Raw genomic sequence first — 57,671 nt, 5'->3', positions numbered from 1 at the left:
AAAATAATCATAAATGCATATTTTATAATGAAAAATTTCCTCATCCAGAATTAAAAAATACGACACCAACACCATAAATAGCCTTGCAAAAAATATAACATCACTGTTTTCAATCTGCCGTTTATGGGATTGACCGTTTTCTTTTGACACGGAGTTCAACAATGTTCGGCATAATTATATCTGTCATCGTATTAATGACGATGGGCTATTTGATCCTGAAAAACTACAAACCTCAAGTGGTGCTGGCTGCCGCAGGTATCTTCCTGATGATGTGCGGTGTCTGGTTAGGGTTCGGTGGAGTACTCGATCCCGCCAAAAGCAGCGGCTACTTGATCGTCGATATTTATAATGAAATCCTGCGCATGCTGTCCAACCGCATTGCCGGGTTAGGGTTGTCGATTATGGCGGTGGGCGGGTATGCCCGCTACATGGAGCGCATAGGAGCCAGTCGGGCGATGGTGAGCTTGTTAAGCCGCCCGTTAAAACTCATTCGCTCGCCGTATCTTATTCTGTCGGCAACTTACGTCATCGGCCAAATCATGGCGCAGTTTATTACCAGCGCCTCCGGTCTGGGTATGTTGCTGATGGTCACCTTATTTCCGACACTGGTGAGTCTGGGAGTAAGTCGTCTCTCTGCGGTGGCGGTTATCGCAACCACGATGTCCATTGAGTGGGGGATTCTGGAAACGAACTCCATTTTTGCTGCCCAGGTAGCAGGAATGAAAATTGCCACTTACTTCTTCCACTACCAGCTTCCGGTCGCCTCTTGCGTCATTATCTCGGTGGCGATCTCCCACTTTTTCGTGCAACGCGCTTTCGACAAAAAAGATAAAAATATCAATCACGAACAGGCAGAGCAAAAAGCTCTCGATAATGTCCCGCCACTCTATTACGCCATTTTACCGGTGATGCCGTTAATCCTGATGCTCGGCTCGCTGTTCCTCGCCCACGTCGGGCTGATGCAGTCAGAACTGCATCTGGTGGTGGTGATGTTACTGAGTTTGACGGTGACGATGTTTGTTGAGTTCTTCCGCAAGCATAACTTGCGCGAAACAATGGACGATGTGCAGGCGTTTTTTGACGGCATGGGTACGCAGTTTGCCAACGTGGTAACGCTGGTGGTCGCGGGTGAAATATTTGCGAAAGGCTTAACGACGATTGGCACTGTCGATGCGGTTATCAGGGGTGCGGAGCATTCTGGTCTGGGCGGTATTGGCGTGATGATTATTATGGCGCTGGTCATTGCCATTTGTGCCATTGTGATGGGCTCAGGCAATGCGCCGTTTATGTCATTTGCCAGTCTTATTCCGAATATCGCAGCCGGACTACATGTACCAGCGGTTGTAATGATTATGCCGATGCATTTTGCCACGACGCTAGCGCGCGCTGTTTCACCGATTACTGCGGTGGTGGTCGTTACATCAGGAATTGCAGGTGTTTCGCCTTTTGCAGTGGTGAAGCGGACAGCGATCCCCATGGCAGTCGGTTTCGTGGTGAATATGATTGCCACAATCACGCTATTTTATTAAGCGATAAAGAAGACAAAACAGGCCGCCAGGGCCTGTTTTCATTTTACTTCACAACGCGTAATGCCGGTCGACCACCGCGTGGTGGCTGCGGTGGTTCATCGTCAGGATGAGTGTCATCATCGTGATCTGGCTTGTCGCCATCAATAACCGACATAACGGTTTCGTTGTCTGCCGATGCCTCTTCATCATTCATGATGCTGGCATCTTCATCGTAGGCAGCTTCAGGTTCAAACATCGTGCCTGCGCCATTTTCACGGGCGTAGATAGCCAGCACGGCAGCCAGCGGCACAGAAACCTGACGCGGAATGCCACCAAAGCGCGCGTTAAAGCGCACCTCATCATTCGCCAGTTCCAGATTGCCGACAGCACGCGGCGCAATGTTGAGTACGATTTGCCCGTCACGCGCATATTCCATAGGAACCTGCACGCCAGGGAGCGTCACATCCACCACCAGGTGCGGCGTGAGCTGGTTATCCAGCAACCACTCATAGAATGCACGCAGCAGATAGGGACGACGTGGTGTTAGCTGTGACAAATCCATACAGATTAACTCCGGCCCAGACGCATTTCACGTTCTGCTTCAGTTAAAGAAGCAAGGAAAGAGTCACGTTCAAAGACGCGGGTCATATAGCCTTTCAGCTCTTTCGCACCCGGACCGCTGAACTCGATGCCCAGTTGCGGCAGACGCCACAGCAGCGGAGCAAGGTAGCAATCGACCAGGCTGAACTCATCGCTCAGGAAGTACGGCTTCTGACCGAAGACCGGCGCAATCGCCAGCAGTTCTTCGCGCAGTTGCTTACGTGCGGCATCTGCTTCAGAAGCTGAACCGTTGATGATGGTGTTCATCAGCGTGTACCAGTCTTTTTCGATGCGATGCATGTACAGACGGCTTTCACCGCGAGCTACCGGGTAAACAGGCATCAGTGGCGGATGCGGGAAACGCTCATCCAGATATTCCATAATGATGCGAGATTCCCACAGGGTCAGCTCACGATCCACCAGGGTCGGAACGCTCTGATTCGGGTTGAGGTCAATCAGATCCTGAGGCGGATTGTCCTTTTCCACGTGTTCGATCTCGAAACTTACACCTTTCTCAGCCAGCACAATGCGGACCTGATGGCTATAGATGTCAGTAGGACCGGAAAACAGCGTCATTACCGAACGTTTGTTGGCAGCGACAGCCATGAAAACCTCCAGGTATAGTCAGAATTTTTACTGCTACCAGCCACCAGGTGGCCAGTCAGAAGTTGTGTTACCCAGTAAGGAACGACTCTCTTTGTTCGAAAATCAAACAAAAAATGAGCAATACCCGACATTTGGGCAGAAAATTGGATGATAGTTTACCAGATTTTGCGACCTTTGTGGTGAGTCGATGCCGGAAATGGGGAAAAAGAGATGCGCTTTAGTCTGAAATGGTTGACTTAGTCCCTTATCGGCGATGTGGTTTTTGTTTTCTGTCTGTCAGGCGACAGCAAAAATCAACATTCCTTTTTTTACGCTGATTCAGATTTTAGCCATAAAAAAACCCGCCGAAGCGGGTTTTTTTCGCAAATTGTTTTCTGCCGGAGCAGAAGCCAATTAACGTTTGGAGAACTGCGGACGACGACGTGCTTTACGCAGACCGACTTTCTTACGTTCAACCTGACGAGCGTCACGAGTAACGAAGCCAGCTTTACGCAGTTCAGAACGCAGGGACTCGTCGTATTCCATCAGAGCGCGGGTGATACCGTGACGGATCGCACCAGCCTGACCAGAGATACCACCACCTTTAACGGTGATGTACAGGTCCAGTTTCTCAACCATGTCGACCAGTTCCAGCGGCTGACGAACTACCATGCGGGCAGTTTCACGACCGAAGTACTGTTCCAGAGAACGTTGGTTGATTACGATTTTACCGTTGCCCGGTTTGATGAAAACGCGAGCTGCGGAACTTTTGCGGCGACCAGTGCCGTAGTATTGATTTTCAGCCATTGCCTATAATCCCGATTAGATGTCAAGAACTTGCGGTTGCTGTGCCGCGTGGTTGTGCTCGTTACCCGCGTAAACTTTCAGTTTACGGAACATAGCACGACCCAGCGGGCCTTTTGGCAACATGCCTTTAACCGCGATTTCAATCACACGCTCAGGACGGCGAGCAATCATCTCTTCAAAGGTCGCTTGTTTGATACCACCGATGTGGCCGGTGTGGTGATAGTACACTTTGTCAGTACGCTTGTTGCCGGTTACAGCAACTTTGTCAGCGTTCAGAACGATGATGTAATCACCGGTATCTACGTGCGGAGTGTATTCCGCTTTGTGCTTACCGCGCAGGCGACGAGCCAGTTCAGTAGCCAGACGGCCCAGAGTTTTACCGGTCGCGTCAACAACATACCAGTCGCGTTTTACGGTTTCTGGTTTAGCTGTAAAAGTTTTCATTAAAAGCTTACCCAATAAATAGTTACACGTTGGTGAACACCCAAACGTCTTCAATTGTTGAGGTTCACACGACAAAGTCCGGCAAACCTACCCCTTCGAATAGCCTATGCCAGCACACAAAAAGTTTTGGGAAAAAAACTTTCTTGTAACGTGGGGTCGCAGGATTATAGAGAAGTCGGGGTCAAAGATCGACCCCTTTTTGTGATTTGTGGCAGGTTTTAACCCGCTAAATGCTCGCGCTTCAGATACTCTTCGCTTTGCATCTCTTGCAGACGTGACAGGCAACGCTGGAACTCAAACTTCAGCCGATCGCCCTGATAAATTTCATACAGCGGCACTTCTGCACTCACCACTAATTTGACATGGCGCTCGTAAAACTCATCCACCAGCGCAATAAAGCGCCGCGCTTCGCTCTCCATCAACCGCGTCATAACTGGTACATCAAACAACATGACCGTGTGAAAGAGGCGTGAGAGCGCAATATAGTCATGCTGACTACGGGCGTCGACGCACAGCGTAGTAAAAGAGACCGCCAGCGTCTGGTTCTCGACGCCCATTGTCGCCAATGGCCGATGGTTGATTTCTAACGTCGGTGAATTTTCTCGTTTCGCCCCCGCCAGCGCCAACCATAGTTTGTCCATTTGCGTCCGGGTTTCATCGTTGAGTGGCGAAAGCCACAGGTGCGCCTGAGTGAGCGTACGCAGTCGATAATCAACACCGGCGTCCACGTTCATTACATCACAATGCTGTTTAATGGCATCGATTGCAGGCAAAAAACGCGCACGTTGCAGGCCATTTCGATAAAGTTCGTCCGGCGGAATATTTGACGTCGCTACCAGGGTAATACCGCGGGCGAACAGGGCTTTCATCAGGCCGCCAAGTAGCATGGCATCGGTAATATCAGAAACAAAAAATTCGTCAAAACAGAGCACGTCAGTTTCTGCTTTAAAGCGATCGGCAATAATTTCCAGCGGATCGGTCTGCCCCTGCAAAGCAGTTAGCTCTTCATGTACCCGCAGCATAAAACGGTGAAAGTGCAGACGCTGTTTCCGCTCTCCCGGCAGGCTTTGATAGAAAAGGTCCATCAGCCAGGTTTTCCCGCGTCCTACCCCGCCCCACATATATAAGCCACGCACTGGCGTATGCTGTGTGTCTTCGCGTTTACCCCACAGCTTACCGACCCGCGCCATTAGCCCACTCGTCCTGGGGGCTGGAGGCGTGCTATTGATGAGTTCCTGATAAATAATTTCCAGGCGGCTGACGGCCTCTTTTTGAACGTCGTCGGGTTGATGGCTGCCTTCATTGAGCGCCTTCAGGTATTGCGATGTTGGGGTAACGCTTTGCATGATCTTATTGTTATTCCTTGAATAATCGGTGCGCCGTTGTTCACGGTTGACGAAAAAAAGGCCGTTCTACACTACGCGATATGCAGTCGGGATTCCACTTCTGTGGAATTAACGGTTATAGTGGCATAATCAGCCGCAGGCATGGAGCCTGAAGCCAACACCCTACGGAAACAAAAGACAACGGGAGATGTTCATGACCTGGGAATATGCGCTAATTGGGTTAGTCGTCGGCATCATTATTGGTGCTGTGGCCATGCGTTTTGGTAATCGTAAACTACGCCAGCAACAGGCGTTGCAGTACGAACTGGAAAAGAATAAAGCTGAACTGGACGAGTATCGCGAAGAGCTGGTTAGCCACTTTGCCCGCAGCGCGGAATTACTGGATACCATGGCGCACGACTATCGCCAGCTGTATCAACACATGGCGAAAAGCTCCAGCAGCCTGCTGCCGGAACTGTCTGCTGAAGCAAACCCGTTCCGTAATCGTCTGGCAGAGTCTGAAGCCAGCAACGATCAGGCACCGGTGCAAATGCCACGCGACTATTCTGAAGGCGCGTCAGGCCTGCTGCGTACTGGCGCGAAGCGCGACTAATTTATTTTTCGGGCGCAGCCATTGCGCCCTCCTCTTCTTTCCCTCCCCGACTATCATTTAATCTGGTGTCTCATTGTTAGCCGTCTGAAAATTCAATAACATCAAACTGTTTTGAATCTCTTTTCTTATCATTCAGGTACGAGAGCAGGAATAATGAAAAAACAAACCCAGCTGTTGAGTGCATTAGCGTTAAGTGTCGGGTTAACTCTCTCGGCGTCATTTCAGGCCGTTGCGTCGATTCCAGGCCAGGTTGCCGATCAGGCCCCTCTCCCCAGTCTGGCCCCAATGCTGGAAAAAGTGCTTCCGGCAGTGGTGAGCGTACGAGTGGAAGGAACGGCCAGTCAGGGACAGAAAATCCCGGAAGAATTCAAAAAGTTTTTTGGTGATGATTTACCGGATCAACCTGCACAACCTTTCGAAGGTTTAGGCTCCGGTGTCATCATCAACGCCAGTAAAGGCTATGTTCTGACCAACAACCATGTAATTAATCAGGCACAGAAAATCAGTATTCAACTCAATGATGGGCGCGAGTTTGATGCAAAACTGATTGGTAGCGATGACCAAAGCGATATCGCCCTTTTGCAAATTCAAAACCCGAGTAAATTAACGCAAATCGCCATTGCCGACTCAGACAAACTGCGCGTCGGTGATTTTGCCGTGGCAGTCGGTAACCCATTTGGCCTTGGGCAAACCGCCACCTCTGGCATTGTTTCCGCATTAGGCCGCAGCGGGTTGAATCTTGAAGGTCTTGAAAACTTTATCCAGACAGATGCTTCCATTAACCGCGGTAACTCCGGCGGTGCACTGTTAAACCTTAACGGTGAGTTAATTGGCATCAACACTGCAATCCTTGCGCCTGGCGGTGGGAGCGTCGGGATTGGATTTGCCATCCCCAGTAATATGGCGCGAACACTGGCGCAGCAGCTTATCGACTTTGGTGAAATCAAACGCGGTCTGTTAGGCATCAAAGGCACCGAGATGAGTGCCGATATCGCCAAAGCCTTCAACCTTGACGTGCAGCGTGGCGCGTTTGTCAGCGAAGTGTTGCCAGGTTCTGGCTCGGCAAAAGCGGGCATCAAAGCGGGCGATATTATTACCAGCCTCAACGGCAAACCGCTGAATAGCTTTGCTGAGTTGCGCTCTCGTATCGCAACCACCGAGCCGGGCACGAAAGTGAAGCTTGGCCTGCTGCGTAACGGCAAACCACTGGAAGTAGAAGTGACGCTCGATACCAGCACCTCTTCGTCGGCCAGCGCTGAAATGATCACGCCAGCGCTGGAAGGTGCAACCTTGAGCGATGGTCAGCTAAAAGATGGCGGCAAAGGTATTAAGATCGATGAGGTTGTCAAAGGAAGCCCAGCTGCTCAGGCAGGCTTGCAAAAAGACGATGTGATCATTGGCGTCAACCGCGATCGGGTGAACTCGATTGCTGAAATGCGTAAAGTGCTGGCGGCAAAACCGGCCATCATCGCCCTGCAAATTGTACGCGGCAATGAAAGCATCTATTTGCTGATGCGTTAATGTCGTAAACCGGGCATCAGGCTGACGTGTGATGTCCGGTTAACTCGTGGTATGCTGCTGCCGTTCCCTTTTTTAATGACGCCTCCATCATGTTTGTGAAGCTCTTACGTTCCGTTGCGATTGGATTAATTGTCGGCGCTATTCTGCTGGTTGCCATGCCTTCGCTGCGCAGCCTTAACCCGCTTTCCACTCCGCAATTTGACAGTACCGATGAGACGCCTGCCAGCTATAATCTGGCGGTTCGCCGCGCCGCGCCAGCGGTGGTTAACGTTTACAACCGTGGTTTGAACACCAACTCTCACAACCAGCTTGAGATCCGCACCCTGGGATCCGGTGTAATCATGGATCAACGCGGTTATATCATCACCAATAAACACGTCATCAACGACGCCGATCAGATCATCGTCGCCTTACAAGATGGACGTGTATTTGAAGCATTGCTGGTGGGATCTGACTCTCTAACCGATCTGGCGGTACTTAAAATTAATGCCACTGGCGGTTTACCTACCATTCCAATCAATGCACGTCGCGTACCGCACATCGGCGATGTGGTACTGGCGATCGGTAACCCGTACAACCTCGGGCAGACCATTACCCAGGGGATTATTAGTGCCACGGGTCGAATCGGTCTTAATCCGACCGGGCGGCAAAACTTCCTGCAAACCGATGCTTCCATTAACCACGGTAACTCTGGCGGCGCGCTGGTGAACTCGCTGGGCGAACTGATGGGCATTAACACGCTGTCGTTTGATAAGAGTAACGATGGCGAAACGCCGGAAGGCATCGGCTTTGCGATTCCTTTCCAGTTAGCAACCAAAATTATGGATAAGCTGATCCGCGATGGTCGCGTGATCCGCGGCTACATTGGTATCGGCGGACGTGAGATCGCACCACTGCACGCGCAGGGCGGTGGTATAGATCAACTGCAAGGGATCGTGGTTAATGAAGTGTCACCTGACGGCCCGGCGGCGAATGCGGGTATTCAGGTCAATGATTTGATTATTTCGGTGGATAACAAACCGGCCATCTCTGCTCTGGAGACGATGGATCAGGTGGCGGAAATTCGCCCTGGCTCGGTGATCCCGGTTGTAGTGATGCGTGATGATAAGCAGTTAACGCTGCAGGTCACCATTCAGGAATATCCGGCAACCAATTAAGGCCAACGTGAAAGACAAAAAAACCGGAGTCTATGCTCCGGTTTTTTATTATCCGCTAATCAATCACTTATTAACGAACTCTTCGCCCAGGGCGATATCTTTCTTCAGCGTATCCAGCATACCTTCCAGCGCGTTCTGTTCAAATGCGCTCAGAGTGCCGATAGATTTACGCTCTTCCACGCCGTTTTTACCCAGCAGCAGCGGTTGAGAGAAGAAACGTGCGTACTGACCGTCGCCTTCAACGTAGGCACATTCGACAACGCCTTGTTCGCCCTGCAGTGCGCGAACCAGAGACAGACCAAAACGTGCAGCTGCCTGGCCCATAGACAGGGTTGCAGACCCGCCACCGGCTTTCGCTTCAACCACCTCAGTACCCGCGTTCTGGATACGTTTGGTCAGATCAGCCACTTCCTGCTCAGTAAAACTAACGCCAGGAACCTGTGACAGCAGCGGCAGAATGGTAACACCAGAGTGACCACCAATAACCGGCACTTCAACTTCGCCTGGCTGTTTGCCTTTCAGTTCCGCAACAAAGGTGTTGGAACGAATGATATCCAGCGTGGTAACGCCGAACAGTTTGTTTTTGTCATAAACACCGGCTTTTTTCAGCACTTCAGCAGCAATCGCAACTGTGGTGTTAACCGGGTTAGTGATAATACCAATGCACGCTTTTGGGCAGGTTTTCGCAACTTGCTGTACCAGATTTTTCACGATGCCGGCGTTAACGTTAAACAGGTCGGAACGATCCATACCCGGTTTACGCGCTACACCTGCAGAGATAAGAACGACATCTGCGCCTTCCAGCGCCGGAGTCGCATCTTCACCAGAAAAACCTTTGATTTTCACAGCAGTAGGGATATGGCTCAGATCGACAGCCACACCGGGAGTCACTGGAGCGATATCATACAGAGAGAGTTCTGAACCTGAAGGCAGTTGGGTTTTTAACAGTAGTGCAAGCGCCTGGCCAATACCGCCAGCAGCGCCGAGGACTGCGACTTTCATCCTAAACTCCTTATTATATTGATAAACTAAGATATGTTGCTCCGCTGCCGCGACCTTAATCCACAAAATTGCCGTTTACAATGACCACATCTCAAGAATGTGTAGTCACGCAAGTTTAGCGTTTATGCATTTAATTGCCGTAATCAGGAACCTAACTTACGTAATTAACAGTCGCTTATGCATTAGCGCAACATTCCAACAGGTGGTGACAATATACCCTACCGTTCAGCCAAAACAACATCAATTTGATAACAATTAATTTACTTTTAAGCAGAATTTGCATGCCGTGACGCAGGCATGTTTCTCAATAACGAAATTTGATAAAATCCCGCTCTTTCATAACATTATTTCAGCCTTCTTCAGGGCTGACTGTTTGCATAAAAATTCATCTGTATGCACAATAATGTTGTATCAACCACCATATCGGGTGACTTATGCGAAGCTCGGCTAAGCAAGAAGAACTAGTTAAAGCATTTAAAGCATTACTTAAAGAAGAGAAATTTAGCTCCCAGGGCGAAATCGTCGCCGCGTTGCAGGAGCAAGGCTTTGACAATATTAATCAGTCTAAAGTCTCGCGGATGTTGACCAAGTTTGGTGCTGTACGTACACGCAATGCCAAAATGGAAATGGTTTACTGCCTGCCAGCTGAACTGGGTGTACCAACTACCTCCAGTCCATTGAAGAATCTGGTACTGGATATAGACTACAACGATGCAGTTGTCGTGATTCATACCAGCCCTGGCGCGGCGCAGTTAATTGCTCGCCTGCTGGACTCACTGGGCAAAGCAGAAGGTATTCTGGGCACCATCGCTGGCGATGACACCATCTTTACTACCCCTGCTAACGGTTTCACCGTCAAAGACCTGTACGAAGCGATTTTAGAGCTGTTCGACCAGGAGCTTTAATCTCTGCCCCGTCGCTTCTGGCGGCGGGGAAAATGTTGCTTTTCCCTCTCATCCCCCTGCTTTCTCCTACGATTAATTTAACGAATAGTGCGTTTTAGCGCGACATATCATTCACATAATGAATACATGAGTTAAAAAAAGCACATTATGCAAAATTCATTATCTAATTGAAAATAATAGAATTAATAATAAATAACCGTGTTTTTAATTCTTTTTTGTTATTAAAACTCACACTTTTAACACTTAGTATCAACTGAAACAGTTAGCGTGGTATTAATTAGTTCAATAATTAGTGTATACTTGATTTTGTGATATGGGTCACGAAACAAAGGCCCAGCTAAAAGATTATGTCGAGGTAAAAATCATGAAAATCAAAACCACTGTTGCTGCATTAAGCGTACTTTCTGTTCTCTCTTTCGGTGCATTCGCTGCCGACTCCATTGATGCTGCACAAGCACAAAATCGTGAAGCAATCGGGACCGTATCCGTAAGTGGTGTGGCGTCTTCGCCAATGGATATGCGTGAAATGCTGAACAAAAAAGCGGAAGAGAAAGGCGCAACGGCCTACCAGATTACTGAAGCTCGTAGCGGTGACACCTGGCACGCTACGGCTGAACTGTACAAATAAACCCTCATCGTCTTGTCCGACGATATTGCCCCCGGTTCGGGGGCTTTTTTTTGCGCTAATGACGAACATTAAAACGCAAATGCCCTTCCAGCTCTTCCTCTGCCTCATCAAACAGCAATATTAACGCGCCAAAACGGCGACGCGTTTTCTCTCCCAGATGAACAAATTCAATCTCAAGTGGTAGCGGCAGGACATCGTTCATTAACACATCCCATAGAGAGTCGAGATCGCGTACTTTATCTTTTGCCAGACCAAAGGTTTGGCTAAAGTCGCGATAAAAATCCTCCTAACTCTCAATCTCATCAAAATCAAAGGTATAAATATTCATCTGTTGCCACCGTCACGTTTCGCGGCGAGTTCTGCCGTTCATTGCTAAGTATAGCCATGAAAAAACCGACGCTTTTGGCGTCGGTTTTGACTTAACTATCGGTCAACGCATGTTGATACTTATGGAGCATCCCCGTAAGCCGATGTACCGGTTCCGTCACCTGCGGAGGCGCTTGCCAGATGCGTAGCTTTTCCTGGTAGATTTCCAGTTCTTCCAGCAACTGGCCAAAGTACCGACGGCGTTTATCATCGCTACGGGCAGATATCACATGGTCTGCTGTGCGGCGCATTTGTCGGTGAAACGCCGATAAATCCTCGTTAACCGGGATCGGCGCATCACGCAGGCGCTGGTGCGCAATAATCATCGTCAGCGCCAGGCGAAATTTCGGCAAATCCCCTGGGAACTTATTCATCAACAAAAACAGCTGCTGATAAAGAGCCGGGAGATGGTTCTCTTTACGACGTGCCACATTGGTAGTCATCGCGGAAACAGCGGCAGAAACAAACTGATTAAGCAGTACACGTCCAGTCCTGTCGCGCGATTTATCCCGCACCAGCAAAATAACGGTGAACGCGAGCACACAGCCAACGATTTGCCCTAATGCGCTGTCGAGAAACTGACTGAAATGGAAAGTCATCGGGTTATCCAGCACGATAATGTTTATGGTGCTGGCCAGCGCCCCCATCGAGCCCAATCGCCGTTTCTGTACTTCAATGCCAAGGAAGAATCCCAGCACTGCCAGGCTAATACACAGCAATAACATGCTTTGTTGGGTATTAGGGATAATCACCAAAAAGTAGAGTAGCCCTAACGGCAGCGCCGCCAGCGTCCCATAAATAAAGTCGATCGCCACCATGCGTGGATTCGGCAAACGCATTGCCAGTGACGTCACTACCGCAATCATCACCATTGCACCACTGCCGGAAGTCCAGCCCGTCCACAGCCAGAAAAGCGTCCCCAGAATGCAGGAAAGTGTGGTTCGCCAGAAGTTAACCATCGCATGATGACGTTCGGCTGACTCTACTTTGACTTCCGGTTCGCCTTGCAGGATCTCTTCTTCAGTAGCGTTGATTTTTGTGTTACTGATAACGCCGCGCTTGAGAAGCTGATAACGCGTTGCCGCCGCGACCCAGCTATAAATGGTGACAGGCGTTTCCCGTTCCCCGGTCCAGGCGATAACTCTCCGCAGGCGTTTGAGCTGCTTGTGGACGTCCTGCGCGGTTTCTACCGGCGTGTCAAAAAATTCGCGGAAAGTATCAGTGATCAATTCCGGGCGCGTATTCTGAATAAGATAAGTTTCGCAGGATTGGGTAATCAGCGTCAGCGATAGCGTATTGATCGCTTTTAAACGTCGATTGGCCCGCGCCCAGCGGGAAGATTCCATATTCAGGTTGCTGCGCATACCTTGTAACGCCGTGGTGCGTCGCACCAGATCGCCCCAGGCTTTATCGACAACTTCACCATCGCCATGCTTGATACAGAGTTGCATTAATTGATATTGCGCGACCAGCAAACTTTCCAGCTCTCGATCCACTTCTTGTTTGATCGATCGCGGAGAAAAGAGCAAATCCGCCATAATTGCACACACAATACCGATAACGATCTCGCTACAACGTTCGACGGCAAACTGCGGCGTAAGCAATGGTTCCGGCTGAATGGTGATCACAATGATCAGCGCGGTATAACCGGCCAGCCCCCACGCATACGAGTTTTCTATTCGTACCAGCGAGGATATCCAGGTACAAAAACCGGCCCAGATACAGCACACCAGAATCATCAATAATGGTGCGCGGATCATCGCAATGATGATCACCAGTCCGGCAATACAGCCAATAAATGTGCCGATGATGCGCAAAAAGCCACGATAGCGAATAGCGCCAGAATACGGTTCACCTCCCGCAGCAAAGGCCGGACCAGCGGCAACAATCGCCGCTGTCAGTACCGCCCAGCGTGGCGTTTCCAGCTGGAAGTGAAAGCCAACAAACAGCGCCAGTACAATGGCGGTCGCCAGTTTTACCGCAAAGCGAATATGTTGGTTAGCAATGGAGAAAATACCCATCGTGATTAACCAAACTCACGCAGGCGATGGGCCATTTTACGGAAGAACGAATCCTGGCTTTCGTCGCGATCTTGTTTACCAGTGACCACCACTGTAGCAGTGGTGCCCGCAGGCCAGATGTTCTCTTGCTGGTTGTCGAGACGAATACGAACCGGAACACGTTGCGCCAAACGCACCCATTCAAGGTTAGAGTCGATGGTCGCCATCCCTTTGTCGTCACGCGTGCTGCTGGCGTTGGTGACCCCAGCGGCAACACTATCAACAGTCCCTTTCAGCACTTTGTTACTGCCAAGCGGCGTGATCTCTGCACGATACCCAGGGCGCACCCCTTCCAGCTTAGTTTCTTCCATATAGGCCAGTACATAGAAGGAGTTCTGTTTCACCAGCGCAACTGCCGTTGATCCACGGGTAATAAACTCACCGGTATAGACGTTGAGGTTGGTCACCCAGCCATCTGCTGGCGCGCGGATCACCGTGCGTTCAAGATCCAGTTTTGCCAGATCGCGGGTCGCCTGCGCTTTCGCTAACTGATGCAGAACCGTTTGTAGTACGTTGTTGGCCTGATCGATCTCTTCGCGAGACATCGCCTGCACACCGAGACGGTTACGACGTCCGGCCTCCTGGCGTTTCTCCTGTGCCAGTACCTGATAATAAGCAACATCGGCTTGCGCTTCCTCAAGCGCCTTTTGATAACGCGGCTGGTCGATGGTGAACAGTACCTGTCCTTTTTTCACCAGCTGGTTATCATGAACATTCACCTGGGTAATGAGTCCAGAAACGTCCGGCGCGATCGCAACGACGTCAGCGCTAAAGCGCGCGTCACGCGTCCACGGGGATTCGGTGTAATAGACCCAGGCATTAAAAATTGCGATAAAGGCCAGAATGACTAATACGACCGTGATGGCCGTACGGGAGAATTTTCTTATTAGTGTTTTCACTTCAACCTCAAACGAACAGTCGCGATATCAAATAAAACAAGCAGCAATAGAGCGCGGTGTTGAACAACGCCGGATGCCAGACAAAGTCGTAGATACCTGTTGGCACAAGTACCCGGCGCACCAGCCAGAAAATCGCCAGTGATAAAAGCAATTCGAAAAATATCGGTGGGAAGGACAGCCCAAACACCACGATAACGGGAAACAGACTCATGTTGACCTTGGTTGTATAGAGAGAGCAGGCGTTATTATTTTCAGCATCTGTCGCCGCAGAGAAGGGCATGGAAAGCCGGGCGAGAGCAACATTGCTGTAGATTGATATTTAATATATTAACGTAACTGTTATGCTGTTATCTATATTATGTGATCTAAATCACTTTTAAGTCAGAGTGAATAATGGAACGACTAAAACGCATGTCGGTGTTTGCCAAAGTAGTTGAATTTGGCTCTTTTACCGCCGCCGCCAGACAGCTACAGATGAGCGTTTCGTCCATCAGTCAGACGGTGTCAAAACTGGAAGATGAGTTGCAGGTAAAGCTGTTAAACCGAAGCACACGCAGCATTGGCCTGACCGAAGCCGGTAGAATTTACTACCAGGGCTGCCGTCGGATGCTTCATGAAGTGCAGGATGTTCATGAGCAACTGTATGCCTTCAATAACACCCCCATCGGGACGCTGCGCATTGGTTGTTCTTCAACTATGGCACAAAATGTTCTCGCCGGGCTGACAGCCAAAATGCTGAAAGAATACCCAGGTTTGAGCGTCAATCTGGTTACCGGAATTCCTGCCCCCGACCTGATTGCCGATGGTCTGGATGTGGTGATCCGCGTCGGCGCGTTGCAGGATTCCAGCCTGTTTTCCCGCCGTCTGGGCGCGATGCCAATGGTGGTGTGCGCCGCGAAAAGCTATCTCACACAATACGGCATACCGGAAAAACCCGCCGATTTAAGTAGCCATTCATGGCTTGAATACAGCGTGCGGCCCGACAATGAATTTGAACTGATCGCACCGGAAGGGATCTCGACTCGCCTGATCCCGCAAGGGAGATTTGTGACTAATGATCCGATGACGCTGGTGCGCTGGCTGACTGCAGGCGCTGGGATCGCCTACGTGCCGCTGATGTGGGTGATCAACGAGATCAATCGCGGGGAACTCGAGATCCTGCTGCCGCGTTACCAGTCAGATCCACGCCCGGTTTATGCGTTGTATACCGAAAAAGATAAGCTGCCGCTGAAGGTACAGGTCGTGATCAACTCACTGACGGATTATTTTGTTGAGGTCGGTAAATTGTTTCAGGAAATGCACGGGCGCGGGAAAGAGAAGTAATTAATATTGTACTGTTACGTAGTACAAACCTGTGCCAACGGGTTCCCCTCACCCTAACCCCAGAGGGGCGAGGGGACCGTTCGTATACGGAGAAGGATTAATTATCCTTCTGAAAATACTGAAATTATTACGCGGTACCGCCAACAGTCAGGTTATCAACTTTCAGCGTTGGCTGGCCCACGCCAACCGGTAAACTTTGCCCTTCTTTACCGCAGACACCCACGCCGTTATCCAGTTTCAGGTCGTTGCCCACCATCGAAATCTGCTGCATGGTTTCGATACCGGAACCAATCAACGTTGCGCCTTTCACCGGTTTAGTTACTTTACCGTTTTCAATCAGATACGCTTCTGAGGTGGAGAAAACGAATTTGCCGGAGGTGATATCCACCTGACCGCCACCAAAGTTCGGTGCATAGATACCGTACTCAACGGATTCAATAATTTCCTGCGGGGTCGATTTACCCGGCAGCATATAGGTATTGGTCATACGCGGCATAGGCAGATGAGCGTAGGATTCACGGCGACCGTTGCCAGTCGGCGTCATCCCCATCAAACGCGCGTTGAGTTTATCCTGCATGTAGCCTTTCAGAATGCCGTTCTCAATCAGCACGTTGTACTGGCCTGGCGTACCTTCGTCATCAATCGCCACCGAACCACGGCGATCGACCATCGTGCCGTCATCAACCACGGTACACAGTTCAGAAGCCACCAGCTCCCCTACCTGACCACTAAAGACCGAAGTACCACGGCGGTTGAAGTCGCCTTCCAGACCGTGACCCACCGCCTCATGTAACAGTACGCCCGGCCAACCTGCGCCCAGAACCACCGGCATGGTGCCCGCTGGTGCAGCAACGGCAGAAAGATTGACCAACGCCATACGCACTGCTTCTTTTGCCCACGCATCCGCACGGACTTCACCGTCGAGATCGGCAAGGAAGAACTCATAACCAAAACGACCGCCGCCGCCACTGGCACCGCGTTCGCGTTTGCCATCTTCTTCGACCAGAACGCTCACGGAAAGACGCACCAGCGGACGAACATCCGCCGCCAGCGTGCCGTCGGTGGCCGCAACCAGAATTAATTCATAAACGCCACTGAGGCTGGCAGTCACTTCCTGTACGCGCTTGTCCGCTTCGCGGGCAACTTTATCGACGCGACGCAGGATATCCAGCTTCTCTTCACGGCTCATGCTTTGCAGCGGATCTACCGAGGTATACAACGGGCTATGCTCTACCGCGCCCAGCGTCTGTACTTTGCCATCACCACTATCACGGACGATGGTGCGCGCCGCTTGCGCACTCTGTTCCAGCGCCAGCAGGCTGATTTGGTCTGCGTAAGCAAATCCGGTTTTTTCACCGCTGATTGCACGCACACCAACACCCTGATCGATGTTGTAAGAACCATCTTTAATAATGCGGTCTTCTAAAACCCAGGATTCGTGATAGCTCGACTGAAAATAGAGATCGCCATAATCAAGGCGACGTTCGGCCAGTTGACCGAGGATCGCGAACAAGTCCTGATGTTTCAGGCCGTTCGCCGCTAGCAATTGTTCACTTACCAGGTTCAGACTCATCGTTTTTGCTACTCGTTAGTTACTGCAGTAGAGGATTTTTTACGGCTGCCGGATGCGGCATGAACGCCTTATCTGGCCTACGGTTATGTTCCGGCTCGTTGGCCTTTGGCAACGATTATCATATGAGATTGGGGCAATTACGCGCCCTCGTCAAATCATTGCGCTTTTTCTTTACGCGGTTGGCGCAACACTTCGTTGATTTGCGGATCGTCCAGCGGACCCGAAATGTGATAGCGCAAAATGGAGACTTTGCTCCACAGCGGTCCCAGCACTTTACTGGCGGCAAACACTGCCGCGCCAACAATGGGGTTAACCGCAAAGGCCGCAGCCACACCCACCGTCGCAGAAATCTCTGGTGCGACAACCGCTTCCATATTCAGGTCGCGACGTACCAGATTTACCGACCCTTTCATAGCGATGTCCGCCTCCAGGCCATCCACCAGCGTGTCGTCGGTGTGCATAACGCCGTCTTTAATCCACGCGGTGCTGCGAATAGAGTCAAAATAGAACCCTTCGCCAAAGGTGTCTCTGAAATCAAAACGCAGCTTACGCATCAGGGCATCAACGCTCAGTAGGCGCAGCAATTGCCCTGCATGTCCGGTGTTGATTTCGGTAATTTCGCCTTTGCCCAGTTGAGTATGAATGATGCCATTCAACGTCGCCTCATCTGGCTGCCAGGGTGCTTTGCGCCAGTGTAAATCGTAATCCACATTAAATGACGACTGCCGTATGGGCGTCGTGACACCAAAAAATTCTGCGGCGGCATCAATTTTCTGCCCGCGCAGTTTTCCTTTCAGCGAGGTGCGTTCATTTCCCGGATTGTTAACCCATTCACCATCGGCAGTGAGCCGCGAAAAGCCAGTATCAATCAGTCCATTAGTCAGCGTTAACGTATCGCCAGAAATAGTGAGATCACTGTCAATACGACCGAATTTTTGCCCCCAGAACCAGCACTCTGCGCATCGTATTTGTGCGTCCGGCCAGCCACGGAAGTTAATGCGCTCCGTTGTCGGGAAAGGTGATGACGGCGTTGAATCACCACGAGTTTTCGCCTCGCTCGGGTTGTAATAAAGATATTTGATATTCGCCAGCCACGGCGCGTTATTACGCATCGCCAGCGTGGCGTTGATTTCACGCCCTTGCGCCTCAACCTGGGTGCCATTTGCCGTCGGTTGCGAAACAATACTCAGGTTATTCCATTGCTGATTTCCCAGCGACAACATAGGCGTACGTAACGTTATGTGTTGTGGGAAACTCGCTGCACCACCGACACTCTCCGCCGCACCTTTCTGGAACAGGGCCAGCCACTCGGCACCATTCATCGGCGGCATATTGAGTTCAACACCACTTTGTTCCGGCAACGGCGGGAGCGTTTTACTGTCTGCCGCCCAAATAGCACGGTCGAGCGTCAGCTTTTGACCGAGCAACCAGCGGCTATTGAAATGGTTATCCGCGCCAGCCTGTCCGGTTAATTCAAAGCTATTGAGGTTGCCATCGACCTTAATGTTAACCGGCAGCGATTCGCCAGCGGGTTTGGCTAACGGTGAAGGTAAGTGACTGCTCACATTCTTCAAATCGCCGTTTAGCTCTACGTTATACGTCGCGCCAGCATGATAAGGCAGCTCAATGCCCACTTTACCATCCCACGCCACGCTGCCACTTAATGCTTCGTTCACCGCTGCAGGCAGAACGCCGGTTTTCGCGGGTTGCCAGTTACCGTTGAGATTCACCGCGACCTGGTAGGCTTTTGCCCCTTCTTTGGTGGAGAAATCCACGTTCAACGGCTGATTAAACCAGCTTGCTGTCAGTGGTTCGCTTTGCAGATCGCCATTGATAAAGCTGAATTTACCGCTCAAATTTTTCAGTGTGCTATCAAGCGGTTTGATAAACAGACTGTTGTTACGCAGCGTCACTTCACCTTTCGCGGTAACCAGTTCGCCGTTTAGCGGAATATCGAGATGTAAGCGAGCATTCACATCGCCGTCGAGCTGGAGTTCTTGCAGGGTCGCACCCAGAGAATCTTTCAACGGTGTCTCATCAAAGTAAGGGCCAACGGCTTTACCCGGACCTTTAATGTCAGCGTCAATCAGCAGTTTTTCTTTTGAGTAGTCAGGGATCACTGCGGTGAGATTACTCGCGCGCACGCCGCCCAGATTAACGCCATCGGTTTTCATCCATAAACCGTCGTTAATAAAATCCAGTTCAATATCAAGGTTAGTTAATGCAGGCCAGTCCGGCTGGAAGGCAAACTTCGCGTTGCGCAGCGGCACCAGCACTTCAAACTGACCTTCGTTGTGTTTATAGGGGAAGAGTTGCGGATTGCCACCATAAACCAGCGTCGCGTTATCCGCTTCACCGCCCTGAATCGCGCCACTTAAGTAATCAACCAGGTCTTTACCCATCAAGTTTTCCGGGAAATAGCGCCAGGCTTGTGAACCATCATCGGTACTGATGCCAGCCAGAATACCCAGCCAGGGTTCATCGTTAGCAGGTTGCAGGTAACGAAAACCGCCGCGCGCATGGACGGCTTTGGCTTTAACGTCAATATTATGCCCATCCAGCTGGAAACCTTTGTCATTGTTCAGCCAGCTTATCGTAGCCTGGCCGTCTGCGATTTCCAGTGGCGCACGGAATACCGTTTCGTAAGGCATCTTTGCCTGCTTCATCGACGCGGTAAGCAAACCATTTTCTACGCTGCCGGAAAGCGTCCCGGAGAAGTGTTCCGCACCCGGTAATAATTTCCATTGCTTCCAGGCCAGATCGCTCCACGATGCCTGAAAACGGGTCTTGTCTGCCGCCTGAAGCGGGATATCCAGCGCCAGCGTGTTTATCTTGCCGCTCGGTTGTGTGGCGCGCCAAACCTCACCCAGCGCAGGTGAAAGTTTCGCTGCTAACGGGCGTATGCCTTCCAGTCCAGCCAACTCCAGATTACTGGCGCGAATCCGAAGTTCGTCACTGCGTTTATTGTTTTTGCCGCCAACGTCCTGTTCAGGTATCCAGGCCAGCGTCAATGCTCCGCTCGGCCAGGGTTTGCCGTCCATCGTGATCCGTGTGTCGGGAATAGAGAACTGCCAGCCCGGGTTTTCACGCGTAATATGCGCGGTCAGATTATCCACCGACAGCGTATGCGTTTGCTTCTCGCCCAACCAGCTGGCACCGCCCTGTTTCAGCCAGACGTCGCCGCCGGTTACATCGCCTTTATCGATCGTCATCCAGCCTTCAAGGGAGAACTGCGCCGTTTCCAGCGCAATATTGTCCTGCATCCATTTACCGAGCCACGGCTTCAGGTCGATGTCATCCGCCTGGACCCAGACGCGACCATTGCTTAACAACCCCTCATCATCGCGCAAATCCATGCGCACCTGCATCACGCCGTGCTGTCCGGTAAGGCTGGAGAGGCTTACCAGGCCTTCCGCACGGTGTCGACGTGGATCGTTCAGCCAGGTGAGTTGTGGGATCGCCAGCTCGGCGCGCTGACCGGATGGCGTCAGGAAACTGACTTCACTGTCGCGGAGATCGAAATGGTCGAATTGACGAAGAAACAGATCGCTGATGTGACTGGCTTCCAGGCTATCATTACCACCACCGCTGGTGATAGGAGTGTTGGTGCGAAAGCGCAGCTGCCAGAAAGTGAGATCACGAAACTGCCAGCGCATATGTAACAAGCTTTGCCAGACATCCAGCGCCAGAGTAACGCGTTTAACCGAAAATTCGCCGCCATCTTTTAGTTCTGCACGGATGTCGTGCGCTTCAAGCGTCGGGCCAAAATTCTGCCAGCTGGCTGAGAGCTGACTGGCTTCAACCGGCATGCCAGTCGCGGATTCTATTTTGTTGAGGATTTCCGGACGCCAGGCGTCAAGATGCGGTAAAGCAATACGCAGGCCGCTAACCAGCAGGGCAGCGATCACAACGAGCGCGGCTCCAGTAAGCAGTAAAATCCCCGGCAATCGCCTCACCCGTCACTCCTTGTCTGCTAAAAATGTGACTCAAAAACCCTTTGCCGGATGGCGGCCCAGCATCTGTTTACATCATTACGACGTCAAACTGCTCCTGGTTATAGAGCGGTTCAATTTGTACTTTAACCTGTTTGCCAACGAAAATTTCCACTTCCGCCAGCGAGTGTGACTCTTCGCCTTTCAAGGCTTCGGCTACTGCCGGAGAAGCATAGACCAGGAAACGGTCGGAATCGTAAGCATGGTGTACACGAACAATCTCGCGCATGATTTCATAGCATACCGTTTCCACGGTTTTCACCGTTCCGCGACCGTGGCAGGTTGGGCATTCGTTACATAGTACGTGCTCAATGCTTTCGCGGGTGCGTTTACGCGTCATCTCCACCAGCCCCAGCGCCGAAAAACCATTAACGCTGGTTTTCACCCGGTCTTTGCTCAACGCCTGCTCCAGCGAATGCAGTACGCGGCGACGGTGATCTTCATTATTCATGTCGATGAAATCAATAATGATAATCCCGCCCAGATTGCGCAACCGTAACTGGCGAGCGATAGCCTGCGTCGCTTCAATATTGGTATTGAAAATGGTGTCGTCCAGATTGCGATGACCGACAAACGCTCCGGTATTGATGTCCACGGTGGTCATCGCTTCGGTCTGGTCGATAATCAGATAACCACCGGATTTCAGTTCTACTTTGCGTTCCAGCGCTCGCTGGATTTCGTTTTCGACATCAAAGAGATCGAAAATCGGCTGGCGTCCGGTGTAATGCTCCAGCTTGCTGGTCATCTCGGGAATGTACTCCGAGGTAAACTCCAGCAATGCTTCGTAAGTCAGGCGCGAGTCAACGCGAATGCGGTCCAGCTCAGCGTCGGCGAAATCACGCAGAACACGCTGCGCCAGCGCCAGTTCGCCGTACAGCTGATAACGAGTCTGCGGGCGCTTTTTACGCTCCATGACTTTGGTCCAGACACGTTTCAGATAAGCGGCATCGGAGGCCAGTTCAGCCTCACCAACACCTTCCGCTGCAGTACGGATGATAAACCCGCCCTGCTCGTCGCAATACTCCGCGACCACTTTTTTCAGGCGTTCACGTTCGGATTCGCTTTCGATACGTTGGGAAACCCCAACATGAGAAGCACCTGGCATAAAAACCAGATAGCGAGATGGCAGAGTGATATCGGTGGTCAGGCGCGCACCTTTAGTACCAAGCGGATCTTTCACCACCTGCACCATCAGATCTTGCCCCTGACGGACCAGTTCCGAGATGTCGCGCACCGTGAATTGCTTTTGCTCTTCACCCGCCACACACTCAGTATGCGGCATGATGTCGGATGCATGAAGAAACGCGGCTTTATCCAGCCCAATATCTACAAAAGCCGCCTGCATACCCGGAAGTACACGACTTACACGACCCTTGTAGATATTGCCTACTATTCCGCGTCGCGCCTCACGTTCAATATGAATTTCCTGCAGAATACCGCCATCAATATACGCCACTCGCGTTTCCGAAGGCGTTACGTTTACCAACAATTCAGCCGTCATGTTTATCCCTTTTCTCACGCAGTGCGTTAAAATTACTTAATAATTCATACGTTTCAACCAGCGGTAAGCCGACTACGGCGTGATAGCTGCCATTTATCTTCCTGACAAAACAGCCACCCACCCCCTGAATACCGTATGCACCTGCTTTATCTAACGGTTCTCCGCTGGCGACATAGCCCGCGATGTCTTCGTCTGTTAACGTTCTGAACGTCACATCGGTGACCACCAGGCAATCGAGAATGTGCTGACTGTCGGCCAACGCCACTGCCGTCATCACCTGATGGGTCTGACCCGATAGTTTGCGCAACATCTGCGCCGCATGATCTGCGTCGCGCGGTTTCTCCAGCACTTCTCCATTCAGGATAACGATAGTATCCGCACCCAGCACCGGGAGATCCTGCGCCGTGTGCGTGACACCCGCCTGTGCTTTCTCGCGCGCCAGACGCACAACATATTGCTGCGCGCTCTCCTGCGGCTGACGCTGCTCCTCAATGCCCGTAACAATACGTTCAAAGGTCACGCCAAGTTGCGCAAGTAACTCCTGACGACGCGGAGAACCGGAAGCTAAATACAGAGAAGTCATAGAAACCTTTATTGCACTGCAAACTGCTGACGGACTTTACGCATCAGCAAGAAAATCCACGGCCAGAGCACTCCATTGACTACACTACTCCAGAACACTTCCGGTCTGAAAGAGACGTTAATCACTAAAAACTCTGCCCAGAAAACAATAATATCCACCACCAGCGAAAGCAACATGACGACCAGCGCCTGCTGCCATAATGCGAGGTTGCGGAAAAGCTGGTATTTCAGCGCCACCAGGTAAGCAATGATGCTCATCGCCAATACGCGTACGCCAAGCGTCGAGCCGCTGATCAGATCCAGTATGGCACCCATCACAAAACCTGTGCCCACATTTACGCGATGAGGCAAGGCCAGGATCCAATACAACAAGATGAGTAACACCCAGTTTGGCCGGAAAACAATCAGGTTATCCGGCCAGGGCATGATTTGCAGCAACAGCGCAATGAGGAAAGAGAGCCAGATTACCCAGCGTCCCTGGCTACGATAGCTCGCCACTATTGCCCTCCCGGCGCACGCGCAGGCGGTTGAGCACCACTTTGCGGCGGCGTAGCCCTTTGTGGAGAGCGATTAGCAGCAGGCTGTGTCGGCGCAGCAGGCGCAGTAGCTGCATTTCCTGTCGTCGGTTGCTGCGGAGTCGGCTGAGCGATCCCCGTTGCCGGTTCGGGTAACTTTGGCCCCATCGCGTCTGGCGAAGGCAATACCTGCGGCATCATCTGCATCAGACGTTCATTAGCAACACGATGCACCTCTTCCGGCGTCATCGGGTTAGCGCCGTTACGATCCGCGCCCCACAGCAGCAGCAGATAACGCAAACGTTGCAGTCCCGCAGTCGGACGCGCCTGAATCACAGTATAAGCGCGCTGGGTATCGAGTTTTACGGAAGAGACAACCGCCACCGGATAGCCTTCCGGGAAACGACCGCCCAGACCGGAAGTCACCAGCACATCACCAACACGAATATCCGTATTCGCTGGCAGATGCTCAAGCTGCAAATCATCCGTACAACCGTTACCGGCTGCAATTACGCGGATATCGTTGCGCAGCACCTGGATTGGCAGCGCGTGGGTCGCATCACAAATCAGCAGCACGCGACTGGTCAGTTTAGCGACGGCCACCACCTGACCAACAACACCTTTGTCGCTGATGACCGGCTGGCCTTCATAAACGCCATTAACGCTACCTTTATCGATAACAACTTGATCGCTATAAGGATCGTTAACCGTAGAGATAACCTGAGTCACCATTTTCTGCTCATCCTGACGCAGCGGGGAACCCAGCAGCTCGCGCAGACGCGCGTTCTCCTGTTTGTATTGTCCAAGCATCAGCAGTTCACTGTTTTTCAGCAACAGTTCCTGACGTAACGCCCGGTTTTCAAGTTCTAGTTGGTCACGCGAGGCCAGCGTCTGCGATACGCCATCCAGCAATTCACGAGGAGCATTGGAAACAAAGTAGAAAGGACTGACGGCGGTATCCATATAAGTACGGATTTGACTGAACGTCCCCAGGCGGCTGTCGGCAATAATAATGCCGAGCGCCACCAGCACCGCCAGAATAAGGCGAATCTGTAGCGACGGGCCACGGCTAAAAATTGGCTTCATAAGTTATGCGTATTCTCGTATCAGACCAGGCAGGGTAAACAGACGCTTCCCCTGCCTGTATCCGATTACTCTTCGCTGAACAGGTCGCCGCCGTGCATGTCGATCATTTCCAGCGCTTTGCCGCCACCGCGCGCCACACAGGTCAGCGGGTCTTCAGCAACAACGACTGGAATGCCGGTTTCTTCCATTAACAAACGGTCAAGGTTACGCAGCAGTGCGCCACCACCGGTGAGCACCATGCCGCGCTCGGAGATGTCGGAAGCCAGTTCCGGCGGACACTGTTCCAGTGCAACCATTACTGCGCTCACAATACCGGTCAGCGGTTCCTGCAGTGCTTCGAGGATTTCGTTGGAGTTCAGGGTAAAACCGCGTGGAACACCTTCTGCCAGGTTACGGCCACGAACTTCGATTTCACGGACTTCATCGCCCGGGTAAGCCGAACCGATTTCATGCTTGATACGTTCTGCGGTGGCTTCACCGATCAGAGAACCGTAATTACGACGCACATAGTTGATGATAGCTTCATCAAAACGGTCACCACCAATGCGCACGGAAGAGGAGTAAACCACGCCGTTCAAGGAGATAACAGCAACTTCAGTGGTACCACCACCGATATCAACCACCATAGAACCGGTCGCTTCAGAAACCGGGAGGCCAGCACCAATTGCGGCAGCCATCGGTTCTTCAATCAGGAAGACTTCACGGGCACCAGCGCCCTGCGCGGATTCACGAATTGCGCGGCGTTCAACCTGGGTTGCGCCAACCGGCACACAAACCAGAACGCGCGGACTTGGACGCATAAAGCTGTTGCTGTGCACTTGTTTGATGAAGTGCTGGAGCATTTTTTCAGTCACGAAGAAGTCGGCGATAACGCCGTCTTTCATTGGGCGAATAGCAGCAATATTGCCCGGCGTACGGCCCAGCATCTGCTTCGCGTCATGACCTACTGCAGCTACGCTTTTCGGTGAACCGGCACGATCCTGACGAATGGCCACCACGGAAGGCTCATTCAATACGATGCCTTGTCCTTTTACATAAATGAGGGTATTCGCAGTACCCAGGTCAATGGACAAGTCATTGGAAAACATGCCACGAAATTTTTTCAACATACTAAGGGATAATCCTGAAAGCTGGGGCGGAAAAGAAAATCCGCTTACTTTACCAACCACACGCAGCAGCGACAAGGCGCAAAAATCATCTGCTACGGTGAAAATTAGTGCAGTTCGTTTCCTTTGTTACAAATCTCTGCCTGAGTCCAGAAAGGCTTAATGCATCAGCAGCATTCCTCGCCTGTTTGCAACCGCGTAAGGTCATTCATCTGCATATGTGCTGCAACAATCTGGCGAGCAGACAAGCACACTCCCATGAGACGCAGCGCGCGTTATTCTACGTGAAAACGGATTAAACGGCAGGTTAAACCGAGTATCTTTGTGAATATTTTTTCACGTTAGTATCAAGTGGCTGTGAGGACGCGAAAAAATCCCCTTGCCCACCTGTAACACCGCGCTGAATCAGGGTCTGCCACTCGCTTCGCGAACGCACGCCGGTGGCGTAAACCTGGGTGCTGGTCCCGGAGCAGGCTTCCACCAGGCTTTGAACCAGCAGCTGATTCTCCGTTCGCTTCTCAATGTTTCTGACCAGCCCCGGATGGAGCTTGAGTAACTCAACATTAAGTTCTTTGATCCAACTGGTGCTTACCAGCGTCAAACCAGCCTGGTTGACGGCTACCCGCACCCCTAAAGCATTCACTAAACGAATAACAGGTTGTAAACGACTGATATGTTGACCTACATCGGCCTCTGCAAGTTCAATAATTATGCGTTTTCGTTGCGATCTTTCACATTGCATTAACGTATCGCGCAGCCAACGCTGAAAACGCGGGCGAATCAGCGACTCAACGGTAACCTGAATCGCCAGATTTTCCTCCGGCCAGTAACGCAATAGTGGAATAAGACGGCTGATTTGCAGGCGGTCATACTCTTCCGATAAGCCAAATTGTAAGACCATCGGCATATACTCCGCCGAGCTAACCTCTTCATTACCATCGAAGATGCGGCACATGAGTTCGCGATGATGAACCTGACCTTCGCGAGTAACCGCCGGTTTTTGATAAAGGCGCGGGCCGCCGCGACTGAGCATTTGCTCGATAAGCGTACGCCAGCGAACATTACCGCGTCCTTTTTCAGGCAACGAGTCATCGTAAATAGCCCAGCTATTGCCGCCCTGCAATCCCGCATTACGCGTGGCAGACTCTGCATGTTCCATTACCTGCTCGGTATCCTGACCACTACGCCAGGCACAGATACCAATGTGGATCATATCGTCGCGATCGAGCATTTTATTGTTCGGCAAGGTATCGACGGCTTTGATTAACTGACTGGCTATGCTCTCAGCCTCTTTTAACGTCCGGTGCGGCAACAGCGCAGCAAAATCACTGCGGTGGTAACGCGCCAGCAGTGCGCCAGGGTAGCGCATCATAAATGTCGACAGCAGATTCGTCAGAGTGAAGAACTGTTCTTCAACCTGGCTGTGCCCCCAGGTATCGCTCAACATATTGAAATCCGGTAGACGAATCATCATCACGATCCCGTGGGTACCTACTTTCTCCTGATCTTCCAGTAACGTTGCTAACTGATTATCGAAGAAGAGTCGGTTATTGAGGCCGGTTTTCATGTCCTGGGCGGCATAAGAGCGGATCAGCGTATCAAGACGGCTGTGTTGTTCGCGTGCGTTCTGAATTTCACGAAGCAGCGTATCCAGCGCACTGCTGGTTCTGGGCGGCCATTCATAGATGGTTCCCAACACATTAGAGCCACGCTCACCGTTTAAGATACGAGTAGCCCGGGTTTCCAGTAATTCTTGCCCGGCAAGTTGCCGTTGTAACCAGCGTACCGCCAGGAAGAGCATAAGAATGATAAAGCCAATCGCCCCCGTGAGCGGCGCGGTGGTCATCAACGAATGGAAATAGTTGCCCATCGGATCCTGATAAACCAGACGCAGCGACATCCCCGGATGCTTTATCAACGGAACGCTCAGTTCGCGAAACAGATCGCTGGTGCCAACCGGACGATAACTACCATTTCTGGCGAGGGTATAAACCTGTTTATCACCATGTAGCAGGTCTACACGAACGATATCTGCTGACATCATTAATTCGGTAATTTGTGGCCTTAATGCGCTGAAGTCATTCGACACAAGGTGGGTATCAATCGCCGTCGCCACCGCCTGAACGCGATGACTAAACTTATACTGAATGGCGTTGTAGAAACTTAGCGAACAGCCCAACAAAGTCACAAAAATTGTTAACCCGGTGAGCAGCGTAACAAAGGCCGAAAATTTCGTCGTTAATCTCATCCTTGTGTTAACTCCGATAGTGAGGAAGCGGGCATACTAGCAAATCAGATTTATCTCGCAATTTATTGCGCTTCATCGGCTTTGCTTTTCCATTAGCGAGTATAGTCTTCAGAAATTATTTTCCAATCCATCATGCACATGAGGACCACTTATGCAGGCGTTACTTTTAGAACAGCAGGACGGCAAAACTCTCGCATCGGTACAGACTCTGGACGAAAGTCGCCTGCCGGAGGGCGATGTCACGGTTGATGTTCACTGGTCGAGCCTGAACTACAAAGATGCGCTGGCAATTACCGGTAAGGGAAAAATCATCCGTAATTTTCCGATGATTCCTGGGATCGATTTTGCCGGAACTGTACGCACCAGCGAAGATCCGCGTTTTCATGCCGGTCAGGACGTATTACTCACTGGCTGGGGCGTTGGTGAAAACCACTGGGGTGGGCTGGCGGAGCAGGCGCGAGTGAAAGGTGACTGGCTGGTTGCCATGCCGCAAGGGCTGGACGCGCGTAAAGCAATGATTATCGGTACTGCCGGTTTTACCGCCATGCTGTGTGTGATGGCGCTGGAAGATGCCGGTGTTCGCCCGCAGGACGGCGAGATTGTCGTAACGGGTGCCAGTGGTGGCGTCGGCAGTACCGCCGTGGCGCTGCTGCATAAGTTGGGTTATCAGGTCGTTGCCGTTTCCGGTCGCGAAAGTACCCATGAATATCTGAAAAGTTTAGGTGCCAGCCGTATTCTTCCTCGCGATGAGTTTGCCGAATCCCGTCCTCTGGAAAAACAACTCTGGGCTGGGGCAATTGACACCGTTGGCGACAAAGTGCTGGCGAAAGTGCTGGCGCAAATGAATTACGGAGGCTGCGTGGCAGCTTGTGGTCTGGCGGGTGGTTTTACTCTGCCAACCACGGTCATGCCATTTATTCTGCGTAATGTCCGTTTACAGGGGGTGGATTCAGTGATGACGCCACCAGCACGCCGCGCACAAGCCTGGCAGCGACTGGTCGCCGATTTACCGGAATCATTCTATACCCAGGCGGCAAAAGAGATATCTCTGGCAGAGGCACCGAAATTTGCCGAGGCCATCATTAATAACCAGATCCAGGGTCGCACGCTGGTGAAGGTTAACTAACCATTTAGCAGGGAATAATAAGAGAGGGAACTCATTTTGAAATCATTATTCAATCGGTTAACGGGAAAAGCGGTTAGCCGGACAGCTTTCGTCGAACATCTTGGTCAGAAAGTTGTACAACATAATCCAAACTGGAAAGTCATGATTTCGACTGACCATAAATTGATGCGCATTGTTACTCCACTAAACAGCCATTATTGATACGCCTCCGTCGCCTGTTAGGTTTATGGTGCTTTGCCTGGGCGACGCTACGCTTAACCTGTTACTGATTTCTGGTACCATGGGGTGAATAATCTGATTTTATTTGCCTACAAATTAACCACTCGAACGTATTTGATGCTGAGCATTGTCAGTTTGTTGATTTTGCGCGCTTTAGCATTCACGTTTATCCAGACGATGCAGTGAAAATTGGGCAATCCCCAGCAACCGCTGCGTAATGTCGTCTATCTTGTCGCGATCCTGGCATCCCTACATTATTTGTGGTCTGTGAAGATTATCTCATTGCAGCCCCTCATCTTCGCAGGGCTGGCTTTACAACTTTTAGCCTTACGTTATAAGAAGTTCCGTCGATGATGGCGCTAATTTCGTGAATTGTGCTGCTTGTTGCAAATTACACGGTGTTGAAGGTTATTTACATGTTAGCTGTTGATTATCTTCCCTGATAAGACCAGTATTTAGCTGCCAATTGCTACGAAATCGTTATAATGTGCGACCTCGTTCTCCCTGACGCAGTTTTTGCGCTGCGGAAAAGGTGACATTGGCGCAACGAAGGTATATTTTGTTTTTTGCCGGAGGATAGCAGCAGATCGCTGCACAATGTCCGTCAAGTCTAACATTGACACTCTGGGGCAAAATAGACCGGCGTCCCGGCCTGCTGGAATTTATCGCTATGCATACAGCTGTCGGGGCATACGCTTTACAGACGGCGGTGAAACGCCTGTCACAATCACACTAAACAAAGAGTACGGAACCCACTCATGGATATTCGTAAGATTAAAAAACTGATCGAGCTGGTTGAAGAATCAGGCATCTCCGAACTGGAAATTTCTGAAGGCGAAGAGTCAGTACGCATTAGCCGTGCAGCTCCTGCCGCAAGTTTCCCTGTGATGCAACAAGCTTACGCTGCACCAATGATGCAGCAGCCAGCTCAATCTAACGCAGCCGCTCCGGCGACCGTTCCTTCCATGGAAGCGCCAGCAGCAGCGGAAATCAGTGGTCACATCGTACGTTCCCCGATGGTTGGTACTTTCTACCGCACCCCAAGCCCGGACGCAAAAGCGTTCATCGAAGTGGGTCAGAAAGTCAACGTGGGCGATACCCTGTGCATCGTTGAAGCCATGAAAATGATGAACCAGATCGAAGCGGACAAATCCGGTACCGTGAAAGCAATTCTGGTCGAAAGTGGACAACCGGTAGAATTTGACGAGCCGCTGGTCGTCATCGAGTAACGAGGCGAACATGCTGGATAAAATTGTTATTGCCAACCGCGGCGAGATTGCATTGCGTATTCTTCGTGCCTGTAAAGAACTGGGCATTAAGACTGTCGCTGTGCACTCCAGTGCGGATCGCGATCTAAAACACGTATTACTGGCAGACGAAACGGTCTGTATCGGTCCTGCTCCGTCAGTAAAAAGTTATCTGAACATCCCGGCAATCATCAGCGCCGCTGAAATCACCGGCGCAGTAGCAATCCATCCGGGTTACGGCTTCCTCTCCGAGAACGCCAATTTTGCCGAGCAGGTTGAACGCTCCGGCTTTATCTTCATCGGCCCGAAAGCAGACACCATTCGCCTGATGGGTGACAAAGTATCCGCAATCGCGGCGATGAAAAAAGCGGGCGTTCCTTGCGTACCAGGTTCTGACGGCCCGCTGGGCGACGATATGGATAAAAACCGCGCCATTGCAAAACGCATTGGTTACCCGGTGATTATCAAAGCCTCCGGCGGCGGCGGCGGTCGTGGTATGCGTGTAGTACGCGGCGACGCTGAACTGGCACAATCCATCTCCATGACCCGTGCGGAAGCGAAAGCCGCTTTCAATAACGACATGGTTTACATGGAGAAATACCTGGAAAATCCTCGCCACGTCGAGATCCAGGTACTGGCGGACGGTCAGGGCAACGCTATCTATCTGGCGGAACGTGACTGCTCTATGCAGCGTCGTCACCAGAAAGTGGTCGAAGAAGCGCCAGCACCGGGCATTACCCCGGAACTGCGTCGCTACATCGGTGAACGTTGTGCTAAAGCGTGTGTTGATATCGGCTATCGCGGTGCAGGTACTTTCGAGTTCCTGTTCGAAAACGGCGAGTTCTATTTCATCGAAATGAACACCCGTATTCAGGTAGAACACCCGGTTACTGAAATGATCACCGGCGTTGACCTGATCAAAGAACAGCTGCGTATCGCTGCCGGTCAACCGCTGTCGATCAAGCAAGAAGAAGTTCACGTTCGCGGCCATGCGGTAGAGTGCCGTATCAACGCCGAAGATCCGAACACCTTCCTGCCAAGCCCGGGCAAAATCACCCGTTTCCATGCACCTGGCGGTTTTGGCGTGCGTTGGGAGTCTCATATCTACGCGGGCTACACCGTACCGCCGTACTATGACTCAATGATCGGTAAGCTGATTTGCTACGGTGAAAACCGTGACGTGGCGATTGCCCGCATGAAGAATGCGCTGCAGGAGCTGATCATCGACGGTATCAAAACCAACGTTGATCTGCAGATCCGCATCATGAATGACGAGAACTTCCAGCATGGTGGCACTAACATCCACTATCTGGAGAAAAAACTCGGTCTTCAGGAAAAATAATTTGTGACGCGCGGTGTTTTCATCGCACTTAGCAAAGAACGTAATCAACGCCGGGCCTGTTAAGGCTGCCCGGCGTTTTTATTACCGTTAACTAACGGTAGCCTGCAATTTCCGCTTTCAACGCGCTAATTTCAGCATCGCCTTCAACAATTCCCAGCTCAAAGCAGTATTTCTTTGTTTCCCCTGGCTCTATAAAGGGCAGACGCCCCTGCGCTCGTTCTTTATCACGACCGTCAGGAAAACTATTGCTGACCTCCAGCCCCATAACATATTCACCCGCGCCTAAATTTTTCCACTGGATAAAGTTGGGTAGCTGCATGGTGTCGAATTTCTCGTAAATTCCCCACCCCAGTTCGGCGTTCACCAGCGCAACTTTACTCATCCCCTGACTGTCGCTATTCAACGTGAGATAGTAAACCTGCTCGTCAAAACCGGGCTGTGGGGTACAAATCTCCAGATGACTGGTTAACCCTTCCGCCGCATGCGGGGTTCGTGGCGTTACGCTTTTAGCCGACAGCAAGATTTCTGCCTGTGGCGATAATAAAGGCCAGCCGTAATTAAAGTGATAAAGAATTTGCAGCGGCTGGCGGGTGAAACCATGATTAGTCACCTTGTCTTCAATGCGCAGCACATTTTCGCCATAACGGCAGCGAATGGTCCTTTCCAGCGTCAGATTTTCACCGAACAATCGTGTTTCCCGTACTTTGCCATTGATGACAAATTCAATGCCGTCGTCGGTCCGTTCTGTGCGATATCCCACCTCTTCCGCTGGTGTCGCAGCCAAACGTCCGTGTAATCCCAGCGTTTCTCCTTCATCCTCACAGGGCGTCCCAATGTAGCTAAGTCCGCATGTGGTCAGTAATCCCGCGTAGAAGCTACGCAAAAATCCATTGCCCTGCGGCTCAAAAAAAGCAGGCGCGACAATGCCATTGGGGGCGATAAAAGAGAGCGCAGTGTCCTTATAACTGGCCCATGCAATATCCAGTCCCCGATCTTTTACCACCGTAAATGCCAGCCCTGCACCAGTTCGTACATCGAATGCTTCCGTGCCCTTTGCCCTACCGCTACGTAATTCATAGTGTTTAATTCCGGCAATCTGCGAGAGATCGCCAATCCACGACCAAATTTCGCTTTTCATTGTGCTGCTTCCCGAATGGACATGTCATGGCGCTGGATGAACGCTTCGATTTCCGCAAGGCGAGACGTTCCCTCCATTGGGCCACGTCGGGTTACCGCCAGTGCACCGCAGGCGTTGGCATATTGTAATGCCCGATGGGCGTCAAACCCTAGCTGGCGGCAGGCAATCCACGCGCCACCAAAACAGTCTCCCGCACCGGTCGGGTCAACTTCTTCCACCGGATAGCTCTCAACATGAAACTGCTCATTCGCGGAGTAGTAACTGGCTCCTTGATTGCCGCGCTTCACAATCACCTCTTTAACACCTTCTTCAAGAAAACCAGCGATTGCACGCTCCGGCGTCGAATGTGGAGACAAGAGCAACACTTCACCCTCGCTGGGCATATAGATATCCGTTAACTCAAGAACAAAGTGGAGGGCATCGCGCATTTCTGGAATATCGAGCATCTCTTTCCGAATATTCGGGTCGAAAGAAATAACGCCACCATTTGCTTTAACGATGGTTACTGCTTTTTTTACTGCGTCTACCATATGAAATGAAAACAGGGATGAGCCCATAATATGAAAATGGGTACAGTCTTTCAGTATATTTTCATCAACATGCTGCGCCGATAATTTACCGCAAGCGGCATTCTTGATATTAAAAATAAAATCGCGATCGCCAGAGTTATGATAAGTAACAAAGGCACTCCCGGTAGCTTCCAGAGGTAAGACTGAAATCCCCCTGATATCCACACCGTCAGCAGCCAGACGATGTATATTAATATCACCAAAGCCATCATTCCCCACACAGCTAATGATGCCGCACGGAACGCCAAGACGTGTCACCTGGTCGATAAAAATAGCGGGCGCGCCACTGGGATAAGGACCGTTCCAAATTCCGGGTTGATCAAATGGCTGGCCGATTTTACTCGCCATAATTTCAACAAGAATTTCTCCAATTGTGAAGACCTTACTCATATAATTAATTCCTTGAAATGATTAGCTACGTTTTCTTTTATTTCTCACGTCAAAATAAACGGCTACAAGAATGACTAATCCTTTAACCACCATCTGATAGAAATAGGGAACGTTCATTAAGTTCATGCCATTATTAATAACGCCGATGGTTAATGCCCCGATTACCGTCCCCACCACCGTTCCATAGCCGCCGTTCAGGCTGGTGCCTCCCAGTACAGCCGCGGCAATAGCATCCAGTTCGTAGCTCAACGCGGAATTCGGTTGCCCGGAATAGAGGCGTGAGGCGAGGATCATCCCGCTGATACCTGCCAGCACTGCAGTAATCATAAAGACTTTAATTTTCAAGCGGGTGACATTTATCCCTGAATAGACTGCCGCTTCTTTATTACCACCAGTGATATAAATTTTTCGTCCAAAGGTTGTTTTAGTAAGGATGAAATGATTAATCAGCAATAAGATCATTAATATCCAGATAGGAATCGGTATATAAAGAAACTCTCCATTCCCCAGCGCCAGAAAAGCATCATCTTTAATCATGATGGGCATACCATCGGTCACTATATAAGCGATACCACGGAAGATCCCCATTGTAGCAACGGTGACAATAAACGAAGGGATACCCGCTATAGCCGTCAAGCCACCATTTATCATCCCCAGAGCCAGGGCTGCAATAATGGATAATGGGACCAATAAAATAAATGGAATGCCCCATGAAGCCCCAAGCGCAGCAAATGTGCCAATCAATGCAATGGTTGAACCGACTGATAAATCAATATCGCCAAGCAAAAGTACATAAGTCATTCCATAGGCGGTAATTGCAATTATCGAAACCTGAAGAATAATATTAGTAATGTTATTGGCAGTAAAAAAACTGTCATTAATAAGACTGAACAGAATGATTAACACCACCATTCCACTGAGGATACCGCCATATTGCCTGAAGACTTTTTTAAAATTATTTGCAATGGGAATTTCCGAAGGTTTCGGACTGGCAAGAGTTTTCTCTGTCATTTAACGTACTCCTGTTGCAGCGGTCATTACCTGTGTCTGCGTTAAATTTTCACATGAATAAATATCGGCAATCGTTTTATTACGCATTACCACCAGACGATCGCTAAGTGCCATGACTTCTGGCAGTTCAGAGGACACCAGAATAATTGCTGTCCCTGCCGCAGCCAGTTGACGTATCACGTTATAGATTTCAAATTTTGCGCCGACATCCACTCCGCGCGTTGGCTCATCGAGCAATAAAATACGCGGAGTCTTCTCCAGCCACTTCGATAACACGATTTTCTGTTGATTACCGCCGCTTAGCGCCCCCACAGCCTGATGTACAGAACTCACTTTAGTATTCATTCTGGCAATAGATTGCAGCGTCTTCGTCTCTTCTTGTCGGTGATTGATGAGTCCCATCCGCGAAGCGTTATATTGAAACGCCACGTGGTGCGTGTTCATATTGACGTCGTGCATCAGCACTAACCCTTCTTCCTTGCGGTTTTCGGTCACAAATGCAATGCCATGATCAATGGCCTGTTTGGGATTAGCGATCCTGACTTCCTTGCCATCGATCAACACTGTCCCGTGATACGAAATGAGACCAAAAAGCGCCTTCATCACATCGGAACGCCCAGCCCCCACCAGGCCGAAAAATCCCAGAACTTCACCCGGACGCACGGCGAAACTAACCTCTTTAAAAAGCGAATGATGGGAAAGATTTTTTACTTCCAGTTTTGCAGGAACATTTTCATCCGGCTTTTCCCCAAGACGTGCTGGCCAAATATTTTTCATTTCCCGCCCAACCATTTGGGCAATCAAATGCTGGATATTACTGTTTTTCTTTTCATGCGTAGCGATATACTCACCGTCGCGGATAACCGAAATATCATCTGAAATCCGCATAATTTCATCCATACGATGAGAGATATAAATAACTGCACAACCTCGCTGCTTTAATTTCTCAATAATATTGAACAGAATCTCCGCTTCATTATCACTTAGCGAAGATGTCGGTTCATCCATAATCACGACATCTGCTGCATAGCTTAAGGCTTTGGCAATTTCTACCAGTTGCCTATGTGCCATCGACATATTGCCGACCATTTCCAGCGGATCCAGTGGGATGCCCAGTTCCGCGAGGAGATTCTGGCAATCTGCGAGCATTTTTTTATCGTTAATAATGCCAAAACGTCGCGGTTCATTATTGGCATAAATATTTTCCGCCACGGTCATATTATTACTCAGGCTCAGTTCCTGAAAAATAATAGCAATCCCTAACTGACGTGAATGCTGCGGATTATTAATTGTGATAGTTTCACCACGTAGTTTTATTGTTCCCTGGGTTGGCGGATAAACACCGGCCAATATTTTCATTAATGTCGATTTACCGGCACCATTCTCACCTAATAAAGTATGTACCCGCCCTTTACGTAAAGAGAGGGTAATATCTTTTAATGCCTGAACATGACCAAATGTCTTCGCAATATGCGAAACATCAAGAATAACATCCGTCATAATGACCTCGGTGTCACAACAAAACGTCGATAACGTTTTGTTGTGAAATGAAGATGTTTATTATTTACCTGTATAAACGCCGGGTTGTACCGGGATCATTTTCTCTACCGGTTTACCATTGAGGTGATCAACAGCGGCATCAATGGCTTTAGCACCCATTTGATCGGGATATTGCCGAATCACGGCCGCAAACGTTTTTTCACTGTCAACGGCATCACGCGCTTCTTTCATGCCGTCAAAACCAATGATTTTGATGTTGTCGTTATGCGCAGATTTCGCTGCGATAACCGCTGCCAACGCCGCATCATCACCAAAGCCAAACAGACCATTAAGGTTGGCGTTGGCCTGCATAATATTTTGCGCAGTCGTTAACGCTTCAGCGCGCGTAATACCAGGCTGTTCCGCAACAATTTTAATATCCGGCGTATCGCTTAATCCTTTCTTAAAGCCATCAACGCGTGCAACCACCGATTGTAGTGCAGGATAAGAAATAATGGCTACAGTACCTTTACCATTCAAAAGTTTGCCCATTAACTTACCAGCTTCAACGCCTCCCGCGTAGTTATCGGTCGCAACATGCGATACGACCGGAACGCCTTCTGCGGCAACGTCAACGGTGATAACGGGAATACCAGCCTTATCGGCTTTAATTATCGCTGCCTGGACACCTTTCGAATCGACCGGAGAGATAATAATGGCATCTACCTTTTTAGTAATAAAATCCTCAACATCAGAAAGTTGTTTGTTTAAATCCTGATTGGCAATAGAGACACTTAAATTGACATTGTCTTTTTTTGCCTCTTCTTTCATGGCATTCGCAAGATCAATATAGAAAGGATGTTGCTGTGTTAATAATGACGCACCAATTTTATACTCTTTTGCCAATGAACTTTGCGAGAACAATGCCAGGCTCACCATCATAGCGGAACCAAGTAATTTAATATTTTTCATAAACAATCCTCATTGTTTTTGTAGGGTACAACGTCTTAAATTTTTCCTTCACTGCCACAGACGCCAATAATGCGGGTTACAACTTCCTTCATAGCGGCCTTTGCCGGCTGCATATAATGACGAGGATCATTTGCCGCTGGATTGTTGTAGAAATATCCTTTTAATGCATCGGCAAACGCAATTTTCAATTCTGTCGCGACATTTACTTTACAAATACCGTGGCGAATACAGAGCTGAACGTCCTGTTCCGATAGGCCTGAAGCTCCATGCAACACCAGCGGAATTTCCACCAGCTGGCGAATTTGTTCCAGCCGCACAAAATCCAGACGTGGTTCATGCGCATATAAACCATGTGCAGTGCCTATTGCTACCGCCAGAGAGTCAATTTGGGTACGTTGAACAAACTCTGCAGCTGCGGCTGGTGAGGTATAAGTTGAATCTTTTTCATCCACCAGCAGATCGTCCTCCTGACCGCCAAGACGCCCTAGCTCGGCCTCAACGCTAACATCAAAGCGATGGCAAAAGGCGGTAACTTCTTGCACTCGCGCAATGTTGTCTTCAAATGGCAAATGGGAACCATCAATCATGACAGAACGGATCCCTGCGCGGACCTTGTTAAAAATGTCATCACACTCTTCATGATGATCGAGATGCAGGACTAATGGTAGGTTGTACTCGCGAGCCAGCGATTGTACTAACGAAATCAAACTTCCCACGCCGCCATAACGATAAGTACCCGGTGTTCCCGCCAGCATAACGGGAGAGCGAAGTTGTGCAGCGCTCTCAACAACTACCTGTAAAGTTTCAAGGTTATGAATGTTGAAAGCAGGGACGGCATATCCCTCTGACTGGGCTTTTTTCAGCATGTTTTTGCTTGAAATGATGTACATCGCAGCTCCTGATATTTGTCGTTCACCTTACAAAATGAAGAAAGAGAATCTTCACTTTCATTTTGAAAGCAAACTAGCACAGCAAAAGCGGTAAAAAGCGTGATGCATGTCGAATATCATCAAAATAACTTACAAAAAATAACTTAATTTATTTTTCACTTTGAAAATGAAACCAATGATGACTTTGGACAGATATGGGAATATGCATTTATTTTCAATGCATTAAGCTATTTTTGCTGCAATTTTTGCCCTATGCTTTTATTTTCGAATTGTCGATATTATTGAAGGGTAACTTTCAAAGAAAAATACAAGGGGCTATAGTGTTACGAATTAAAGGCCAATGAAGAGTGTTAACGTGCCGAGAAAATCGTCTAACCTACTGAAACGAAGATTAAAAATTGCAGAAATTGTTGCCACCCAGGGTGAAATCAAAGTTGATGACTTATCTGCTCAACTTGGTGTCTCTGGCGTGACAATCCGCGGCGATCTCAGTTATCTGGAGCAACAGGGATATTTAAAGCGATCATTTGGCGGTGCTATTGCGACACCACTCTCCTCTGAACCAGAAGCGATACAACCGATCGCGCCATTGTCTCTGGCACAACAAATGGAAATAGCACGACATTGCGCACGGTTAATTCGCGATCGTGACACGCTATTTCTTGGACATGGGACAATCTGCCGTAAGATCATTCCATTGCTCAGCGAAGTGAAAAAACTGCGTCTGATCACCAACGATCCCGAACATGCGCTGCTGGCAAATCAGTTTATTGATGGCGAAATAATACTGGCTGGCAGTGAAATGCTGCGCCCCGACACCGCACTGGCCGGAAAACCGCTCGAACAGGCACTTCAGCATTTCACCATTACACACAGCATTCTGGAAATCAGCCATCTGGATGCTGATGGTACTTTAAATATCAACGTTCCCAGACTTGCCGCTGCCTGGCAGCTCTGTTTCGATAATGCCCAGAATAAGACGGTTATCGTTGCCGCCGATCCTGCGCCATCAACGGCTGCCATTGGACATTTGCATCAGGCAGAAAATGTGATCGTCAGCCGCAGCATTAACGAACAATATCAGCAACAATTGCAGTCGGCTGATTTCGTTATCCTTTATACCAGTAATGAGTGCTTTACCTGGTCCAATCGCGAAAGGCTTCAGGAATGAGAGGGGTTTTGTGACAATAACTATCTGCGCTATGGGCGAATTGCTGGCCGAGTTTTTGTCCCGCAACCCACATCAAAAATTCACTCAGCCGGGGGAGTTTATCGGGCCATTTCCTAGCGGTGCGCCTGCAATTTTTGCAGCTCAAGTGGCAAAACTGTCCCATCGGGCCATCTTCTTCGGATGTGTTGGTAATGATGATTTTGGCCGACTCATTGTAGAACGTCTTCGTCATGAAGGTGTCATTACCGATGGGATCCACGTGATGAACAATGCCGTGACAGGTACGGCGTTCGTAAGTTATCAAAATCCACAGCAGCGGGATTTCGTCTTTAATATCCCTAACAGCGCCTGCGGTTTGTTTACTGCCGAGCACATTGATAAGGATCTGCTAAAACAGTGTAACCATCTGCATATTGTGGGCTCATCATTGTTCTCATTTCGCATGATCGATGTCATGCGTAAAGCAATAACGACGATCAAATCGGCTGGCGGCACCGTTTCTTTCGATCCCAATATTCGCAAAGAGATGCTGAGTATTCCTGAAATGGCGCAGGCTCTCGATTATTTGATTGAATATACGGATATTTTTATCCCCAGCGAAAGCGAACTCCCTTTCTTCGCGCGTCACAAAAATCTGTCAGAAGAACAGATTGTTAGCGATCTTCTCCACGGCGGCGTAAAACATGTGGCGATAAAACGCGCCCAGCGTGGGGCCAGCTATTACAAGCTTAAAAACGGAACATTACACGCCAAGCATGTTGCAGGCCACGATATCGAAATAATCGATCCAACGGGTGCAGGCGACTGCTTTGGCGCAACGTTTGTCACTCTTTTCTTATCCGGTATCCCGGCACACAAGGCGCTGCAATATGCAAATGCCAGCGGCGCGCTCGCGGTAATGCAGCAAGGTCCGATGGAAGGGGTATCCTCACTGGCTGACATTGAAGACTTTTTGCAGGAGCACTGAACGGCAATTTTCTGTCAGATTATTTTCCCTGCCTGAAGACTTGCCGTAGAATTGCCCGTTTCTCGTATCCCCCCATGAGGAGGACCCCTTCCGTGGACACTCGTTTTGTTCAGGCCCATAAAGAGGCGCGCTGGGCGCTGGGGCTGACCCTTTTGTATCTGGCGGTATGGTTAGTAGCCGCTTACTTACCTGGCGTTACCCCCGGTTTTACCGGCTTTCCACGCTGGTTTGAGATGGCTTGCATCCTGACGCCGCTGCTGTTTATTGGACTGTGCTGGGCGATGGTGAAATTTATCTATCGCGATATCCCACTGGAGGATGACGATGCAGCTTGAAGTGATTCTACCGCTGGTCGCCTATCTGGTGGTGGTGTTCGGGATTTCAGTTTATGCGATGCGTAAACGGAGCACCGGCACCTTCCTTAATGAGTATTTCCTCGGTAGCCGCTCTATGGGCGGTATTGTGCTGGCGATGACGCTCACCGCGACCTATATCAGTGCCAGTTCGTTTATCGGCGGGCCAGGAGCTGCTTATAAATACGGCCTGGGTTGGGTATTGCTGGCAATGATTCAGCTACCTGCGGTCTGGCTTTCGCTCGGTATTCTCGGCAAGAAGTTCGCGATTCTCGCGCGCCGCTACAATGCGGTGACGCTGAACGATATGCTGTTTGCCCGCTACCAGAGTCGCCTGCTGGTGTGGCTGGCGAGTTTGAGTTTGCTGGTTGCGTTCGTTGGTGCGATGACCGTGCAGTTTATCGGCGGTGCGCGCCTGCTGGAAACCGCGGCGGGTATCCCTTATGAAACAGGTTTGCTGATTTTTGGCATCAGCATTGCGCTCTACACCGCATTTGGCGGCTTTCGCGCCAGCGTGCTGAACGACACCATGCAAGGGTTGGTGATGCTGATTGGCACCATTGTGCTGCTTATTGGCGTAGTCCATGCTGCTGGCGGCTTAAGCAATGCAGTAGAGACGCTGCAAACCATCGATCCGCAACTGGTTACGCCACAAGGCGCTGACGATATTCTGTCACCTGCGTTTATGACGTCGTTCTGGGTGCTGGTGTGTTTTGGCGTGATTGGCCTGCCGCATACTGCGGTGCGCTGTATCTCTTATAAAGACAGCAAAGCCGTACATCGGGGGATCATCATCGGTACGATTGTGGTCGCAATCCTGATGTTCGGTATGCACCTGGCCGGAGCGTTAGGTCGGGCGGTGATCCCCGATCTCACCGTACCGGACCTGGTGATCCCGACGTTGATGGTAAAAGTGCTGCCACCGTTTGCTGCCGGGATCTTCCTGGCTGCACCTATGGCTGCGATCATGTCGACGATCAATGCCCAGTTGCTGCAAAGTTCCGCTACGATCATTAAAGATCTCTATCTGAATATCCGTCCGGATCAAATGCAAAACGAGACGCGTCTGAAGCGGATGTCGGCGGTGATCACGTTGGTTCTCGGTGCGTTGCTGCTGCTTGCCGCCTGGAAGCCGCCAGAAATGATCATCTGGCTGAATTTGCTGGCCTTCGGTGGGCTGGAAGCCGTTTTCCTGTGGCCGCTGGTACTGGGTCTTTACTGGGAACGCTCCAACGCCAAAGGCGCGCTAAGTGCGATGATCGTTGGCGGCGTACTGTATGCCGTACTCGCGACGCTGAATATTCAGTACCTGGGCTTCCACCCTATCGTGCCCTCGTTGCTGCTAAGTTTGCTGGCTTTCCTGGTCGGAAACCGTTTCGGTACGTCCGTCCCGCAAGCTACCGTTTTGACTACTGATAAATAAAGAGTTTTGCCATGCCTTGGATCCAACTGAAACTGAACACCACCGGCGCGAACGCCGAAGATCTTAGCGATGCGCTGATGGAAGCGGGTGCCGTTTCTATCACTTTTCAGGATACCCACGATACGCCTGTATTTGAGCCGCTGCCGGGCGAAACGCGCCTGTGGGGCGACACCGATGTGATTGGTCTGTTCGACGCTGAAACCGACATGAAAGAAGTCGTGGCGATTCTGGAGAATCATCCGCTGCTCGGCGCAGGCTTCGCGCATAAAATCGAACAACTGGAAGATAAAGACTGGGAGCGCGAATGGATGGATAATTTCCACCCGATGCGCTTTGGTGAACGACTGTGGATCTGCCCAAGCTGGCGTGATGTGCCGGACGAAAACGCCGTCAACGTAATGTTAGACCCAGGTCTGGCGTTTGGTACAGGGACTCATCCAACTACCTCTCTGTGCCTGCAATGGCTCGACAGCCTCGATTTAACCGGTAAAACAGTCATCGACTTTGGCTGCGGTTCCGGCATTCTGGCTATCGCGGCGCTGAAACTGGGTGCAGCAAAAGCCATTGGTATTGATATTGATCCGCAGGCGATTCAGGCCAGCCGCGACAACGCCGAACGTAATGGCGTTTCTGACCGTCTGGAACTCTACCTACCTAAAGATCAGCCAGAAGAAATGAAAGCCGACGTGGTGGTCGCTAACATCCTTGCAGGCCCATTACGTGAACTGGCACCGTTAATCAGCGTCCTGCCGGTTTCAGGTGGCTTGCTGGGCCTTTCCGGTATTCTGGCAAGCCAGGCAGAGAGCGTTTGTGAAGCTTATGCCGACGGCTTCGCTCTGGACCCGGTCGTGGAAAAAGAAGAGTGGTGCCGCATTACCGGTCGTAAGAATTAACCTTCGCATCGCCGTATGGTGACGCAAGGCGAAGTGCGAGCAAGGTCACAAAAGGCACGTTAATTTGCCGATTATTTACGCAGATTTGCGTGCCAAAATTTTCATTCATAAAGAAAAATTGAGAACTTACTCAAATTTCTTGGAGTGTAAATTTTAGTCACTATTTTCTAATATGATGATTTTTATGAGTAATTATCGCGCTAAGCTCATTTTAAATGCAATTCTTTGATCCATCTCAGAGGATTGGTCAAAGTTTGGCCTTTCATCTCGTGCAAAAAATGCGTAATATACGCCGCCTTGCAGTCACAGTATGGTCATTTCTTAACACATGCGCATCGGACAATATCAGCTCAGAAATCGCCTGATCGCAGCGCCCATGGCTGGCATTACAGACAGACCTTTTCGGACGTTGTGCTACGAGATGGGAGCCGGATTGACAGTATCCGAGATGATGTCTTCTAACCCACAGGTTTGGGAAAGCGACAAATCTCGTTTACGGATGGTGCACATTGATGAACCCGGTATTCGCACCGTGCAAATTGCCGGTAGCGATCCTAAAGAAATGGCAGATGCAGCACGTATTAACGTGGAAAGCGGTGCCCAGATTATTGATATCAATATGGGTTGCCCGGCTAAAAAAGTGAATCGCAAGCTCGCAGGTTCAGCCCTCTTGCAGTACCCGGATGTCGTTAAATCGATCCTTACCGAGGTCGTCAATGCAGTGGACGTTCCTGTTACCCTGAAGATTCGCACCGGCTGGGCGCCGGAACACCGTAACTGCGAAGAGATTGCCCAACTGGCTGAAGACTGTGGCATTCAGGCTCTGACCATTCATGGCCGTACACGCGCCTGTTTGTTCAATGGAGAAGCTGAGTACGACAGTATTCGGGCAGTTAAGCAGAAAGTTTCCATTCCGGTTATCGCGAATGGCGACATTACTGACCCGCTTAAAGCCAGAGCTGTGCTCGACTATACAGGGGCGGATGCCCTGATGATAGGCCGCGCAGCTCAGGGAAGACCCTGGATCTTTCGGGAAATCCAGCATTATCTGGACACTGGGGAGTTGCTGCCCCCGCTGCCTTTGGCAGAGGTTAAGCGCTTGCTTTGCGCGCACGTTCGGGAACTGCATGACTTTTATGGTCCGGCAAAAGGGTACCGAATTGCACGTAAACACGTTTCCTGGTATCTCCAGGAACACGCTCCAAATGACCAGTTTCGGCGCACATTCAACGCCATTGAGGATGCCAGCGAACAGCTGGAGGCGTTGGAGGCATACTTCGAAAATTTTGCGTAAACAGAAATAAAGAGCTGACAGAACTATGTTCGAACAACGCGTAAATTCTGACGTACTGACCGTTTCTACCGTTAACTCTCAGGATCAGGTAACCCAAAAACCCCTGCGTGACTCGGTTAAACAGGCACTGAAGAACTATTTTGCTCAACTGAACGGTCAGGATGTGAATGACCTCTATGAGCTGGTACTGGCTGAAGTAGAACAGCCCCTGTTGGACATGGTGATGCAATACACCCGTGGTAACCAAACCCGTGCTGCGCTGATGATGGGCATCAACCGTGGTACGCTGCGTAAAAAATTGAAAAAATACGGCATGAACTAATTCAGGTTAGCTAAATGCTTGATTAAAAAGGCGCTACTCGGCATGGGGAAGCGCCTTTTTTATAGGTGTCACAAAGGGAGTGACCATGAGAACAGGATGTGAACCGACCCGATTTGGTAATGAAGCAAAGACCATCATCCAGGGTGATGCATTAACCGAACTTAAAAAGATCCCCGCCGAAAGTGTAGATCTGATCTTTGCCGACCCACCGTATAACATCGGTAAAAATTTTGATGGTCTGATCGAAGCCTGGAAAGAAGATCTGTTTATCGACTGGCTGTTTGAAGTGATTGCAGAGTGCCACCGCGTTCTGAAAAAGCAGGGCAGCATGTACATCATGAACAGCACGGAAAACATGCCCTTTATCGATCTCCAGTGCCGCAAGCTTTTTACCATCAAAAGTCGCATCGTCTGGTCATATGACAGTTCTGGAGTGCAGGCGAAAAAACACTACGGCTCCATGTACGAACCCATCCTGATGATGGTGAAAGACGCAAAGAACTACACGTTCAACGGTGATGCTATTCTGGTAGAAGCCAAAACCGGATCGCAGCGCGCGTTGATCGATTATCGCAAAAATCCTCCACAGCCTTACAATCATCAAAAAGTACCGGGTAACGTCTGGGATTTTCCGCGCGTGCGTTATTTGATGGATGAATATGAGAATCACCCGACGCAAAAACCGGAAGCCTTACTGAAACGCATTATTCTCGCCTCTTCCAACCCAGGCGATATCGTTCTCGACCCGTTTGCCGGTAGCTTTACTACCGGTGCCGTAGCCGCCGCCAGCGGGCGAAAATTCATTGGTATTGAGATCAACAGCGAGTACATCAAAATGGGGCTTCGACGGCTGGATGTCGCGTCGCATTACTCTGCGGAAGAACTGGCGAAAGTGAAAAAAAGAAAGACCGGCAACCTGTCAAAACGAAGCCGGTTAAGCGAAGTTGACCCCGATCTCATTGCAAAGTAAAGGAAGTGTAAGCCTGGTTTTCAGATTATTCATTTCGTGTATATTTCCTGCCAGACTTGGTTAAACATGCACAGGCTCAGGTAATGATTCGCAAGTATTGGTGGCTCGTCGTTTTCGCTGTCTTCGTTTTTCTGTTTGATACTTTACTGATGCAGTGGATTGAACTGCTGGCAACAGAAACAGACAAATGCCGCAATATGAACTCAGTTAATCCACTAAAACTGGTTAACTGTGACGAACTGCATTTTCAGGACAGAATGTGAATTTATATGACACTTAATTCATTCGTTTGATGAATTAATTTCGTTATGTTTTCATCTGGCATGAACATTCTTAATACGTTATCGACCAGTGCGGGTGCTTGTTTATAAAGATCATAACCCGCCATATTCATTAACCAGTTTTGAACAATTCCGCTGAAGGCACCATCAATAATAATCATCACAACATCTAAATCGAGATTATTTGCTATACAACCTTGTTGCTGACATGCCTGCAATACTTCGCGGAGAGTCTGCGGATTAAAGCCCATCTTTTCGCGTATCACTCCCTCTGCCAGCATCTCATCATTAAATTCACATTTGTGATATAAGATTTTCAGCAACGCCTGCTGGCGGGGAATTTTGGCAATATATTGCAAGCCAACAATCAATTTTTCACGCAATTGCTGAAACGGGTCATGCTCTAACCCAGCAGTCAAGTGATCCTGGATTAACTCCCGCAATGAAGGCTGTTGCAACCACATCTCATTAAACAGTTGGGTCTTGTTCTCGAAGTGCCAGTAGATAGCGCCACGCGTAACGTTAGCGGCGTCGGCAATGTCGTTGAGCGTCGTCTTGCTTACGCCATGCTGCGCAAACTGGGCGATGGCAGTTTCAATCAGTTCTTGCCGGGTCTTCAGGGCTTCAGCTTTGGTTCTTTTTGCCATGATTAATTATTCAGGAAATAAATACATTCGACACAGGATGAGAAAATAGCGAAGGTTAATCTATCACCTAATGTATATTTATACGAGAGGCTAATATTGAGTTGCTATAAATCGTCAAATAAATAACGTTTATTATTTACCTAAAATACATTCACTCTATCAATATATATTTCAATTTACGAGGATTTGATTCTACCTCTTTCAACCCGCGTCAAAATAAAACAGTAAAATATTAATCTTTTTTTGTGTTTATGTGCCTTGAGACGCCAGTATTCATAACTATTCCTTACATCGACGAATGATAATTTGTAGGATAGCGAACTGTATTTTTCTTTCTGCGAGTTAACGCGTTGCCTTTTTGGGTAAATAACGCGCTTTTGGTTTTTTGAGGAATAGTAATGACGAAACATGCCAGGTTTTTCCTCCTGCCCTCCTTTATTCTGATCTCCGCGGCTTTAATCGCCGGTTGTAACGATAAGGGAGAAGAGAAAGCTCACGTCGGTGAACCGCAGGTTACCGTTCATATTGTGAAAACGGCCCCGTTAGAAGTTAAGACTGAATTACCAGGCCGCACCAATGCTTACCGTATAGCCGAAGTTCGCCCACAGGTTAGCGGGATCGTACTGAGTCGCAATTTCACTGAAGGCAGCGATGTGCAAGCAGGCCAGTCTCTGTACCAGATCGATCCCGCGACCTATCAGGCAAGTTATGACAGCGCGAAAGGCGAACTGGCGAAAAGTGAAGCCGCCGCCGCCATCGCGCATTTGACGGTAAAACGTTACGTTCCGCTCGTGGGTACGAAATACATCAGTCAGCAGGAGTACGACCAGGCCATTGCTGATGCTCGCCAGGCCGATGCCGCCGTGATTGCCGCAAAAGCCACGGTCGAAAGCGCTCGCATCAATCTCGCTTATACCAAAGTGACTGCGCCAATTAGTGGACGTATCGGCAAATCGACTGTGACCGAAGGCGCTCTTGTCACTAATGGGCAAACGACCGAACTGGCGACTGTCCAGCAGCTCGATCCTATCTACGTTGATGTGACCCAATCCAGCAACGATTTTATGAGGCTGAAGCAATCCGTAGAGCAAGGAAATTTGCATAAGGAGAACGCCACCAGCAACGTAGAGTTGGTCATGGAGAACGGTCAAACCTATCCCCTGAAAGGTACGCTGCAATTCTCCGATGTTACCGTTGATGAAAGCACCGGCTCCATAACCCTACGTGCCGTCTTCCCTAACCCGCAACATACGCTTTTACCTGGTATGTTTGTGCGCGCACGGATTGATGAAGGCGTCCAACCTGATGCCATTCTTATCCCGCAACAAGGCGTTAGCCGCACACCGCGTGGTGATGCAACCGTGCTGATTGTTAACGATAAAAGTCAGGTTGAAGCGCGCCCTGTCGTTGCCAGCCAGGCGATTGGCGATAAATGGTTGATTAGCGAAGGGCTGAAATCTGGCGATCAAGTCATTGTCAGCGGCCTGCAAAAAGCGCGTCCGGGAGAGCAGGTTAAAGCCACTACCGATACCCCCGCAGATACTGCATCGAAGTAAGGCAATCTGACATGGCAAACTTTTTTATTCGACGGCCGATATTTGCATGGGTGCTGGCCATTATTCTGATGATGGCGGGTGTACTGGCGATCCTACAATTGCCCGTCGCCCAATACCCAACCATTGCGCCGCCTGCAGTTTCTGTTTCGGCAAACTATCCGGGCGCTGATGCGCAGACCGTGCAGGATACGGTGACGCAGGTTATCGAACAGAATATGAATGGTATCGATAACCTGATGTATATGTCCTCCACCAGCGATTCCGCCGGTAGCGTGACAATTACCCTTACCTTCCAGTCCGGGACCGATCCAGATATCGCGCAAGTGCAGGTGCAGAACAAACTCCAGCTCGCCACGCCGTTGCTGCCGCAGGAGGTACAGCAGCAGGGGATCAGTGTTGAAAAGTCCAGTAGCAGCTATTTGATGGTGGCGGGCTTTGTCTCTGATAACCCAGGCACCACACAGGACGATATCTCGGACTATGTGGCCTCTAACGTTAAAGATACGCTTAGCCGTCTGAATGGCGTCGGTGACGTACAGCTTTTCGGCGCACAGTATGCGATGCGTATCTGGTTGGACGCCGATCTGCTAAACAAATATAAACTGACGCCGGTTGATGTGATTAACCAGTTGAAGGTACAGAACGATCAGATCGCTGCCGGACAGTTGGGCGGAACGCCAGCGTTACCAGGGCAACAGTTGAACGCCTCGATTATTGCTCAGACGCGGTTAAAAAATCCGGAAGAATTCGGCAAAGTGACCCTGCGCGTAAACAGTGACGGCTCGGTGGTACGCCTGAAAGATGTCGCACGGGTTGAACTTGGCGGTGAAAACTATAACGTTATCGCTCGCATCAACGGTAAACCGGCGGCGGGCCTGGGTATTAAGCTGGCAACCGGCGCGAATGCTCTCGATACCGCGAAAGCCATTAAGGCAAAACTGGCGGAATTACAGCCATTCTTCCCGCAGGGAATGAAGGTTCTCTACCCTTATGACACCACACCATTCGTCCAGCTTTCTATTCACGAAGTGGTAAAAACGCTGTTCGAAGCCATTATGCTGGTGTTCCTGGTGATGTATCTGTTCTTGCAGAATATGCGAGCAACGCTGATCCCCACCATTGCGGTACCCGTGGTGTTGTTAGGGACGTTTGCCATCCTCGCCGCTTTTGGTTACTCCATCAATACACTAACGATGTTCGGGATGGTGCTTGCCATCGGGCTGCTCGTCGATGATGCGATAGTGGTGGTGGAGAACGTCGAGCGCGTGATGATGGAGGATAAGCTCCCGCCAAAAGAAGCGACGGAAAAATCAATGTCGCAAATCCAGGGCGCACTGGTGGGTATCGCAATGGTGCTGTCAGCGGTATTTATTCCGATGGCATTCTTCGGCGGTTCTACTGGGGCAATTTATCGCCAGTTCTCTATCACCATCGTTTCGGCAATGGCGCTTTCTGTTCTGGTGGCATTGATTCTTACCCCAGCGTTATGTGCAACACTGCTCAAACCCGTCTCTGCTGAGCATCACGAAAATAAGGGCGGTTTCTTCGGCTGGTTTAATACCACCTTCGATCATAGCGTTAACCACTACACCAACAGCGTCGGCAAAATCCTCGGTTCCACAGGACGATATTTACTGATCTATGCACTAATTGTTGCTGGAATGGTGGTGTTGTTTTTACGTCTTCCGTCTTCCTTCTTACCTGAAGAGGATCAGGGTGTCTTTCTGACTATGATTCAGTTACCCGCTGGCGCGACGCAAGAGCGGACGCAAAAAGTGTTGGATCAAGTGACGGATTACTATCTGAAGAACGAGAAAGCGAACGTAGAAAGTGTCTTTACGGTTAACGGCTTTAGCTTCAGCGGCCAGGCACAAAACGCCGGTATGGCTTTCGTCAGTCTGAAACCGTGGGAAGAGCGTAGTGGTGACGAAAACAGTGCGGAAGCGGTAATCCATCGTGCCAAAATGGAATTGGGCAAGATCCGCGACGGTTTTGTCATTCCATTCAATATGCCAGCCATTGTTGAACTGGGCACGGCAACGGGTTTCGATTTTGAGTTAATTGATCAGGCTGGGCTGGGTCACGATGCCCTGACCCAGGCCCGTAACCAGTTGCTTGGCATGGCGGCGCAACATCCTGCCAGCTTAGTCAGCGTGCGTCCTAATGGTCTGGAAGACACCGCGCAGTTTAAACTGGAAGTTGACCAGGAAAAGGCGCAGGCATTAGGTGTTTCACTTTCTGACATCAATCAGACCATTTCAACGGCGTTGGGTGGGACTTACGTTAACGACTTCATTGACCGTGGTCGCGTGAAAAAGGTGTATGTTCAGGCGGATGCCAAATTCCGTATGCTGCCAGAAGATGTCGATAAACTTTATGTCCGCAGCGCCAACGGCGAAATGGTGCCATTCTCTGCCTTTACCACTGCACATTGGGTGTATGGCTCTCCGCGACTGGAGCGCTACAACGGTCTGCCGTCAATGGAGATTCAGGGGGAAGCCGCGCCAGGAACCAGTTCCGGCGATGCCATGGCGTTGATGGAAAACCTTGCATCACAATTACCAGCTGGCATTGGTTATGACTGGACGGGTATGTCATATCAGGAACGCTTATCGGGAAACCAAGCTCCCGCTCTGGTAGCAATTTCCTTTGTGGTTGTTTTCCTGTGCCTTGCTGCACTCTATGAAAGCTGGTCAATTCCTGTCTCGGTTATGTTAGTCGTGCCGTTAGGGATTGTCGGCGTGCTACTGGCGGCGACACTCTTTAATCAAAAAAATGACGTCTACTTTATGGTGGGCTTGCTAACGACAATTGGCTTGTCGGCCAAAAACGCTATTTTGATTGTTGAGTTCGCTAAAGATCTCATGGAGAAAGAGGGTAAAGGTGTTGTTGAAGCGACACTGGTGGCAGTACGTATGCGTCTGCGTCCTATCCTGATGACCTCTCTCGCCTTTATTCTCGGCGTATTACCGCTAGCTATCAGTAACGGTGCCGGCAGTGGCGCGCAGAACGCAGTGGGTATCGGGGTAATGGGCGGGATGGTCTCTGCAACGTTGCTGGCAATCTTCTTCGTGCCGGTGTTCTTTGTGGTTATCCGCCGTTGCTTTAAAGGATAAATCAGAAACATAAAGGCGCTTTCGGGTGCCTTTATTATTTTCAGTGAAACCCATAAAAATTAATAAGATATTCTTCTACTCACTCTTTAAAAACTTTCTATAGTTCCCGCTCCCTTCACTATTTTTACAATTCACATAATTTGTCATTATTCATGCCGCAAGATTTATAACCTCCAGTGATAAAATGGCATTCAGCTCGTTAATAAGAGAGTTAACTTATTAAGCGTTAGCGTTTATTACTGAGGTAACACCATGAAAAGATTAATTCCTGTAGCATTGCTCACCGCATTGCTGGCGGGCTGTGCTCACGATTCGCCCTGCGTTCCGGTTTATGACGATCAGGGTCGACTGGTTCACACCAATACCTGTATGAAAGGCACGACTCAGGATAACTGGGAAACGGCTGGGGCTATTGCTGGCGGGGCAGCTGCTGTTGCTGGCCTGACGATGGGGATCATCGCTCTGTCGAAATAACTGAACAGGGCGCGGAGTACCGCGCTCTGTTTAACGATACAGTATCTCTCCATAAGATAAAATATTGCTATATTCTGCTGTGTAATTCCCTGCTGATTTAGCATGTTATATCGCGTTATTTCGCTGCTTTCGAAATAACGCATCAATTTAATTTTCACAATTCCTACCAGAAATATACTCACGCTAACAATCATTATTCTGCTTAGTAAAAATGCGTAAATATTTTGCGCCAAAATGTGGCGCATGTTTCATTTTCGCACCATTGCGGGGCGCTGTTTTTATTATTTCCTGTCTACACTCAGCTTATTGCGACGCGAAATCGTGCGCAAAAGCTGGCACTACTTTTGCTTATAAAAGGATGGCCACAGACAGGTAAAAGACGTTTCCCAAACGTCCTATAACGATAATTTTCGCCTCACAGGAAGCATTATGAAAAAGATGATGATAGCCACACTGGCTGCCGCCAGCGTGCTGCTTGCCGTTGCAAATCAGGCGCATGCTGGCGCGACGCTTGATGCCGTTCAGAAAAAAGGTTTTGTGCAATGCGGGATCAGTGATGGATTACCTGGGTTCTCTTATGCCGATGCTGACGGTAAGTTTTCAGGTATTGATGTAGATGTTTGTCGTGGTGTTGCGGCAGCTGTATTTGGTGACGACACGAAAGTGAAATATACCCCGCTCACTGCAAAAGAACGCTTCACGGCTTTACAGTCAGGGGAGGTGGATTTGCTCTCCCGTAATACGACCTGGACTTCCTCTCGCGATGCCGGTATGGGAATGGCATTTACTGGCGTCACTTATTATGACGGCATTGGTTTCCTGACGCACGATAAAGCGGGATTAAAAAGCGCGAAAGAACTTGATGGCGCAACAGTCTGTATTCAGGCGGGTACTGATACCGAACTCAACGTCGCCGATTACTTCAAGGCAAACAATATGAAGTACACACCAGTGACTTTCGATCGCTCTGACGAATCCGCGAAGGCACTGGAATCTGGTCGCTGCGATACGCTGGCCTCGGATCAATCACAACTGTATGCCCTGCGCATCAAATTAAGCAACCCAGCTGAATGGATTGTTTTACCGGAAGTTATCTCTAAAGAACCGCTTGGGCCGGTAGTTCGTCGTGGCGATGATGAATGGTTCTCTATAGTGCGCTGGACGCTTTTCGCCATGCTGAATGCTGAAGAGATGGGCGTTAATTCGCAAAACGTTGATGAAAAAGCGGCTAATCCTGCAACGCCTGATATGGCGCATCTGCTGGGTAAAGAGGGCGATTACGGTAAAGATCTGAAGCTGGATAATAAATGGGCTTACAACATCATCAAACAGGTGGGTAATTACTCGGAAATTTTTGAGCGTAACGTAGGTTCAGAAAGCCCCCTGAAGATTAAACGTGGGCAAAATAATCTCTGGAATAACGGCGGTATTCAGTACGCGCCGCCCGTGCGTTAAGTCGGTGTGAGGTAACGAGCGTCGCTACGGCGGCGCTCTCTTCAGCGTTATGCTTTCCGAGGTTTCTATGTCTCATCGCCGCTCAACCGTTAAAGGCTCACTCTCCTTTGCCAACCCTACGGTTCGCGCCTGGTTATTCCAGATCCTTGCCGTTGTTGCTGTTGTCGGCATTATTGGTTGGTTATTTCACAACACCGTAACGAATCTCAGTAATCGCGGCATTACTTCAGGTTTTGCCTTCCTGGACCGCGGCGCTGGCTTCGGTATTATCCAGCATTTGATCGATTACCAGCAGGGTGATACCTACGGACGCGTTTTCATTGTTGGCTTACTCAATACGCTGCTGGTTTCTGCATTGTGTATTGTATTCGCTTCTGTTCTGGGCTTCTTTATCGGTCTGGCACGACTTTCGGATAACTGGCTGCTACGAAAGCTTTCCACAATTTATATTGAGATCTTCCGTAATATTCCGCCGCTACTGCAAATCTTCTTCTGGTACTTTGCCGTGTTGCGCAATTTGCCCGGACCACGCCAGGCAGTGAGTGCGTTTGATCTGGCCTTTTTGAGCAATCGTGGGCTTTATATTCCGTCGCCGCAGCTGGGAGACGGATTTATTGCGTTTATCCTGACTGTTGTTATTGCTATAGCCATTTCTGTTGGAATATTCCGTTTTAATAAAACGTACCAGATAAAGACCGGACAATTGCGCCGAACCTGGCCGGTCGCCGTTGTGTTGATCATCGGTTTGCCTTTACTGGCGCAATGGCTTTTTGGCGCAGCACTACACTGGGATGTTCCAGCCCTACGAGGCTTTAACTTCCGTGGCGGGATGGTTTTAATTCCTGAACTGGCAGCCTTAACGCTGGCACTTTCGGTTTATACCTCTGCATTTATCGCCGAGATTATCCGCGCTGGGATCCAGGCAGTGCCTTATGGTCAACATGAAGCTGCTCGGTCACTGGGATTACCCAACCCGGTTACGCTACGCCAGGTCATTATTCCCCAGGCACTGCGGGTGATTATTCCACCGTTAACCAGCCAGTATCTCAACATCGTCAAAAACTCCTCTCTTGCCGCCGCTATTGGCTATCCCGATATGGTTTCGCTGTTTGCTGGCACCGTGCTGAACCAGACGGGGCAAGCCATCGAGACGATAGCCATGACCATGTCGGTCTATCTGATTATCAGCCTGACTATCTCGCTGCTGATGAATATCTATAACCGCCGCATCGCGATCGTTGAACGCTAAGGAGTCATGATGACAAAAGTATTGCTGTCTCATCCCCCGCGCCCGGCGAGCCATAACTCAAGCCGCGCGATGGTGTGGGTGCGAAAAAATCTGTTCTCCAGCTGGAGCAATAGCCTGCTGACTATTGGCTGCATATGGTTGATGTGGGAACTGATCCCACCATTGCTGAACTGGGCATTTTTGCAGGCTAATTGGGTTGGCTCAACGCGTGCCGACTGCACAAAAGCCGGGGCTTGTTGGGTCTTCATCCACGAACGATTCGGTCAGTTTATGTATGGGCTCTACCCACACGACCAACGCTGGCGAATTAACCTCGCATTACTGATTGGGCTTGTGTCGATCGCACCAATGTTCTGGAAAATACTCCCGTATCGCGGTCGCTATATTGCGGTATGGGCGGTGATTTACCCACTGATTGTCTGGTGGCTGATGTATGGCGGGTTTCTTGGTCTTGAGCGGGTTGAAACCAGGCAATGGGGCGGGCTGACGCTCACTTTAATTATTGCATCAGTTGGGATTGCGGGAGCGCTACCGTGGGGGATTTTACTGGCGTTAGGTCGCCGCTCCCATATGCCAATTGTGCGTATCTTGTCAGTCATTTTTATCGAGTTCTGGCGCGGCGTACCGCTAATCACCGTATTGTTTATGTCTTCGGTCATGCTGCCGCTGTTTATGGCAGAAGGCATCAGCATCGACAAACTGATCCGCGCGCTGGTTGGCGTGATCCTGTTTCAGTCAGCATATGTTGCGGAAGTCGTGCGAGGCGGATTACAGGCGCTGCCTAAAGGGCAATATGAAGCGGCAGAGTCGCTGGCGTTGGGTTACTGGAAAACCCAGGGGCTGGTTATTCTGCCACAGGCGTTGAAGCTGGTGATTCCTGGGCTGGTAAATACCATCATCGCACTCTTCAAAGATACCAGCCTGGTGATCATCATCGGGTTGTTCGATCTTTTCAGTAGCGTTCAGCAGGCAACCGTTGATCCCGCCTGGTTGGGTATGTCGACGGAAGGGTATGTTTTCGCCGCACTGATCTACTGGATCTTCTGTTTCAGCATGTCACGTTATAGCCAACATCTGGAAAAACGTTTTAACACCGGGCGTACACCGCATTGAGGACACTATGAGCCAAATTTTACTGCAACCTGCTAACGCGATGATTACGCTGGAAAACGTCAATAAATGGTATGGACAATTCCATGTTCTGAAAAATATTAATTTAACCGTACAACCGGGAGAACGAATCGTTCTGTGTGGCCCTTCTGGTTCGGGGAAATCGACAACCATTCGCTGTATTAATCATCTGGAAGAACATCAACAGGGACGAATCGTGGTAGATGGCATCGAACTTAATGAAGATATCCGCAATATTGAGCGTGTCAGGCAGGAAGTGGGAATGGTCTTTCAGCATTTCAATCTCTTCCCTCATCTGACCGTTCTACAGAACTGTACCCTGGCACCGATTTGGGTACGCAAGATGCCTAAGAAAGAGGCTGAAGCTCTGGCGATGCATTATCTTGAGCGAGTAAGAATTGCCGAACATGCCCAGAAGTTTCCCGGACAGATTTCTGGTGGTCAGCAGCAACGCGTTGCCATAGCACGTTCACTTTGTATGAAACCAAAGATCATGCTGTTTGACGAACCTACGTCTGCGCTCGATCCGGAGATGGTGAAAGAAGTGCTGGATACAATGATTGGGCTGGCGCAGTCAGGTATGACAATGTTGTGCGTAACGCACGAGATGGGGTTTGCGCGAACCGTCGCTGATCGGGTGATTTTTATGGATCGTGGGGAGATAGTGGAACAAGCTGCACCGGATGAGTTTTTTGCGCATCCTAAATCAGAGCGTACGAGGGCATTTTTATCGCAGGTGATCCATTAATTGAATGTAAGTTCGAAAAGCAAAAAGGCCATCCTTTCGGATGGCCTTTCGCTTGATTTGATGTCTGGCAGTTTATGGCGGGCGTCCTGCCCGCCACCCTCCGGGCCGTTGCTTCGCAACGTTCAAATCCGCTCCCGGCGGATTTGTCCTACTCGGGAGAGTGTTCACCGACAAACAACAGATAAAACAAAAGGCCCAGTCTTCCGACTGAGCCTTTTGTTTTATTTGATGCCTGGCAGTTCCCTACTCTCGCATGGGGAGACCCCACACTACCATCGGCGCTACGGCGTTTCACTTCTGAGTTCGGCATGGGGTCAGGTGGGACCACCGCGCTACTGCCGCCAGACAAATTCTTTTCTAATCTGCCGAACTTTAACCTAAAAAGTGGTGCTGATACCCAGAGTCGAACTGGGGACCTCACCCTTACCAAGGGTGCGCTCTACCAACTGAGCCATATCAGCACGCTTAATTTGATGCCTGGCAGTTTATGAATCACTTCGCGATTCACCCTTCGGGCCGTTGCTTCGCAACGTTCAAAAGCTTTCGCTTTTGTCCTACTCTCTTATCGAGTAGTGAACTGCCTCAAAGGTCAGTGCCATTCTTCGTAATTTGATGCCTGGCAGTTCCCTACTCTCGCATGGGGAGACCCCACACTACCATCGGCGCTACGGCGTTTCACTTCTGAGTTCGGCATGGGGTCAGGTGGGACCACCGCGCTAAGGCCGCCAGGCAAATTCTGTTTCATCAGACCGCTTCTGCGTTCTGATTTAATCTGTTATCAAGCTTACTTGTCGATGTCTCTTCCGCCAAAACACCTTCGGCGTTGTAAGGTTAAGCCTCACGGTTCATTAGTACCGGTTAGCTCAACGCATCGCTGCGCTTACACACCCGG

At 50.0% G+C, this 57,671-nt stretch carries 50 protein-coding genes, 1 tRNA gene, 2 rRNA genes and 1 pseudogene; 26 read left to right on the top strand and 28 right to left on the bottom strand.

Annotated features, from left to right (window positions below):
- Positions 1-161 precede the first annotated feature (161 nt).
- Positions 162-1,529 carry an anaerobic C4-dicarboxylate transporter DcuC gene (gene dcuC / locus FQ015_RS08805; RefSeq protein ID WP_039021327.1) on the top strand — a complete coding sequence of 456 codons (1,368 nt, stop codon included), beginning with the start codon at positions 162-164 and terminating at the stop codon, positions 1,527-1,529.
- Between the two features lie 43 nt (positions 1,530-1,572).
- Here dcuC and sspB read toward each other — a convergent pair whose 3' ends face one another.
- The 5 genes from sspB to zapE all read right to left on the bottom strand — a co-directional run bounded on the left by sspB (position 1,573) and on the right by zapE (position 5,290).
- Positions 1,573-2,070: a ClpXP protease specificity-enhancing factor gene (sspB, locus tag FQ015_RS08800; protein ID WP_000366126.1), complete on the bottom strand. Its 498-nt coding sequence runs from the start codon at positions 2,068-2,070 to the stop codon at positions 1,573-1,575.
- Positions 2,071-2,075: 5 nt separating this feature from the next.
- Positions 2,076-2,714: a stringent starvation protein SspA gene (sspA, locus tag FQ015_RS08795; RefSeq protein ID WP_000257293.1), complete on the bottom strand. Its 639-nt coding sequence runs from the start codon at positions 2,712-2,714 to the stop codon at positions 2,076-2,078.
- 393 nt (positions 2,715-3,107) lie between these two features.
- Complete coding sequence (gene rpsI / locus FQ015_RS08790) at positions 3,108-3,500, bottom strand: 30S ribosomal protein S9 (protein ID WP_000829818.1); 393 nt, start codon at positions 3,498-3,500, stop codon at positions 3,108-3,110.
- A gap of 15 nt (positions 3,501-3,515) precedes the next feature.
- Positions 3,516-3,944: a 50S ribosomal protein L13 gene (rplM, locus tag FQ015_RS08785; protein ID WP_000847559.1), complete on the bottom strand. Its 429-nt coding sequence runs from the start codon at positions 3,942-3,944 to the stop codon at positions 3,516-3,518.
- Positions 3,945-4,162: 218 nt separating this feature from the next.
- On the bottom strand, positions 4,163-5,290 hold the full coding sequence (zapE, locus tag FQ015_RS08780) for a cell division protein ZapE (RefSeq protein WP_001192355.1): 1,128 nt from the start codon (positions 5,288-5,290) through the stop codon (positions 4,163-4,165).
- A 193-nt stretch (positions 5,291-5,483) separates the two neighbouring features.
- Here zapE and zapG point away from each other — a divergent pair, with 193 nt between their 5' ends.
- The 3 genes from zapG (at position 5,484) to degS (ending at position 8,560) form a co-directional block, all read left to right on the top strand.
- The gene (gene zapG / locus FQ015_RS08775; protein WP_001295270.1) at positions 5,484-5,882 is read left to right on the top strand and encodes a Z-ring associated protein ZapG; all 399 of its coding nucleotides are present in this window, start codon (positions 5,484-5,486) and stop codon (positions 5,880-5,882) included.
- A 153-nt stretch (positions 5,883-6,035) separates the two neighbouring features.
- Complete coding sequence (gene degQ / locus FQ015_RS08770; protein WP_001316675.1) at positions 6,036-7,403, top strand: serine endoprotease DegQ; 1,368 nt, start codon at positions 6,036-6,038, stop codon at positions 7,401-7,403.
- Positions 7,404-7,492: 89 nt separating this feature from the next.
- Positions 7,493-8,560 (top strand): outer membrane-stress sensor serine endopeptidase DegS, encoded by a 1,068-nt coding sequence (degS, locus tag FQ015_RS08765; RefSeq protein ID WP_000497723.1) that lies wholly within the window; start codon positions 7,493-7,495, stop codon positions 8,558-8,560.
- A gap of 63 nt (positions 8,561-8,623) precedes the next feature.
- Here degS and mdh read toward each other — a convergent pair whose 3' ends face one another.
- The gene (mdh, locus tag FQ015_RS08760) at positions 8,624-9,562 is read right to left on the bottom strand and encodes a malate dehydrogenase (protein ID WP_001295272.1); all 939 of its coding nucleotides are present in this window, start codon (positions 9,560-9,562) and stop codon (positions 8,624-8,626) included.
- A 434-nt stretch (positions 9,563-9,996) separates the two neighbouring features.
- On the opposite strand from mdh, the gene argR reads away from it, so the two are divergent.
- Together argR and yhcN are read left to right on the top strand one after the other, a co-directional pair.
- Positions 9,997-10,467, top strand: a complete 471-nt coding sequence (gene argR / locus FQ015_RS08755) for a transcriptional regulator ArgR (RefSeq protein ID WP_001257846.1) — start codon at positions 9,997-9,999, stop codon at positions 10,465-10,467.
- Positions 10,468-10,831: 364 nt separating this feature from the next.
- Positions 10,832-11,095 carry a peroxide/acid stress response protein YhcN gene (gene yhcN, locus FQ015_RS08750; protein WP_000695690.1) on the top strand — a complete coding sequence of 88 codons (264 nt, stop codon included), beginning with the start codon at positions 10,832-10,834 and terminating at the stop codon, positions 11,093-11,095.
- A 55-nt stretch (positions 11,096-11,150) separates the two neighbouring features.
- On the opposite strand, the pseudogene FQ015_RS08745 reads toward yhcN, so the two are convergent.
- The 4 genes and pseudogenes from FQ015_RS08745 to aaeX form a co-directional block, all read right to left on the bottom strand.
- A pseudogene (locus FQ015_RS08745) lies at positions 11,151-11,423 on the bottom strand (barstar family protein).
- Positions 11,424-11,514: 91 nt separating this feature from the next.
- Positions 11,515-13,482, bottom strand: coding sequence for a p-hydroxybenzoic acid efflux pump subunit AaeB (gene aaeB / locus FQ015_RS08740; protein ID WP_000510964.1), 1,968 nt, complete (start codon positions 13,480-13,482; stop codon positions 11,515-11,517).
- A 5-nt stretch (positions 13,483-13,487) separates the two neighbouring features.
- On the bottom strand, positions 13,488-14,420 hold the full coding sequence (aaeA, locus tag FQ015_RS08735) for a p-hydroxybenzoic acid efflux pump subunit AaeA (protein WP_000854033.1): 933 nt from the start codon (positions 14,418-14,420) through the stop codon (positions 13,488-13,490).
- A gap of 7 nt (positions 14,421-14,427) precedes the next feature.
- Positions 14,428-14,631, bottom strand: a complete 204-nt coding sequence (aaeX, locus tag FQ015_RS08730; protein ID WP_000051841.1) for a p-hydroxybenzoic acid efflux pump operon protein AaeX — start codon at positions 14,629-14,631, stop codon at positions 14,428-14,430.
- 182 nt (positions 14,632-14,813) lie between these two features.
- Here aaeX and aaeR point away from each other — a divergent pair, with 182 nt between their 5' ends.
- On the top strand, positions 14,814-15,743 hold the full coding sequence (gene aaeR, locus FQ015_RS08725; protein ID WP_000440317.1) for an HTH-type transcriptional activator AaeR: 930 nt from the start codon (positions 14,814-14,816) through the stop codon (positions 15,741-15,743).
- A gap of 127 nt (positions 15,744-15,870) precedes the next feature.
- Here aaeR and tldD read toward each other — a convergent pair whose 3' ends face one another.
- The 8 genes from tldD to csrD form a co-directional block, all read right to left on the bottom strand.
- Positions 15,871-17,316 (bottom strand): metalloprotease TldD, encoded by a 1,446-nt coding sequence (gene tldD, locus FQ015_RS08720; RefSeq protein WP_000055909.1) that lies wholly within the window; start codon positions 17,314-17,316, stop codon positions 15,871-15,873.
- A 155-nt stretch (positions 17,317-17,471) separates the two neighbouring features.
- Entirely contained in the window at positions 17,472-21,272 is a 3,801-nt protein-coding gene (yhdP, locus tag FQ015_RS08715; protein WP_160523966.1) for an AsmA2 domain-containing protein YhdP, read from the bottom strand.
- A gap of 67 nt (positions 21,273-21,339) precedes the next feature.
- Entirely contained in the window at positions 21,340-22,809 is a 1,470-nt protein-coding gene (gene rng, locus FQ015_RS08710) for a ribonuclease G (RefSeq protein ID WP_000123197.1), read from the bottom strand.
- Entirely contained in the window at positions 22,799-23,392 is a 594-nt protein-coding gene (gene yhdE / locus FQ015_RS08705) for a nucleoside triphosphate pyrophosphatase YhdE (protein WP_000203102.1), read from the bottom strand. The genes rng and yhdE overlap by 11 nt, the downstream gene beginning before the upstream one ends.
- A gap of 8 nt (positions 23,393-23,400) precedes the next feature.
- Positions 23,401-23,889 carry a rod shape-determining protein MreD gene (gene mreD, locus FQ015_RS08700; protein ID WP_000179409.1) on the bottom strand — a complete coding sequence of 163 codons (489 nt, stop codon included), beginning with the start codon at positions 23,887-23,889 and terminating at the stop codon, positions 23,401-23,403.
- Positions 23,889-24,992 (bottom strand): rod shape-determining protein MreC, encoded by a 1,104-nt coding sequence (gene mreC / locus FQ015_RS08695; protein ID WP_000802516.1) that lies wholly within the window; start codon positions 24,990-24,992, stop codon positions 23,889-23,891. Before mreC ends, mreD begins: the two co-directional genes overlap by 1 nt.
- 65 nt (positions 24,993-25,057) lie before the next feature.
- Positions 25,058-26,101 carry a rod shape-determining protein MreB gene (gene mreB / locus FQ015_RS08690; RefSeq protein ID WP_000913396.1) on the bottom strand — a complete coding sequence of 348 codons (1,044 nt, stop codon included), beginning with the start codon at positions 26,099-26,101 and terminating at the stop codon, positions 25,058-25,060.
- Between the two features lie 304 nt (positions 26,102-26,405).
- The gene (gene csrD / locus FQ015_RS08685; RefSeq protein ID WP_001241406.1) at positions 26,406-28,346 is read right to left on the bottom strand and encodes an RNase E specificity factor CsrD; all 1,941 of its coding nucleotides are present in this window, start codon (positions 28,344-28,346) and stop codon (positions 26,406-26,408) included.
- A gap of 151 nt (positions 28,347-28,497) precedes the next feature.
- On the opposite strand from csrD, the gene acuI reads away from it, so the two are divergent.
- The 3 genes from acuI to accC all read left to right on the top strand — a co-directional run bounded on the left by acuI (position 28,498) and on the right by accC (position 32,280).
- Positions 28,498-29,472: an acrylyl-CoA reductase (NADPH) gene (gene acuI, locus FQ015_RS08680; protein WP_001148460.1), complete on the top strand. Its 975-nt coding sequence runs from the start codon at positions 28,498-28,500 to the stop codon at positions 29,470-29,472.
- A gap of 977 nt (positions 29,473-30,449) precedes the next feature.
- A complete protein-coding gene (accB, locus tag FQ015_RS08675; RefSeq protein ID WP_000354622.1) occupies positions 30,450-30,920 on the top strand; it encodes an acetyl-CoA carboxylase biotin carboxyl carrier protein in 471 nt (156 codons plus the stop codon).
- 10 nt (positions 30,921-30,930) lie between these two features.
- Positions 30,931-32,280 carry an acetyl-CoA carboxylase biotin carboxylase subunit gene (accC, locus tag FQ015_RS08670; RefSeq protein ID WP_000884620.1) on the top strand — a complete coding sequence of 450 codons (1,350 nt, stop codon included), beginning with the start codon at positions 30,931-30,933 and terminating at the stop codon, positions 32,278-32,280.
- Positions 32,281-32,371: 91 nt separating this feature from the next.
- Here accC and FQ015_RS08665 read toward each other — a convergent pair whose 3' ends face one another.
- Genes FQ015_RS08665 through FQ015_RS08640 form a run of 6 tightly spaced genes read right to left on the bottom strand, consistent with a single transcriptional unit; the run spans position 32,372 to position 38,729 of the window.
- Positions 32,372-33,418: an aldose 1-epimerase family protein gene (locus FQ015_RS08665; RefSeq protein ID WP_160523965.1), complete on the bottom strand. Its 1,047-nt coding sequence runs from the start codon at positions 33,416-33,418 to the stop codon at positions 32,372-32,374.
- Positions 33,415-34,377 carry a sugar kinase gene (locus FQ015_RS08660; protein ID WP_000048610.1) on the bottom strand — a complete coding sequence of 321 codons (963 nt, stop codon included), beginning with the start codon at positions 34,375-34,377 and terminating at the stop codon, positions 33,415-33,417. Before FQ015_RS08660 ends, FQ015_RS08665 begins: the two co-directional genes overlap by 4 nt.
- Positions 34,378-34,398: 21 nt before the next feature.
- Positions 34,399-35,388, bottom strand: a complete 990-nt coding sequence (locus FQ015_RS08655; RefSeq protein ID WP_160523964.1) for an ABC transporter permease — start codon at positions 35,386-35,388, stop codon at positions 34,399-34,401.
- Positions 35,389-36,888, bottom strand: a complete 1,500-nt coding sequence (locus tag FQ015_RS08650) for a sugar ABC transporter ATP-binding protein (RefSeq protein WP_160523963.1) — start codon at positions 36,886-36,888, stop codon at positions 35,389-35,391.
- A 60-nt stretch (positions 36,889-36,948) separates the two neighbouring features.
- Positions 36,949-37,839: a substrate-binding domain-containing protein gene (locus FQ015_RS08645; protein WP_039021318.1), complete on the bottom strand. Its 891-nt coding sequence runs from the start codon at positions 37,837-37,839 to the stop codon at positions 36,949-36,951.
- Positions 37,840-37,874: 35 nt separating this feature from the next.
- Positions 37,875-38,729: a tagatose bisphosphate family class II aldolase gene (locus FQ015_RS08640; RefSeq protein WP_000275533.1), complete on the bottom strand. Its 855-nt coding sequence runs from the start codon at positions 38,727-38,729 to the stop codon at positions 37,875-37,877.
- A gap of 340 nt (positions 38,730-39,069) precedes the next feature.
- Between FQ015_RS08640 and FQ015_RS08635 the strand changes: the two genes are divergently transcribed.
- From FQ015_RS08635 to FQ015_RS08595, 9 genes are all read left to right on the top strand, one after another.
- Positions 39,070-39,900, top strand: coding sequence for a DeoR/GlpR family DNA-binding transcription regulator (locus FQ015_RS08635; protein WP_052247480.1), 831 nt, complete (start codon positions 39,070-39,072; stop codon positions 39,898-39,900).
- Positions 39,901-39,931: 31 nt separating this feature from the next.
- Positions 39,932-40,867 carry a sugar kinase gene (locus tag FQ015_RS08630; RefSeq protein WP_039021316.1) on the top strand — a complete coding sequence of 312 codons (936 nt, stop codon included), beginning with the start codon at positions 39,932-39,934 and terminating at the stop codon, positions 40,865-40,867.
- 92 nt (positions 40,868-40,959) lie between these two features.
- Positions 40,960-41,202 (top strand): YhdT family protein, encoded by a 243-nt coding sequence (locus tag FQ015_RS08625; protein ID WP_000381171.1) that lies wholly within the window; start codon positions 40,960-40,962, stop codon positions 41,200-41,202.
- Complete coding sequence (panF, locus tag FQ015_RS08620) at positions 41,192-42,643, top strand: sodium/pantothenate symporter (protein ID WP_160523962.1); 1,452 nt, start codon at positions 41,192-41,194, stop codon at positions 42,641-42,643. The genes FQ015_RS08625 and panF overlap by 11 nt, the downstream gene beginning before the upstream one ends.
- Positions 42,644-42,654: 11 nt before the next feature.
- Positions 42,655-43,536: a 50S ribosomal protein L11 methyltransferase gene (gene prmA, locus FQ015_RS08615; RefSeq protein WP_160523961.1), complete on the top strand. Its 882-nt coding sequence runs from the start codon at positions 42,655-42,657 to the stop codon at positions 43,534-43,536.
- A 328-nt stretch (positions 43,537-43,864) separates the two neighbouring features.
- Positions 43,865-44,830 (top strand): tRNA dihydrouridine synthase DusB, encoded by a 966-nt coding sequence (dusB, locus tag FQ015_RS08610; protein WP_001219652.1) that lies wholly within the window; start codon positions 43,865-43,867, stop codon positions 44,828-44,830.
- 25 nt (positions 44,831-44,855) lie between these two features.
- Positions 44,856-45,152, top strand: a complete 297-nt coding sequence (fis, locus tag FQ015_RS08605) for a DNA-binding transcriptional regulator Fis (RefSeq protein ID WP_000462905.1) — start codon at positions 44,856-44,858, stop codon at positions 45,150-45,152.
- 85 nt (positions 45,153-45,237) lie between these two features.
- The gene (gene yhdJ / locus FQ015_RS08600; protein WP_001258939.1) at positions 45,238-46,122 is read left to right on the top strand and encodes an adenine-specific DNA-methyltransferase; all 885 of its coding nucleotides are present in this window, start codon (positions 45,238-45,240) and stop codon (positions 46,120-46,122) included.
- A gap of 83 nt (positions 46,123-46,205) precedes the next feature.
- On the top strand, positions 46,206-46,385 hold the full coding sequence (locus tag FQ015_RS08595; protein WP_160523960.1) for a DUF2556 family protein: 180 nt from the start codon (positions 46,206-46,208) through the stop codon (positions 46,383-46,385).
- A gap of 2 nt (positions 46,386-46,387) precedes the next feature.
- Here the strand turns inward: FQ015_RS08595 and acrS are convergent, their stop codons facing one another.
- Complete coding sequence (gene acrS, locus FQ015_RS08590) at positions 46,388-47,050, bottom strand: multidrug efflux transporter transcriptional repressor AcrS (RefSeq protein ID WP_001129503.1); 663 nt, start codon at positions 47,048-47,050, stop codon at positions 46,388-46,390.
- Between the two features lie 398 nt (positions 47,051-47,448).
- On the opposite strand from acrS, the gene acrE reads away from it, so the two are divergent.
- The 7 genes from acrE (at position 47,449) to FQ015_RS08555 (ending at position 56,779) form a co-directional block, all read left to right on the top strand.
- A complete protein-coding gene (gene acrE, locus FQ015_RS08585) occupies positions 47,449-48,606 on the top strand; it encodes a multidrug efflux RND transporter periplasmic adaptor subunit AcrE (protein ID WP_000160362.1) in 1,158 nt (385 codons plus the stop codon).
- 11 nt (positions 48,607-48,617) lie between these two features.
- Positions 48,618-51,722 (top strand): multidrug efflux RND transporter permease subunit AcrF, encoded by a 3,105-nt coding sequence (gene acrF, locus FQ015_RS08580; RefSeq protein WP_001273306.1) that lies wholly within the window; start codon positions 48,618-48,620, stop codon positions 51,720-51,722.
- A gap of 252 nt (positions 51,723-51,974) precedes the next feature.
- On the top strand, positions 51,975-52,196 hold the full coding sequence (locus tag FQ015_RS08575) for a membrane protein (protein ID WP_000825639.1): 222 nt from the start codon (positions 51,975-51,977) through the stop codon (positions 52,194-52,196).
- 429 nt (positions 52,197-52,625) lie between these two features.
- The gene (locus FQ015_RS08570) at positions 52,626-53,651 is read left to right on the top strand and encodes an amino acid ABC transporter substrate-binding protein (protein ID WP_000738584.1); all 1,026 of its coding nucleotides are present in this window, start codon (positions 52,626-52,628) and stop codon (positions 53,649-53,651) included.
- 67 nt (positions 53,652-53,718) lie between these two features.
- On the top strand, positions 53,719-54,900 hold the full coding sequence (locus tag FQ015_RS08565) for an amino acid ABC transporter permease (protein WP_160523959.1): 1,182 nt from the start codon (positions 53,719-53,721) through the stop codon (positions 54,898-54,900).
- A 9-nt stretch (positions 54,901-54,909) separates the two neighbouring features.
- Entirely contained in the window at positions 54,910-56,013 is a 1,104-nt protein-coding gene (locus tag FQ015_RS08560) for an amino acid ABC transporter permease (protein ID WP_160524002.1), read from the top strand.
- Positions 56,014-56,020: 7 nt separating this feature from the next.
- Entirely contained in the window at positions 56,021-56,779 is a 759-nt protein-coding gene (locus FQ015_RS08555; RefSeq protein WP_000078344.1) for an amino acid ABC transporter ATP-binding protein, read from the top strand.
- Positions 56,780-57,009: 230 nt separating this feature from the next.
- Here FQ015_RS08555 and rrf (FQ015_RS08550) read toward each other — a convergent pair.
- From rrf (FQ015_RS08550) to rrf (FQ015_RS08540), 3 genes are all read right to left on the bottom strand, one after another.
- Positions 57,010-57,125: ribosomal RNA gene (gene rrf, locus FQ015_RS08550) — 5S ribosomal RNA — on the bottom strand.
- 39 nt (positions 57,126-57,164) lie between these two features.
- Positions 57,165-57,240, bottom strand: a tRNA-Thr gene (locus tag FQ015_RS08545).
- 153 nt (positions 57,241-57,393) lie between these two features.
- Positions 57,394-57,509 (bottom strand): 5S ribosomal RNA (gene rrf / locus FQ015_RS08540).
- Between the last annotated feature and the right edge of the window lie 162 nt (positions 57,510-57,671).

Origin of the sequence: Escherichia sp. HH26CH (genome assembly GCF_009820205.1) — a bacterium.
In the GTDB taxonomy this organism is placed as follows: Bacteria; Pseudomonadota; Gammaproteobacteria; order Enterobacterales; family Enterobacteriaceae; genus Escherichia; species Escherichia coli_F.
This window is presented reverse-complemented; position numbering and strand designations above follow the sequence as displayed.

Coding starts and splice junctions, on each gene's coding strand:
- dcuC (WP_039021327.1), top strand. CDS start 162: ATGTTCGGCATAATTATATCTGTCATCGTATTAATGACGATGGGCTAT.
- sspB (WP_000366126.1), bottom strand. CDS start 2,070: ATGGATTTGTCACAGCTAACACCACGTCGTCCCTATCTGCTGCGTGCA.
- sspA (WP_000257293.1), bottom strand. CDS start 2,714: ATGGCTGTCGCTGCCAACAAACGTTCGGTAATGACGCTGTTTTCCGGT.
- rpsI (WP_000829818.1), bottom strand. CDS start 3,500: ATGGCTGAAAATCAATACTACGGCACTGGTCGCCGCAAAAGTTCCGCA.
- rplM (WP_000847559.1), bottom strand. CDS start 3,944: ATGAAAACTTTTACAGCTAAACCAGAAACCGTAAAACGCGACTGGTAT.
- zapE (WP_001192355.1), bottom strand. CDS start 5,290: ATGCAAAGCGTTACCCCAACATCGCAATACCTGAAGGCGCTCAATGAA.
- zapG (WP_001295270.1), top strand. CDS start 5,484: ATGACCTGGGAATATGCGCTAATTGGGTTAGTCGTCGGCATCATTATT.
- degQ (WP_001316675.1), top strand. CDS start 6,036: ATGAAAAAACAAACCCAGCTGTTGAGTGCATTAGCGTTAAGTGTCGGG.
- degS (WP_000497723.1), top strand. CDS start 7,493: ATGTTTGTGAAGCTCTTACGTTCCGTTGCGATTGGATTAATTGTCGGC.
- mdh (WP_001295272.1), bottom strand. CDS start 9,562: ATGAAAGTCGCAGTCCTCGGCGCTGCTGGCGGTATTGGCCAGGCGCTT.
- argR (WP_001257846.1), top strand. CDS start 9,997: ATGCGAAGCTCGGCTAAGCAAGAAGAACTAGTTAAAGCATTTAAAGCA.
- yhcN (WP_000695690.1), top strand. CDS start 10,832: ATGAAAATCAAAACCACTGTTGCTGCATTAAGCGTACTTTCTGTTCTC.
- aaeB (WP_000510964.1), bottom strand. CDS start 13,482: ATGGGTATTTTCTCCATTGCTAACCAACATATTCGCTTTGCGGTAAAA.
- aaeX (WP_000051841.1), bottom strand. CDS start 14,631: ATGAGTCTGTTTCCCGTTATCGTGGTGTTTGGGCTGTCCTTCCCACCG.
- aaeR (WP_000440317.1), top strand. CDS start 14,814: ATGGAACGACTAAAACGCATGTCGGTGTTTGCCAAAGTAGTTGAATTT.
- tldD (WP_000055909.1), bottom strand. CDS start 17,316: ATGAGTCTGAACCTGGTAAGTGAACAATTGCTAGCGGCGAACGGCCTG.
- rng (WP_000123197.1), bottom strand. CDS start 22,809: ATGACGGCTGAATTGTTGGTAAACGTAACGCCTTCGGAAACGCGAGTG.
- yhdE (WP_000203102.1), bottom strand. CDS start 23,392: ATGACTTCTCTGTATTTAGCTTCCGGTTCTCCGCGTCGTCAGGAGTTA.
- mreC (WP_000802516.1), bottom strand. CDS start 24,992: ATGAAGCCAATTTTTAGCCGTGGCCCGTCGCTACAGATTCGCCTTATT.
- mreB (WP_000913396.1), bottom strand. CDS start 26,101: ATGTTGAAAAAATTTCGTGGCATGTTTTCCAATGACTTGTCCATTGAC.
- csrD (WP_001241406.1), bottom strand. CDS start 28,346: ATGAGATTAACGACGAAATTTTCGGCCTTTGTTACGCTGCTCACCGGG.
- acuI (WP_001148460.1), top strand. CDS start 28,498: ATGCAGGCGTTACTTTTAGAACAGCAGGACGGCAAAACTCTCGCATCG.
- accB (WP_000354622.1), top strand. CDS start 30,450: ATGGATATTCGTAAGATTAAAAAACTGATCGAGCTGGTTGAAGAATCA.
- accC (WP_000884620.1), top strand. CDS start 30,931: ATGCTGGATAAAATTGTTATTGCCAACCGCGGCGAGATTGCATTGCGT.
- FQ015_RS08665 (WP_160523965.1), bottom strand. CDS start 33,418: ATGAAAAGCGAAATTTGGTCGTGGATTGGCGATCTCTCGCAGATTGCC.
- FQ015_RS08660 (WP_000048610.1), bottom strand. CDS start 34,377: ATGAGTAAGGTCTTCACAATTGGAGAAATTCTTGTTGAAATTATGGCG.
- FQ015_RS08655 (WP_160523964.1), bottom strand. CDS start 35,388: ATGACAGAGAAAACTCTTGCCAGTCCGAAACCTTCGGAAATTCCCATT.
- FQ015_RS08650 (WP_160523963.1), bottom strand. CDS start 36,888: ATGACGGATGTTATTCTTGATGTTTCGCATATTGCGAAGACATTTGGT.
- FQ015_RS08645 (WP_039021318.1), bottom strand. CDS start 37,839: ATGAAAAATATTAAATTACTTGGTTCCGCTATGATGGTGAGCCTGGCA.
- FQ015_RS08640 (WP_000275533.1), bottom strand. CDS start 38,729: ATGTACATCATTTCAAGCAAAAACATGCTGAAAAAAGCCCAGTCAGAG.
- FQ015_RS08635 (WP_052247480.1), top strand. CDS start 39,070: ATGAAGAGTGTTAACGTGCCGAGAAAATCGTCTAACCTACTGAAACGA.
- FQ015_RS08630 (WP_039021316.1), top strand. CDS start 39,932: ATGGGCGAATTGCTGGCCGAGTTTTTGTCCCGCAACCCACATCAAAAA.
- panF (WP_160523962.1), top strand. CDS start 41,192: ATGCAGCTTGAAGTGATTCTACCGCTGGTCGCCTATCTGGTGGTGGTG.
- prmA (WP_160523961.1), top strand. CDS start 42,655: ATGCCTTGGATCCAACTGAAACTGAACACCACCGGCGCGAACGCCGAA.
- dusB (WP_001219652.1), top strand. CDS start 43,865: ATGCGCATCGGACAATATCAGCTCAGAAATCGCCTGATCGCAGCGCCC.
- fis (WP_000462905.1), top strand. CDS start 44,856: ATGTTCGAACAACGCGTAAATTCTGACGTACTGACCGTTTCTACCGTT.
- yhdJ (WP_001258939.1), top strand. CDS start 45,238: ATGAGAACAGGATGTGAACCGACCCGATTTGGTAATGAAGCAAAGACC.
- FQ015_RS08595 (WP_160523960.1), top strand. CDS start 46,206: ATGATTCGCAAGTATTGGTGGCTCGTCGTTTTCGCTGTCTTCGTTTTT.
- acrS (WP_001129503.1), bottom strand. CDS start 47,050: ATGGCAAAAAGAACCAAAGCTGAAGCCCTGAAGACCCGGCAAGAACTG.
- acrE (WP_000160362.1), top strand. CDS start 47,449: ATGACGAAACATGCCAGGTTTTTCCTCCTGCCCTCCTTTATTCTGATC.
- acrF (WP_001273306.1), top strand. CDS start 48,618: ATGGCAAACTTTTTTATTCGACGGCCGATATTTGCATGGGTGCTGGCC.
- FQ015_RS08575 (WP_000825639.1), top strand. CDS start 51,975: ATGAAAAGATTAATTCCTGTAGCATTGCTCACCGCATTGCTGGCGGGC.
- FQ015_RS08570 (WP_000738584.1), top strand. CDS start 52,626: ATGAAAAAGATGATGATAGCCACACTGGCTGCCGCCAGCGTGCTGCTT.
- FQ015_RS08565 (WP_160523959.1), top strand. CDS start 53,719: ATGTCTCATCGCCGCTCAACCGTTAAAGGCTCACTCTCCTTTGCCAAC.
- FQ015_RS08560 (WP_160524002.1), top strand. CDS start 54,910: ATGACAAAAGTATTGCTGTCTCATCCCCCGCGCCCGGCGAGCCATAAC.
- FQ015_RS08555 (WP_000078344.1), top strand. CDS start 56,021: ATGAGCCAAATTTTACTGCAACCTGCTAACGCGATGATTACGCTGGAA.